The following is a 57,671-nucleotide window of genomic DNA, read 5'->3' as shown; positions in this document are numbered from 1 at the left end:
GACCTTAATGACCAATGACCTTAATGACCACCATGACCGCATGGTGGTTGTTGAGTTTTTTTGTTTTATGATAAGAAAAAGCAAAGCCTGACGCTCTCTCGAGTGCCAGGCTTTTCCTAACAATCTTAACCCTCGCTACAATCCTCTCACGAGTTTCGCGAAGCATATTACCTAAACTGATTTTTCCACAAATGGAAAATTAAACCTTTTTGTTTTTACAACCCTTTACATATCCCAAGCCACTGCACTCGCACCGAGTACGGCAGCAGAACTACCATCAAGGGTAGAAACAAGGAATTTAGCCTTGCCCTTGAAGATGCGGAGCACGTGCTCATCATAAGCCTTCTGGATAGGTTTCATGATGAGGTCGCCAGCCTTGGTCAGGCCACCGAAGAAGACGAAAGCCTCTGGTGAAGAGAAGGCTGCGAAATCAGCACAAGCCTCACCGAGCATCTTGCCGGTAAACTCGTATACACGCAGTGCCAGCTTGTCGCCCTTGCCTGCAGCAACGCTCACATCATAAGATGTAATGTTCTCCGGATTCATCTCACGGAGCAATGAAGGCTCATCGCTCTTCTCGAGAAACTCGCGTGCTGTGCGAGCCACACCTGTGGCAGAGCAGTAAGCTTCGAGACATCCTGTACGGCCGCATCCGCAGGTGCGACCCTCTTTGCCACGTACCATGGTAACGTGACCCAATTCGCCTGCGAATCCGTCGCAGCCGTAAACCATCTGTCCGTTGATGACAATACCAGAGCCAACGCCTGTACCGAGCGTAACGTCGATGAAGTTTTTCATACCTCTTGCTACACCGTATGTCATCTCGCCGAGCGCAGCAGCATTGGCATCATTGGTCATACCTACAGGCAAGCCGCCGAGGGCTTTGCTGAACAAGTCGGCCAATGGTACCACTCCGTCGTGTGCCCAAGGAAGATTTGGAGCGAATTCAATTGTTCCATTATAATAGTTTGCGTTTGGCGCACCGATACCCATTGCCTTAATCTTGTCAATGCCGCCTACCGTATCAATGATAGGCTGGAGAGCTTCTACGGCTGCCTTCACATAGTCTTCAACTTTTCCGTAACCACCTGTTTTGATGGCAGTTGTTGCTTTGATCTCTCCGCGAGCATCTACGATGCCGAAAACTGAATTTGTACCGCCGAGGTCAAGGCCTATTACGTACGGTTTAAGTGTATTATCTGTCATGTTAATTATTTGAAATTAGTTAGAATTATTTTATTTTTCGGCAAAGATACTGAAAACTTTTGAATCTCGTTTATTTTTAAATATAAAAAATTTTAATTTTCTTTTTTTTTCCTGCCAGACGATTTGCTGTCCGAAGTTTCTCTGTTGCCCTAAATCCTGTTTATATTCATGCAGAACATCCGCGTAATCCGTGTAATCCGTGCCCGAAAATATAAAAAACGGATATAAAATGAACTTTTAGGCGAAAAAATTGTGCTTTGTGCCCGAAATTTTGTAACTTTGCCGACTGTTAGAAATTGTAATGATACTAAGATGAATTTAGCATTTCCAATTGAGATAAACATCCTTGACTTCATATTCAAAGGAATTGTCATCGGTGTTCTTGCCTCAGCCCCTATGGGGCCGGTAGGCATCCTTTGCATCCAGCGTACACTCAACAAGGGTCGCTGGTATGGGTTTGTAACAGGTGTGGGTGCCGCATGCAGCGACATTGTATATGCTCTGTTTACAGGCTTGGGCATGAGTTTTGTGATGGATTTTGTGAGCAACTCCGAGAACAAGTTCTATCTTCAGATTTTCGGCAGTCTGATGCTCCTCATGTTCGGAATCTACTGCTTCAAGAGCGACCCGATGAAGAACATGCACAAGTCGAGCAACAAGCAGGGTACCCTGATGCACAACGGCATCACGGCGTTCCTCGTAACACTCTCCAATCCGCTCATCGTGTTCCTCTTCATGGCCACCTTCGCGCAGTTTGCTTTCGTCGTACCGGATATGCCGGTAGAAATGGGAGTAGGGTATCTCAGCATCGTCTTCGGAGCCCTGCTGTGGTGGTTCGGACTCACCTGGCTCGTCGACAAGATTAGGAACAAGTTTGATACCAACGGCATCGTCATTATCAATAAGGTAATAGGCAGCGTGGTCATCATCTTCTCCATCATCGCTCTCTTCGGCACGATTTTCAATCTGTATCATCTGCCGGAATTTTAAAAGTCCTTAAACAGGTCTTTAATCACCCCTTCAATCAGAAGGAGGCAAAGCATAAAGTTCAAATGTTAGCAGTTCAAAGTTTATGTTTGTAGCACAAGAATTAAGAAAGAAAAGTATCGCAGAATACTTATTATATATGTGGCAGATTGAGGACATCATCCGAGCTTACGGATGCTCGCTGCCTGTCATCAAGAAAAATTATGTAGACCGGTTCGACTTTACACCCGAGCAGCGCGAGGAAGAACTCGACTGGTTTGGCAACCTGATTCGCATGATGAACGAGGAGGGAAAGCGCGAGGGAGGACACCTTAATATTAATAAGGTGATACTAAAGGACGTCATTGACCTGCACGGCATGCTGCTGCAGAGCACCAAGTTTCCTATCTACAATGCCGAATATTACAAGGTGCTGCCTTTCATCGTAGAGCTACGCCAGCGGGGCGACAAGGATCTCAACGAGATTGAAACCTGCCTCGATGCCCTCTATGGTGTGATGATGCTGCGCCTGCAGAAGAAGGAAATTACGCCCGAAACTGAAAGGGCCATCAAGGAGATTACCGTCTTCATAGGTCTGCTCAGCGATTATTACATCAAAGACCGAACCGAGGGACTCAAGTTTGATGATGACGACATGTAGGGATTAGTTATTAGTGATTAGTTATTACTTTTTAGAATATACATTATTATATATTATATACAACAGGATGAACGAAATAGAAAGAAGAAGAACATTTGCCATTATCTCTCACCCGGATGCTGGTAAGACAACATTGACCGAGAAGTTTCTGCTTTTCGGTGGACAGATTCAGGTGGCAGGTGCCGTAAAGAATAACAAGATTCGCAAAACTGCGACTTCTGACTGGATGGATATTGAGAAACAGCGTGGTATCTCGGTATCTACATCTGTAATGGAATTTGATTATCTCCCTGCCGGACAGGAGGGAGAACCTTATAAGGTGAATATTCTGGATACTCCAGGTCACCAGGACTTCTGCGAGGATACCTACCGCACACTTACAGCCGTAGATTCTGCCATCATCGTGGTTGACTCTGCCAAGGGTGTGGAGGCACAGACCCGCAAACTCATGGAGGTGTGCCGTATGAGAAATACCCCGGTAATCATCTTCATCAACAAGATGGATCGTGAGGGACGCGATCCGTTTGATGTGCTCGACGAGTTGGAAGAAGAGCTCAAAATCAAGGTTCGCCCGCTGAGCTGGCCTATCGGTCAGGGCGCCCGTTTCAAGGGCGTTTACAACATCTACGAGCATCAGCTGAACCTCTTTACACCTAACAAACAGCGAGTTACCGAGAAGGTAGAGGTAGACATCCAAAGTTCAGAACTCGATGAGCGGGTTGGTGAACGTGAGGCTGCACAACTGCGTGAGGAATTGGAACTGGTAGATGGTGTTTACCCTGAGTTTGAGGAAGAAACCTACCGTTCGGCCGAGGTAGCACCTGTGTTCTTCGGTTCGGCACTGAACAATTTTGGTGTTCAGGAACTCCTCGACTGTTTTGTTCATATTGCTCCATCTCCTAGACCCACCCAGGCAGAGGAGCGACTGGTGAAGCCTGAAGAACCTAAGTTCAGTGGTTTCATCTTCAAGATTACAGCCAATATTGATCCAAACCACCGCTCCTGCATCGCTTTCTGTAAGATATGCTCGGGCAAGTTTGTGAGAAATCAGCCATATTACCACGTGCGCTTGGATAAGAACGTGCGTTTCTCTTCGCCTACCCAGTTCATGGCACAGCGCAAGAGTACCATTGACGAGGCTTATCCGGGTGACATTGTAGGTTTGCCAGACAACGGTATTTTCAAGATAGGAGATACGTTGACGGAGGGAGAGAAGATGCATTTTCGCGGTTTGCCAAGCTTCTCTCCACTCCTTTTCAAGTACATCGAGAATGATGACCCGATGAAGAGCAAGCAGTTCCAGAAGGGATTGGAGCAGCTCATGAACGAGGGTGTGGCGCAGCTCTTCGTCAACCAGTTCAACGGCCGCCGCATCGTGGGCACCGTGGGTCAGCTGCAGTTCGAGGTTATCCAGTACCGTCTGGAGAACGAGTACAACGCCAAGTGCCGCTGGGAGCCCGTGCATCTTCACAAGGCTTGCTGGATAGAGGCAGATGACGAGAAGGAACTCGAGAACTTCAAGAAGCGCAAGTACCAGTACATGGCCAAGGATATTGAGGGGCGCGATGTCTTTCTTGCCGATTCGGGCTACGTGTTGAGCATGGCGCAGCAGGATTTTGAACACATCAAGTTCCATTTCACATCGGAATTCTAAATCAATGTAAAAAAGATGGATGAAGAAATTCTAGATTACAACGAGCAGAAAGAGGGATGGGTCAGTAAGATGGTGGATTGGCAGAAAAAACATATTTCTGACCGCCAGATGACCCTTATCCTGGCTTTTATCATCGGCCTTCTGGCGTCGGTGGCAGGATATTTCCTGCACGGCATTGTGCACGAAATACAGTTGCTGCTCACTTCGGGATTTAACAAGGGCACCTATAACCTGCTCTTCCTGCTCTTCCCGATTGTGGGCATTTACCTCACCATGCTCTTTATTAAATACGTGGTCAGAGATAATATTTCCCACGGTATCACCCGTGTGCTTTACGCTATCTCTACCAAAAATTCCAAGCTCAAGGCCCACAACTGCTGGTCATCGGTGGTGGCATCAGGTATCACCATCGGTTTCGGTGGTTCCGTGGGAGCCGAGGCTCCTATTGTGCTCACGGGTTCGGCCATCGGCTCAAACCTGGGACAAATCTTCCGCATGGACAAGAAAACCATGATTCTGCTGGTGGGCTGTGGCGCCTCTGCAGCTATTGCTGGAATCTTTAAGGCGCCTATTGCCGGACTCGTGTTTACGCTTGAGGTGCTGATGGTAGACTTGAGCATGGCTTCCTTGCTGCCTATCCTTATCAGTTGTGTAACAGCTACTTGCTTTACCTACATCCTGATGGGATCCAAGAGCCTTTTCGATTTTACGCTTACCAATCTGTGGGCACTCGACCGCGTGCCTGCCTGCTTGTTATTGGGCATCTTTTGCGGTTTGGTGAGCCTTTATTTCATGCGCACTATGTCGGCATGCGAGGGCTTCTTTGCCAAGCTTTCGCCTTATCCATACGTAAAGCTGCTCTTTGGTGGACTGATTCTGAGTTCGCTCATCTTCCTCTTCCCTTCGCTCTATGGCGAGGGATATTCGGCTGTCAACGTGCTGCTGAAGGGACAGAATGTGGAAGACTGGGGGCAGGTGATGAGCCGTTCGCTCTTCTACGGGCACAACCAGCTGCTCATCCTCTACATCGCCTTGGTAACCTTTACCAAGGTTTTTGCCACCTCGGCCACCAATGGTAGTGGCGGATGCGGTGGTACCTTTGCTCCTTCGCTCATTATCGGAGGTTTTGCCGGTTTCCTCTTTGCGCGCCTTTGGAATGTGAATCAGGTAGGTGTCTATGTTCCTGAGCAGAACTTTACACTGATGGGTATGGCGGGCCTCATTACGGGCGTGATGCATGCACCGCTTACGGGCATCTTCCTCATCGCCGAACTCACGGGCGGCTACCAGCTTTTCATGCCGCTGATGATAGTGTGCATCTCTTCGCTGCTCACCATCAGCATCTTCGAGAGTCACAGCATCTACGCCCTGCGTCTGGCTAGAGAGGGCAAGCTGCTCACCCACCATATTGACAAGGCTGCGCTCACCCTGCTGGGCATGCAGGATGTCATTGAGAAAGATTATCATCCGGTAGGTCCGGATCTGCCGATGAGCAAGCTGGTGAGTGAGATAAGTCGCAGTAACAACAACTTTCTGCCTGTTTTGGATCAGGCGGGTGTGCTGTTGGGAGTAATAGATATTACGAAGATTCGCCACATCATCTTCCGCACCGAACTGTATCAGCATTTCACCGTGCGTCAGCTGATGATGCAGCCTTCTGCCGTTCTTACCGAACATGACAGTATGGACGAGGTGATGCAGAAATTTGATAAAACCGATGCCGCCCAACTGCCAGTGGTTGATGTGGTAGGCGTACTGAAGGGTTACATCAGCCGTACTAGAATCTATTCCATGTACAGGCAGATTGTAGCGGATATGTCGGCAGAGTAGGTTTTTAAGTGAAGAATTCATGTGCTTAAGTAAACATTAAACATTGTTATGGAGAAGAAGGATTTAAAAATTGTTTTCATGGGAACACCGGAGTTTGCGGTAGAATCCCTCAAGTGCCTTGTAGAGGGCGGATACAATGTTGTGGCTGTGGTTACCCAGCCTGATAAACCGGTGGGCAGACATCAGGATACGCTGCAACCTTCGCAGGTTAAGCAGTATGCCGTAGAGCATGGTTTACCGGTGCTGCAGCCTGTAAAGATGAAGGACCCTGAGTTTGTGGAGCAGTTGCGTTTTTATCAGGCAGACTTGCAGGTGGTAGTTGCATTCCGTATGTTGCCAGAGGAGGTTTGGGCGATGCCGAAATATGGTACTTTTAATGTACATGCAGCCCTCCTTCCGCAGTATCGTGGTGCGGCGCCTATCAACTGGGCAGTGATTAATGGTGAAAAGGAGACGGGTGTTACCACCTTCTTCCTCGACCACGATATTGATACAGGTCGCATCATTCTGCAGAAACGTTTTCCTATTCCGGAGACGGCAAATGTGGAGTATGTTTACGACGGGTTGATGCATCTTGGTGCTGAATTGGCGCTGGAAACCATTGATGCGCTCATCGCTGCCAATGGCAATATCGGTTCCATTCCTCAGAGCGAATTGATAGGACAGGGTGCCGAACTCAAGCCGGCTCCGAAGATCTTCAAGGATACCTGCCGCATCGACTTCCACAAGCCTGCCAAACAGGTGTATGATTTCATCCGCGGTCTTTCTCCATACCCTGGTGCATGGACTGAAATTAAGAAGAAGGAGACAGTAGTATTCTTTGACGATCCTAAGGGAGAGGATGATTACGTGAGGTTCCCTGAGCCTACTGCTCATCCATCCCATAAGCAGAGTACACAGAAAATTCAGGTACTTAAGATATTTTCTACCCGTCTTTCATGTATGAAGCGTGGTGATGCGCCTGTGGGATCGCTCCGCGTTGAGGGGAAGTCGTTACAAGTAGCCTGCCTTGATGAATGGCTCATTATTCAGGAGTTGCAGCTCAGTGGCAAGAAACGCATGGGTGCTTCTGCTTTTCTCAATGGTATGAAGGACATAGCTTATTATGAGTGTTCGAAGAAAGATGTTAGTGACGATTTTTAAGATTCAAAAGATTTTTGATTTTTAGTTTTATAGTATTATGACTGTAGAAGAAGACATCAAGCGTGCTATAGAGTGCATGCGAAAGGGTGGAGTGATACTCTATCCTACAGATACCGTATGGGGCATAGGATGCGACGCCACCAACCCTGAAGCGGTAAAGAAAGTTTATGAAATAAAGAAACGTGACGATTCTAAGGCGCTTATCTGCCTGATAGATTCTGCTGACCGTATGGCGCGTTATTTCCGCAATGTGCCACAGGTGGCATGGGATTTCATCGATGCTGCCATGCCTGTAAAGCCTACTACGGTTATTCTTGATGATGCGAGTGGTGTGGCTAATAATCTGGTAGCAGAGGATGGAAGTCTGGCGATGCGTATAACCTATGAGCCTTTCTCCAAACAACTCTGTTACCGTTTTCAGAAGCCTATTGTAAGTACAAGTGCTAATGTGAGTGGTGAGCCTGCTGCACAGAATTATCGCGACATCTCCGAGGAAATCCTCAATGCTGTAGATTATGTTTGCTGGAGCCGCCGTCAGGAGCATAAACCTCATCAGCCTTCCAGCATCGTTAAGATTGCTAAGGATGGTGAAGTGAAAGTAATCAGATAGAGTTTTCAATTCATCCTTATATGAATGCCTGCTAGAGGGATATTTTCTTCCCTTAGCAGGCTTTTTTGTATGTTTTCAGTCTATAATATACTTAAAGAAACCCGTTGGCGGAATTAATTTAGCGCATACTTAACCCTGCCAATCGGTCTGTTGTTTACATAATTAATATATTGCAAGACTGTAAATGCGCTGATTTTCCCAATGATTCGGGTAAACAGTCCTGGTGTTTGCTTAGCATAGTTTCGGAAGAGCATGAAGTGATCACAAAGTTGAGAGAAATTTGTCTCGATTCTCTTCCTCGCCTTAGCATAAGGCTTAAATGTTGGTCGCCAATTCTTCATGTTCAAGCGATATGGAACTTCCAACTTGATGCCTACAGAAGAAAACAAGTCTTGCTGTAGTTCCGCACTGAGGTAAGCACGATCGCCAAGGATGCAACAGTCATGGAATTGAAACTTTACATCTTTAAGAAAATGAATGTCATGAACATTAGCTGGACTCAGGTCATACGAGTGGATAACTCCACTTAACCCACAGACAGCGTGGAGCTTATACCCAAAGTAGTATATCTTCTGAGTAGCGCAATAGCCAAATGCAGGAGAGTTTGTTACGTCTGTTCCTTTCATCTTGCAACGCAAGCCTCTGGACAAGCGACACACCTCTATTGGTTTGGAATCTATGCAGAAATATTCTTCTGCGCCATCCATCTTTGACGCTATGCGCTTACGAATCTTCTCACATAGTTCCGCAGTGAACTTTCGCCTGTCATTGAACTGGCGTCGAGAAATCAGATTTGGCATATCTGCCTTATACTCCTTCAGCCTATCGAACAAGTTGTTTTCACTGTCGATGCTAAGATGCTCGGCTGTCAAGCTCAAAGCAACAACTTCGAGGTCTGAAAAACGTGGTACGACTCCAGGGCGAGGAATATTTCCTAGCTCATTAACTAAATTTTTGGAGAAATCCTTGCATATCTCAAGAATTTTTACGAAATTTGCATACAAGTTGTGCATAGCGTGAAATATATAACTTTATAATTGGACACTACAAAGTTACTAAAAATCAACGAGATGCACAACTTTTTCTCCATAAAAATATACTAATTTTCAGGCGGTTTTTTAATTCCGCCAACAGGTTTAAAGAAGTACTATTGCAATTCGTTTATATGACAAAAAAGAATTTCCGCTCAATACGGATATATAACAAGAAACCCTGCAAGAAATGAATCTTGCAGGGTTTATCTTGGGTGGAAGGTGGGACTCGAACCCACGACATTCAGAACCACAATCTGACGCTCTAACCAACTGAACTACGTCCACCATATTGGTTATGTTTTGCTTTTTCAAAAATAGTTGGGTGGAAGGTGGGACTCGAACCCACGACATTCAGAACCACAATCTGACGCTCTAACCAACTGAACTACGTCCACCATATTCTTGTTAAGCGGGTGCAAAGGTACGAAAAAAAAATGGTTCTACCAAATTTTTTCGTACCTTTTTTCTTATTTTTTATTTTGCAGGGCTTGTTGGAACAACTGGAGCTGCCTTATGGGCATCTGCACCAGCTGCAGGAACAGCCTTCTGAGCACCTGCTGCTGCATCCTTGCTAGCACCTGGCATAGCAGGAAGAGCGGTCTGCTCCTGAGTGGCTCCCTCCAAAACACTGCTTTCGCCAGCTGCCTGAGGCGCTACATAAGCACATGCCACGCTGATGACAACCAAGGCTGCAGCGAGGCCCCATGTTAATTTCTCAACAATGTCAGTGGTCTTGCGAACACCCATGATTGAGTTGGTTGAAGAGAAGTTACTTGCAAGTCCACCTCCCTTTGATTCCTGGATGAGCACGATGAAAATCATCAGGATAGCTACCAGGACGATTAATACTACTAATAATGTGTAAGCCATTTTTTAAAACTAGTTTTATTTATTTATTATTCTTCTTTATTTCTTCTTGCTGTTCAGCATCAGTTTCTCAAGGAATCTGAGCTGGTCAACATAATATCCGTTCTTGTCAGGATGCTGCTGATGCAGGCGGCTGATGATTTCGTAAGCCCTCTTATACTTGCCCTGCTTGATGTAGATGCGGGCGAGGGTTTCGGTGAATACACCGCTATTTTCCTCTTCGCCATCCTTGCCGGAATCGGTCTGAAGTTCGGGAGTAAATTCTGGTTTGTAATCTTCGTCCTGCTGGATTTTAGGCAGTTTGAAACCGCCATCCTCCATAAAGTCGTCGATGAGACTCATGGTGCGCGAAGTATCTTCTGGCTCCTGTTGGTCTTCGGTCTCCATGAGATAAGCCACATAGTCTACAGCCGCGTCAGCAGGTGTAGGCTTACGTTTCTCCTTCTTCTCTTCTTCGTCTTCTTCCATAGGAATGGATCCCAGGAAGTGGTCGATGAGGTCGCTAGTACGGTCTCCGTGTTTTTCTGCTCCTATTCCTCTTACGCCTTGCTGCTTGTTGGATTCAGCCTCTTCAGGGGCGTTTTTTATCTGATAGTGGGCTGCCTCTACCATCTCGAAGATAATCTTACGGTCGGTGATGTAGATGGCTGCACGGCGCAGTTCTTCGTCGAAACTCGGGTCGTGGAGCAGGTACAGATTCTTCAACATCAGCAGGCGTGCCGTCTGATAATACGGATATAGGGCCAAGAGGGCGCGCAAGTCGTAGAGCGTCTCTCGGTTCATTTCCTCCGGGTGTTGTATCAATCTGCTTAATTCCACGATATTTTTATCTTTACTTTATTTTACTTTGAACTTTGAACATTGAGTTTTGAACTTTATGATTAGTAAAGCCGTTGAATTCTTCACTCTCCACTTTTCGTTCTTCACTTACTTTACCAGTTAGCTACTGTAGCGTTGAATATCTGGTCTACCAGGTCTTTGATAATCTGGGTTACCAGTTCTTCCTGCACCGAGGCAAGGCTCTGAGTGGTGTCGTAGGTCTTGGCAGATGTAAACTGCTTTTCGAAGTCCTCGGCATGGTTCTTGGTGTTGGTGAAACGTACGTTTACAGTGATACTGAGCTCGGTCTGTACTGAGTATCCCTCAGCACTAACCGACTTGTTGCGCTGAGAATATTGGGTGATTTCGCCCTCTATCTTCAGGTCTCCGTTGCGTGACACCTGTATGAGCTGGGTGTTGCTGGCAAACTTATCCTTGAGTTCGTTGTTGAACATAGGACCCATCGGACCCCACACATACGAACTTCTGATAGGGAAGTCGGCTATCTGTATGGTCTTTGTTTTGGTGTAGTCGATGCTGGCACCGTTGAACTTGTAGCTCACGGAGCATGCTGCCATGACCGCCACCATCAGTGTGACTCCTATTATATATATGTACGCGCGTATATGCTTCATAACTTATATTTGTTAATCTTTCTGTACAGAGTTCTGTCGGAGATTCCCAGTTCTTCTGCCGCTTTTTTGCGGTTTCCGTTGTTTCTCTCCAGTGCCTTTTCTATCATCTGCTTGCTAAGGTCGCTGAGATTCAGATTCTCGTTTTCTTCCTTGATCTCCTCAATCTCAGCATCCTCTGCTTCGGGTTTGTAAGTGCCCCTCATGCCTCCTGTAGCTATTTCCTGACGGATGTGTTGTAGCTCGTCGAGATCGGTAATCGGAGGTACGGAAGATACCGAAGAAACTGATGGAACGGATGATACGGACGGAACCGGAGAAACCGATGAAACCGGAGATACGGATGATACTGGAGCTACATTCGGCTGAACCGGAGAAACATATCCGCCTGTACCGCCCAACTGGCGTGCCTCATCAAGTTGCTTGCGCAGGCTGTTCATCTCTCGCCTCAGGTCGCTCACGTTGCCCCTCAGTTCGTAGAGAATCTTGTAGAGCAGTTCGCGCTCGCTGGCGTAGCTGTGGTCGTCCTTGCCATCCTTCTGTATGGTGGCGAGCTGTGTAGACTCCTCATCTCTCGGAATAAACTGGGTGAGGGTCTGTGCATTGATTTCTCTTTCTCGGCTCAGCACTGACATCTGTTCGGTAATGTTCTTGAGCTGTCTCACATTTCCCGGCCACTTGTATTTCAGCATGATCTGCTTAGCCTCATCTGAGAGTGAAATCTTAGGCAGACGGTATTTTTCGGCCATCTGCATGGCGAAGAGGCGGAAGAGCAGGAGGATGTCGTCGCCACGCTCTCTCAATGCAGGCATCTGTATCGGGATGGTGTTGAGGCGGTAGTAGAGGTCCTCGCGAAAGCGGCCTTCGCTCACAGCCTTGCGCATGTTTACGTTGGTGGCTGCCACGATGCGGACATCCGTTTTCCTTATCTCAGTTCCACCCACGCGGATGTATTCTCCCGTTTCGAGCACGCGCAGCAGTCTTGCCTGCGTCTGTATCGGGAGTTCGCCCACCTCGTCGAGGAAGATGGTACCCTTGTTGGCAATACCGAAGTATCCTTCGCTTTCGCCTATGGCTCCAGTGAAGGAACCCTTCTCATGTCCGAAGAGTTCGCTGTCAATGGTTCCCTCCGGAATGCTTCCACAGTTGATGGCGAAATATTTCTCTCTGCGGCGTGGCGAATTGTCGTGAATCACCCTTGGAATGATTTCCTTACCCACACCGCTCTCGCCGATGATGAGCACGGAGAGATCGGTCGGCGCTACCTGTAGGGCTACGTCGAGCGCATGGTTCAATCCGTCGCTGTTACCGACGATATTGTAGCGTTGTTTTATCTTTTGTAGTTCGGAAGTATCCATTTAGCTGCCAAAATTACTCATTTTTTCTGAATTATCTGCATTTTTTTTTTATTTTAACATTCGGGAGGTCTGATTACAGGGCAGATTTGCCTTTTTTGCGTCATCTGCTCTCCCGAATCTTTCTTTATTCCGCTTTTTCTCGGGAATAGGGAATCTTTATCTTATCCCTTTTTCTTAGGGATGGAGAATCTTACCTTCTCGCTCTCGTCACGCTTTTCGTGGTAGAGTTTAGGCAGTGGATTCTCGTAGGCCGCATCATAGTCTTTGCGGTTGCAGAAGGCATCCAGCGCCAAGTAGATGGCGTGGCGGAAGGAGATTGCATCGGCTTCGTTGCAGCCCGTGATGCTGTAGCTAGGAGTGGTGTTGGCGGCGGTGTGCACGAGTGGCAGACCGGCAGTAAAGAGTACGCCATCCTCGGTGTAGAGAGAATGGAACGGGGTAGTAGCCTGATCATGATACATGGCCATGATGCCGTCGAATTCTACGAAATGGCCGTTGCCGAAGAACTCGTCAGCAGGGTAAGGACCAAAAGCTTGTATTTTCTGCTCGGCAAGCTGGTCAATGGCTGGGATGATGATGCTGGCTTCCTCTTGTCCGCAGCTCTCCTCACCGTTGTTGCTAGGATTCAGGGCGAGCACAGCGATGCGCGGGTTGGTAATCATGAAGTCTCGCTTCAGTGATGTGTGCATCTGCTTCACCTTCTCGATGATGAGCTCCTGGGTTATTGCTGCCGGCACGTCCTTGAGCGGAGTCTTTCCGGTTACGGATGCGATGCGAAGGTCGCCGCCGCAGAGGATGGAAAGGCCCTTGGCACCTTCGCCTAGGCAAGTTTCAATGTATTCCTTGTGGCCCTTGAACTGGAAGCCCTCAAATTGTGCGTTCTGGTTGTTTACCGGTGCGGTAACGAGCACGTCGAAGAGCTCGTCGCGGTAGTCGGTCATGGCTCGGTCAAGTGCCTTGATGGCTGCCGTACCCGATTCCTGAGTAGGCATGCCCATGTCAACCTTTACCTCCTCGTCTACGGCTGGCAGGAGGTTGATTCTTCCGTCTTCAGCATCTTCTGCTTTCTGGATGATGGAGAACTGGGCAGGCAGATTCATCGCCTTGCGGTAATAAGCTGCCACTTTAGGCGAACCGTAGATGATAGGGGTACAATACTCCAACATCTCTGGCTCACTGAATGCCTTAAAAATGAGTTCGTATCCGATACCGTTGGTATCTCCGTGAGTGATGGCCACTCTAATCTTTTTGCTGTCCATTTATCGTTTTATTTTATAGTAGAAATCGCAGCTTCTAGCTGCTTGATTAATATTTTCTTTTTCATTTCGGGCGCATAGACGAAGCCGATGATGATGATTTCATCCCCCGTTTTTCTCAGGCGGATGCGCCTCATCACGTAGGGACCTCCCATGGCGTCTCCCTTCATCTCCCAGAGTCCTTTTTCTGAAAGGATTGGGATTATCATGTACATGCTGTCGGTTTCGCCGGGCATGTTTGTGCGGAGCATGCTGTCAATCTGCTGCTTCTCTTGAGCAGGAAAAGCATCAGAATTGGCTTTCACTCTTCGTTCTTCCCTCTTCACTTTCATGAGGATGAGGTTCTTCATGCCTGAACTGGCGTTGTTTGAAATCCAGATGAAGTTCCCGACCTTCTTGCTTGCTTGCATTTCGGCAGGGATGATCATGCTGATGCCGAAGTTCTTCTTTACCAGTTGCTGCATCTCGCGGTTCTGTTTGCTCGGGTTGGTGGAGATGATGGAGGCGAGGTGCTCCAGTTCAGTCTCATCTACGAGCTGGCGCAGTTTCTCGGGGTTGAGTTTCTCTCTGAGTTGCTGCGGCGAGCGGGCTGAGATGCGGATGACGGTCTGCGGTGAAGCATTCTCGTTGCGGCTCAGCCTGACTGAGAATTCCGCTGCCGGGATGTTCACTACGATGCGAGTTCTTACGAGCAGGTAGCTGCCGTGGATCTTGCCCTTCTTAACCTGGATGAGCCGGCAGAGCGGTTCGGGTTGGGGCAGGGCAGGCACCTCTTCCGTCAGTATCTTCGTAACGATGCTGTCGGTATCTCCCTCGAGTACCACCTCGTAAGGCTGTCCTGTACTCTTGGGCAGTTTTCTGTTTCTTCCTCCTCCCGGGCTGCAACTTGCCAGAAAAAGGAACAAAAGACAGCCGGCAAGTAGGATCTTTAAAGATTCTCTAACCATTTCTTTCCTGGTTTTGTATAACGCCAAGCCAGAAAGCTGAGAGCAATGATGAAACTTATCGTCATTGTAAATGTAAATAAATCCATTTTTCTCCTCCTTTCCTTACTTATTCATCTTCTCTTCATCCTCGTGCTCACGGATTTCTCCGATTTTCTTCGAGGTGCTGAGCAGACCGCAAGCGGCGTAGATGTCCTGGCCGCGGCTGGCACGGATGGTGGTGAAGACACCATGCTGGGTGAGGTAATCACGGAACTGCTCCATCTTCTCATCATCCACACCTTGCAGAGGAATGTCTGGAATTTGGTGGAAACGGATCAGGTTGAAGCGGCAGTCAAGTCCCTTCACCAGCTTGATGATGGCCTTGGCATGCTGCATACTGTCGTTTACGCCCTTAAAGACGATGTATTCGAAACTCAGGCGGCGTTGATGAGAGAAATCATAGTTCCTCAGCAGTTCTACTACCTGCTCCATGCCCATGCCCCTTTCGGCAGGCATCAGTTCAGCGCGTTCAGAAGGGATAGGGTCGTGCATGCTGATAGCCACATGGCAGTCGCTCTCTTCTAGGAACCGCTTCAGCTTGTTCTTCACGCCCACCGAACTTACCGTGATGCGCTTCGGGCTCCATGCCCAGCCGTAGTCGGCGGTGAGAATCTCTGTGGCGCGCAGCACATTGTCGAGATTATCCATCGGCTCGCCCTGACCCATGAACACGATGTTGGTAAGCTTGTCTGCCTCAGGCAGCGAGTAAATCTGGTTCAGAATGTCGCCTGCAGGCAAGCTGCCCTCAAACCCCTGCTTGCCGGTCTGGCAGAACAGGCAGTTCATCTTGCATCCCACCTGCGAAGAAATGCACAGCGTGGCGCGGTCTTTGTCGGGGATGTAAACCGTTTCAACAAATTTGCCGCTCCGGGTAGGGAAGAGGTACTTGATGGTACCATCCACCGAATGTTGCGCATCGGAATATCCGAAGCATCCTATTTCGTATTCGGCAGCGAGTTTGGCACGGTTCGCCTTCGAGATGTTGGTCATCTCGTCAATGCTCTTCACATGCTGCTCATAGAGCCACTTCGCCATCTGCCCACCGGTGAAGGCGGGCATGCCTAAGTCCTTTGCCACCTGCTTCAATTCGGCAAGTGTAAGACCCAAAAGATATTTTTTTTCATTATTCATACTGCAAAGATAGTGTTTTTTGCCGAAAAATTAGTATCTTTGCCACATATTTTATTATAATAAGATAAAATAAAGATAAAAAACACAGATTTAGCCCCCCGAAAAGGGCTGAAGTGAACAAAAATAACGTAAGAAAATGAGAGAAAAAATAGACCTTTTCTTGCCTTGTGAATACATCGACGATGCGCAGAATGCCTTGTCGGTGCTTCATGAGTACAAGACTGTACAGCATATCCACTTCCTGGTGAGTGCTGATTTTGCCGCTCATCATCAGGTGCCCGAAGGATGTACGTTTGTCATCACCGACCGCCTGGAAAGCAGTAACACCATTGTCAGCATCGCAGAAAATACAGATGCCGACTACGTGATGATCTGTACCCGCCACACCACCATAGGATGGGGAAACAACACGCTGGAGCGATTCCTCAGAGTGGCAGATGATACGGATGCCGTCATGGTTTACGCCGACCACTACAAGATGGTGGAAGGCAAAATGGAGAAACATCCGGTAATTGACTACCAGTCAGGTTCTTTGCGAGATGACTTCGATTTTGGAAGCCTCTGGTGCATCAAGGCACAGGCGCTGGTCGACTACATCGCCCAACCCGACCGCGAAGAGTATCAGTTTGCCGCCCTCTACGACCTCCGTCTCTATCTGAGCCGCGTGGGCGAAATCTTCCATCTCAACGAATTCCTCTATTCAGAAGCCGAACTCGACACCCGTAAGAGCGGCGAGAAGCAGTTTGACTATGTAAACCCGCGCAACCGCGAGGTGCAGATTGAGATGGAAAAGGCATGCACCCAGCATCTGGGCAAGGTGGGCGCCCTGATAGACACCACCTTCTACCGCCAACCCGACTTCGGTGAGCAGGATTTTGAATACGAGGCATCTGTCATCATCCCCGTTTTCAACCGCGAAAAGACGGTGGCTGATGCCGTGAAGAGTGCGCTGGGACAGAAGGCCAACTTCAAGTTTAATGTCATCGTGGTAAACAACCATTCTACCGACCGTACCGGCGAAATACTGGATGAACTTAAAGCCGACAACCTGATACAGATTGTGCCGGAGAGAACCGACCTGGGAATAGGCGGATGCTGGAACGAAGCCATCAACAGCAGTTTCTGCGGAAAGTTTGCCGTACAGCTTGACAGCGATGACCTCTATTCTTCACCAAAGACACTCCAGAAGATAGTAGATGCCTTCTACACGCAGAAGGCAGCCATGATTATAGGCTCGTACCGCATGTGCGACTTCGACCTCAACACCCTGCCACCGGGACTGATAGACCACAAGGAGTGGACCGACGAAAACGGATGCAACAATGCGCTGCGTATCAACGGATTGGGTGCTCCGCGCGCCTTCTTCACTCCACTGGTCAGACAGATCCAGTTTCCTAACACCTCGTATGGTGAGGATTATGCGCTAGGCTTGGCATTTTCGCGCCGTTACCGCATCGGCAGAATCTACGACGAACTCTACCTCTGCCGCCGTTGGGGAGGTAACAGCGATGCAGCCCTCAGCGTAGAAAAGGTGAACGCCAACAACCTGTATAAGGACCGCCTGCGTACCATGGAACTGAAGGCACGCCAGCACATGCTGCAGGGCAAGGCCGACATTATGGAAGACAGCAGCATCTCGCGTTTCTTCAACCGTCAGCTGGAGGTTTGGACCGATGCGCGCCACCGTTTCCGCGACCTCAAGCATGTAGAAACCCGCCAGTTCTCCGACCAGCTGAAACTGCAGTGGAATCCAGCCCGCATCGTAAGTACGGGCGCCAAGATAGATAAGAAAACCCTGGGCGAGCGCCCTTGTTTCCTTTGCGACAAGAACCGTCCTAAGGAACAGATGTCGAAGCAGATAGACGAGAAATTCCATCTTCTGGTGAATCCGTTCCCGATTCTGCCAGTCCACTTCACCATTCCGGCACGCAAGCATCAGCCTCAGCTCATCTACAAGAACTACGGCGAGATGCACCGCTTCATCAGTCTGCACAGCGACCTGATGGTGTTCTACAACGGTCCGAAGTGTGGTGCATCGGCTCCAGACCATCTTCATTTCCAGGCAGGAACCAACGGCATCCTTCCTCTTCAGACCAACTGGCAGCGTCTCTCCCGCAACCTGACCGACATCATCTCTCTCAATGATGAGGAGAAAATCTCAGTGGTTCGCGACTTCATCGTTCCCGCCTTCGTCATCATTTCGAAGAGTGCTGAGAGCGATGAGGCCCTCTTCCGCCGTCTCTACAAGGCAATGCCTCAGCGTGGCGACGAAACCGAACCGATGATGAACATCATCTCCTGGCGCAAGGGCGAGGAATTCATCAGCGTGGTCATTCCGAGAGAAAAGCACCGTCCGGAAGCCTATTTTGCCGAAGGTGACGCCCAGTTTGTGGTTTCGCCGGGAGCACTGGATATGAGCGGACTCATCATCACCCCTCGTGAGGAAGATTTCCGAAAGCTGACCGAGGAGAAAGCCCTCTCGCTGCTGCAGGAATGTGGCGTTTCGGAAGAAAAGATGAACGCCATCATCGCCAAACTGAAGGCATCTAAGGATGCCGAGGATGCAGCCGAAGCCTCTTCCACCTTATATAATAAAGGTAAGCAGCCCGACGTAACGGTGGGCATCGTGAGTGCGCAGAAGATTCATTTCTCGCTCAACAAACCTTATCTTGCCAAGGGCGAAAAGGTGCTGGGCGAACAGGTGGTAGAATTCTCAGAGGGTGGTGTGCTCTGGAACGGCAACCAGTACAGCCAGCTCACCTTCCATCCGCAGAGTGCCGACGCCTCGTTTTCGCTGAGCGACGTAACCATCGGTGTCAACTTCCACTGGGAGCGCAAGGAAACCCAAACCTTCCTGGGCACGCTCCGCTTTGTGGTAGAATCGGATAAGATTGTGGCAATCAATGAGTTGCCTGTAGAGAAATATCTGGAGAGCGTCATCAGCAGTGAGATGAGTGCCACTTCGAGTCTCGAACTCCTGAAGGCGCACGCCGTCATCTCCCGTTCATGGCTCCTGGCACAGATGAAGAAGCGCCGAGAGGTGGCTGAGAGCGGCAACAACTTCTTCTCCTTCACCAAGAAGGAAGATACGCTCATCCGCTGGTACGACCGCGAAGACCACACCCTCTTTGATGTATGTGCCGACGACCACTGCCAGCGCTACCAGGGCATCACCAAGGAAACATCGCCCCATGTAGCTGAAGCCATCCGCCAGACCAAGGGACAGATTCTGATGGACGGCGAAGAAATCTGCGATGCAAGATTCTCGAAATGCTGCGGCGGAATAACCGAGGAATTCCAGTATTGCTGGGAGGACACGCCGAAGACTTATCTCACGGCGGTTCGCGACATTGCCCTGGGGGTGGAACATACACTGCCTAATCTGACCAATGAGGAAGAGGCAGAGAAATGGATCCGCTTCAATCCGCCAGCTTTCTGCAACACGCAGGACAAGAAAATCCTGTCAGAAGTGCTCAACGACTATGATCAGGAAACCGTCAATTTCTACCGCTGGAAGGAAACGCTCAGCCAGGAGAAGTTGCAGCAGCTCATCGCTGACAAACTGAAGATGGACCTGGGTGCCATCCTTGACATGAAGGCCGTGGAGCGCGGCAAGAGTGGAAGAATCAGCAAGCTCCAGATCATCGGAACCGAGAAGACCTTTACCATCGGTAAGGAACTCGAAATCCGCCGTACGCTGAGCGACAGTCATCTGCTGAGTTCAGCCTTCGTGGTGGATAAGTATGATAAGGATGAGCAGGGAGTGCCTCAGCGTTTCGAACTCATCGGAGCCGGTTGGGGGCACGGAGTAGGCCTCTGCCAGATTGGTGCTGCCGTGATGGGCGAGCAGGGTTATCATTATGATGCCATCCTGTTGCACTACTATCAGGGTGCTGAAATCAAGAAACTTTATAAATAGTGATGTAAAATGGTAACAAAGAAAAACAGTCGGAGTCCATGGGCATGGATTCCGACCCTCTATTTTGCCGAAGGACTCCCCAACGTCATCGTAACCGCCCTCTCTGTGGTGATGTACATGCAGTTGGGGCTGACCGATGCTGAGGTGGGTCTCTATACCGGATGGCTCGCCCTTCCCTGGGTCATCAAGCCCTTGTGGAGTCCGTTCATAGATTTGCTGAAGACTAAGCGCTGGTGGGTGCTCACCATGCAGGCTCTCATCGGAGCTGCCCTTGCCGGCATCGCCTTCTCGCTGCCTACCGCCTTCTGGTTCCAGGCAACGATGTGCTTCTTCTTCCTCATCGCCTTCTGTAGTGCCACCCACGACATTTCGGCAGATGGTTTCTACATGATTGAGCTGGATGAACATACGCAAACTAAGTTTGTAGGCTTGCGAAATACCTTCTACCGCCTCGCCATCATCTTTGTAAATGGTTTTCTGGTGATGCTGGCAGGTGTGCTTCAGGTTCTCTTCCGCAACCAGATTCGCTTCTCATGGGCGCTTATCTTTTACGGACTGGCAGGTATCTTCATCGGTTTGTGGCTCTACCACAGCCGCTTCATGCCGCGCCCGAAGGATGATGTGCAGACCGACAGAACGGTGGGTGAAGTGGCTCATGAACTGAAGAACATGTTCCGCACCTTCTTCGTGAAGTTCGGATTGGGTGAAACCATCTGTGTGATGCTCTTTCTCTTGCTCTACCGATTCCCTGAAGCGCTTCTGAACACCATGACCAAGACCTTCATCCTCCGTCCTAATTCGCAGGGTGGACTGGGACTGTCACCTCAGGAATATGGTTTTGCCAATGGTACTGTGGGATTGATAGGTTTGCTGCTGGGTGGAATTCTTGGTGGTATTCTGGTGAGCAGGGATGGAATGAAGAAATGGCTCTGGCCTCTGGTTTGCGCCATCACCTTGCCTGATGTGGTTTACATCTATCTGAGTTATTCGCTCAACAGCAACCTCATCGTGGTTTCCAGCTGTCTTTTTGTCGAGCAGTTGGGGTATGGTCTGGGCTTCACGGTTCTTACCCTCTACATGCTGTTCTACAGTCAGGGAAAGTTCAAGACCTCCCATTATTCCATCTGTACGGGCATCTCCTATCTCGGATTGATGCTGCCGGGCATGGTTTCTGGATATCTGAAGGATATGGTAGGTTACCGCATGTTCTTTATCATCGTGATGGCATGTTGCGCCATCACCTTCCTGGTTACTGCTTTCCTGAAGATTGATCCTAATTTCGGAAAGAAAGAGGAGAAGGAAGAGGATGAAGCGGAATTGGACGCGATAGAATAAATGATTATGTTAACGTAAAAACGAGGATGTGCGAACATCCTCGTTTTTATCTTTATTCCCCGATAATCGTTGCGATGAGGTGTCGGCTTCCGCCTCCCTCTCTGAATTCACAGAGGTAGATCCCCTGCCATGTTCCGAGGTTTAATCTGCCGTTGGTAATGGGAATGGTGAGCGATACACCCACCATGCTCGATTTGGCATGAGCCGACATATCCGTCGGTCCTTCATCCTGGTGCAGGTATCTTGGGTCGCCATCCGGAACCAGTCTTTCGAAGATACCCTTCAAGTCATGTCTCACATCCGGGTCGAAGTTCTCGTTCAGCGACAATCCGCAACTGGTATGTCTTACGAAGAGATTCAGGATCCCTGTCTTAGGCAGCGCTGGCAGGTTCCTCATCACCTCATTGGTTACGAGGTGAAAGCCGCGAGGAAGCGGACGCAATGAAAATTCTACTTGCTGTATCATATCATTCTTTGTTTTTATATTTCAATTGTTTGTATCTTTCTGATTGTCAATTTACAAAGGTAATTATAATTTTATTATTATAATACTATTATAATGCAAATATAGGAAAGTTTAACCATTAAAGGATTTCTCTTCCTTACTATCTGCTACCCCGAAAAAACTTCTTCTTTAGAAGAAGGAAAAAAACAGGAAAAATAATCCCGAAAAAATTTGGTGGTTTCAGAATAATGATGTACTTTTGCACCCGAAATCAAGCATTAAGAGTTGCCCAGTTGTGGCACACCAACCGAGTTTCGCATAGAGATAACCACGGTGGTAAAAGAATGTGTAAGTGTTTAACAACTTAAAATAATTATCTTTATGAATCCAAATTCAGATTTAAAGAATGAGAATGTAATGGCAGTTAATGCCGAGTCTTCAACAATTAAGGCAGCTAATGCCGAGTCATCAACTGTTGATGCAGGTTATGCCGAGTCAAGAATTTCAGAGTATGCTGCCCGTTTTGCCGCATACAGCGATGAGCGTTTGAAGCAGACCGTGGATCACGAGCGCAAGGTTCGTGGTTGGGGCAGTGAACGCAGCTACTTCCTCGCCGCCCTGCGAGGAGAGTGCGAGAAGCGGGGCATTGATTACTGCTAATCAAACCCCATCTGTGTAAATCTGTGAATTGAAAATCGGCGGCCGAAGGGAAAGCCAAATCTGTGGGAGCTTATGACTTGAATTCCTCGATGAAGGGTTGCAGGTTTCCACCTCTTGGCTCCAGCCCTGAATAAGGTAGCGTATGGCACATGGATGCCTCCGAATCTCACAGGCATCGGATAAATACCAAAAGAACAAATTGTGTCGCAACTTGCGACCCAATTGACATGGTCGCATATATATAGAGGTTCTTCCGGTAAAAGATCCTTTAGCTGTAGAGTTCTATCTGACAATGTCGTCTTCTGGTAGATGGGGAACAAATCGAACTTCTCCAACTCGACAAGGCGGGAATCAAGGTCGTCCAATACATGACGGAACTTCCTTCTCGTAAAGTCTTGATGGAGCAAATCAGAAAGTCGCTGGAAATTGCCAAGGAATTGGGTGCTGAGGATGAATAGCAAGACAGAAATTTTTCTAATCCCGATTGGAAAATCTTCCTTGATATTTGGAAGTCTCGATTATTTTTCGTAACTTTGCCATCGAATAGGGTGTCGGCGCCTTCGGCTTCGTTCCCTTGTAACATAAGTTGAACAAATAAAATAGAATAATAAGAAACAGAAAGAATAAACTTTAGACATATAACATATTAATATACAAAGCGTTTACGATATTCGGAATACTCTCGAAATTTGGCGATTAAAAGATGTAAAACCGAGATTAAGTGAACGCCTGCGCTATAGCGTGGGCGGAACTTATCGGTTTTACGGGCCACGCCAAATGCCTGAGAGTATGATAAGTGAAGCTCACGCTTCTTTTGTATCATGCTCTCAGGTATTTTTTGCTTGTGGCTCGTACTTCCAGAATAAAGTTCAACGCTCATTTTTTTCTATAGCGACGATGAAACAGGAAATCCCTTATTCATCTGCGCAGCTCTTGTATTATGCCTGGCAGTTGTCACGCAATAGGGGCGGTGCGGATGATGATAAATTGACGGGTGTCTTGTCGGAGGCACGTGTCGATCTGAACCCCCATCAGGTGATGGCGGCTCTTTTTGCATTCCAATCTCCTTTCTCCAAAGGTGTTATCCTTGCCGATGAGGTGGGATTGGGAAAAACAATAGAGGCTGGTATTGTTATCAGCCAGTTTTGGGCTGAACGTAAGCGTCGTATCCTCATCGTTGCTCCAGCTACCCTTCGCCGACAGTGGAGCATGGAGCTGGAGGAAAAGTTCTTTCTGGATTCTTTTATTCTCGAAAAGAAAAAAGGGATTTCTTTAGACCATCTTTCCGATGGCAAGCAAATCTATATCTGCTCTTATCAGTTTGCTTCCAGACAAGCCGAAATCTTGTCGCGCACTCATTGGGACCTGGTGGTTTATGATGAGGCTCATAAACTGCGCAATGTTTATAAGTCAACCCCTTCGATGGCTTCCCGTCTGAAATCAGCTTTTTCTGATAGTCATAAACTCCTCCTTACCGCCACTCCGCTTCAGAATAACATTGAGGAATTATATGGTCTGGTAAGTATCATCGATGACCATTACTTTGGTGACTTGAAGAGTTTCAAGGCTCAGTATTGCTATAGTAACAAAAACGATGATATTGCTTTTGGTGATCTTCGCAGGCGTCTTCGCCCCATCGTGCATCGCACGCTTCGCAAACAGGTTACGGAGTATGTGAAATATACTTCCCGTATCCCGATGGCGCAGGAATATTATCCTGCCGTTGAAGAGCAGAAACTCTATAATCAAATCAGCGAGTATCTTCGCCGGGATGATACTTACGGATTACCAACCAGTCAACGTCAGTTGATTACACTGATATTCCGCAAACTCATGTCTTCCTCAACCTTTGCCATCGGCTATACGCTCAAAACGCTTATTGATCGTTTGCAGACCAAGATAGCTCCTTATTCAGCCGATAAACAGCAAGGCTGGTATGGAGAAGATGAAAAAATAGCTATGGTTGCCGAAGATATGTTGGGCGATGATTGGGATGAATGGAATGAGCAGGATGAGAACGAACAGGAAGGAGAAATCCTTACTTCCGATGAGATAGAAGGTATCAAGGATGAAATCAAGGAACTCCAACGTCTATATGATCTAGCCAATAGTATCAGTAGCAATAAAAAAGGTGATTGCCTCTTGTCGGCACTCCATACCGGCTTTCAGAAGATGGAAGAGTTGGGAGCCAACCGCAAAGCATTGATATTCACGGAAAGTACCCGTACCCAGCTCTATCTGAAACAGCTTTTAGAAGAGAATGGTTATATGGGCAAGATAGTCCTCTTCAATGGTTCCAACAATGATGAAACTTCCCGGAAGATATATAAGGCATGGAAAGAGCGGAATATAGGCACATCAGCCTTTACCCCTTCTTTGTCGGCAAACAAGCGCCAGGCTATTGTAGATTATTTCAGAGACGAAGCCGAAATCATGATTGCTACCGAGGCGGCATCAGAAGGTATCAACCTTCAGTTTTGTTCACTTATCGTAAATTACGATTTGCCGTGGAATCCTCAAAGGGTGGAACAGCGCATAGGTAGATGCCATCGTTATGGACAGAAGAATGATGTTGTGGTTTTCAACTTCATCAACAAGGCAAATGCAGCTGATGTGCGTGTGTTCCAACTGCTTTCTGAGAAATTCCATCTCTTTGATGGTGTCTTCGGTTCCAGTGATGAGGTGCTGGGCAGCATCGAGTCGGGTGTTGACTTTGAGAAGCGGATGCTCAACATCTATCAGCAGTGCCGTACTCCTGAAGAAATCAATGCTGCTTTCGACCAGATTCAGCAAGAGATGGATGCAAGTATCAAGGCAACGATGCAAGATACCCGCAAGCAACTGCTTGAAAACTTTGATGAGGATGTGGTGGGACTGCTGAAGATTCGCCAAGGCAAGGATATGGGAAATCTGAATAAGTTCCATCGCTGGCTTTGGACGATAACCATTGCTACGCTTGGTAAGGAGAATGTAGAAGTGGTAGATGAAACCAATCTCGTCTTTCGCTTGAAGCACAATCCTTATCCTGATGTGGCAGCAGAATGCGGCATGTATCAGATAACTACGCTGCAATCGCAATACATCAATTATCGTTTGTCGCATCCTTTGGCTCAAAAGGTCATTGCTTTGTGTAAGCAGAATATACAAAGCCAGCAGAATCTCCTCTTCGATTATAGCCTATATCGTTATAAGGTGGCAGATATAGAACAATGTGCTTATGAAAGTGGATGGCTTCAGGCTCATCTTGTTTCTTTTATATCCGAAGGGCAACAGGAACAGCACATTGTGCTGACGGCACTTGCGGAAGATGGAACGGCTTTGGGGCAGGAGTTTGCTGAAAAACTATTGAATGTTCCAACGATAAGTACCGGAAATGTTCGTGTGCAGGAGGAAGCAAGCCAGAAGTTGGCTTCCCAGTATGATAACCGGCGAGCAGCCTTGACCGTTCAGATAGAAGAACGAAACAAGGCTTTGCTTGATGCTGAAATCCAGCATATCGAGAAGTGGGCAGAAGATCAGCAGCTCACTTTGGAGAATGAACTGAAAGACATCAAGGCTAAAATCAAGGAGAAGAAAAGACTTTTGAGTCGTTCGGAGAATGCACAGCAAACATTGACCCTGGAAAAGGAATTGAATACCCTTACTCGTCAGCAGAAGCGTAAGCGAGCCGAAATCTTTAATCTGGAAGATGAGATAGAGGAGAAGCGAGACGGAATGATTGATAAAGTGAAGGCATTTATCCAGCAGCATATTACAGAAGAAGAACTCTTCTGCGTGCATTGGGCATTAAAGAAATGAATCGGAATCAAAGCAAAAATAATATAACTAAGGAATAAACAATGACACTATACGAACAGAAATTTAGAGATATACTTGCAGAAATACTGCAACTCGACCAAGCCGAACTCGACTTTGGTATATATCGCATTATGAATCAGAAGCGTAAGGATATCGAGGCGTTCTTGAACAATCGCCTTGTTCCTGAAGTTACAAAGATTTTGAAGGCTCAAACTGCGGCAGGAACTGATATTTCTGCCATGGAGAATGAGGTGTTTTCTCATTTGGCTAAATTCTTTAGTCGTTATTATGAGGGTGGCGATTTTATCTCTAAACGTCGCTATAAGGACGATGCCTATGCCATTCCTTATAGCGGAGAGGAAGTGAAGTTGTATTGGGCAAATGCCGACCAGTATTACATCAAGACTTCTGAGTATTTCAAGAATTACTCGTTCGTGTTGCCGACCAGCCGTCGTAAGGTACACTTTGTTCTTCGTGATGCGGATACAGAGCAGAACAACAAGGCTGCCAACAATATGGAGCGCCGTTTCCAACTTTGTGAAGAGGACTGTATCGCAGAGGAAGATGGTGAGCTAAACATCTTCTTTACTTATGAGCTGATGCCGAAGACCACCAAGCAGGATGCACTTATCAAGGATGCTGAGGCTAAGATTATTTCTTCGTTTGTAGAAGGAAAATATGCCGACTTTGCTGAGTTGGTTAACGAAAAGGTGCCAACAGAAAAGAATAAGGAACGCACTTTGCTGATGAAGCATCTGCAAGACTATACGGCAAAGAACAATTTTGATTATTTCATCCACAAAGACTTGGGTGGTTTCCTTCGTAGAGAACTTGATTTCTATATCAAAAACGAGGTGATGTTTTTGGATGATTTGGATGCCACTCATATCATGGAGCATTTGGCACAAGTGAAAGCCATCAAGTTGGTAGGAGAGAAGATTATCACCTTCCTTGCCCAGCTCGAAGACTTCCAAAAGAGGTTGTGGCTCAAGAAAAAGTTTGTAGTCGGTTGTGATTATTGTATAACACTCGACCGAATTCCTCGTACCCTTTACCCAGAGATTATTGCTAATGATGAGCAGCGTAAAGAATGGGTTCGCCTCTTTGCCATTGATGAAATCAAAGGGGATATGATGACCGAGGGCTATAGTGAGCCATTAACAGAAAAGTTCCTGGAAGACAATCCTTTCCTTGTGCTTGACACTAAGTTCTTTAGTGCCGAGTTCAAGCATAAACTCGTGGGGAGCATGGAGAATGTGGATGAGGAGTGTAACGGATTGCTGATTAATAGTGAGAACTTCCAGGCTTTGGAGCTGTTGCTGGAGAAGTATAGAGAGGCTGTTAAGTGCGTTTATATAGATCCGCCGTATAATACAGGGAAGGGAGATTTCTATTATAAAGATAATTTTCAAGATTCAAGTTGGTTGACAATGATGAATGAGAGATTAACCTTGGCAAAGTCTTATCTTTCCAGTAAATCTGTCCTACTGATGAATATGGATGAGCATGAAATCTCCAATTCTGAAATATTGGCTTCGAATGTCTTGGAAAAGAATAATGATTTAGGTACAATCGTATGGGATAAACGTAATCCAAAAGGAGATTCAAAAGGAATTGCTTACCAACATGAGTACATATTAACCTATGCTAAGGATGCGGCAGCATTGGCTGAGACTTGTAAGGTTCAACGACCAAAGCGTAATGCAGAATTGATTCTTTCAAAGGCAAAGCAATTATTTTCTAAAAAGTCTGAAACTTATACATTAGATGATATAAACAAGGATTTTATTAAATGGATAAATTCGCAAGTTGGCTTTAGTGGAGGCGAAAGGGCGTATAATTCAATAGATGAGAATGGAGATGTCTATCGTGCGGTATCTATGGCATGGCCAAATAAGAAACAAGCTCCAAAAGAATATTTCATTCCTTTAATTCATCCAAAGACGAATAAACCGTGTCCTGTTCCTGCAAGAGGATGGCGCAATCCACCACAGACAATGAGAGAATTAATGGATAAAGGTCAAATTCTTTTTGGAATAAATGAGACAACTCAACCAACGAGGAAATACTTACTTCGTGAGAACATGTATGAGAATATACCGTCTTTGGTTTATTATGGAGGTTCAGATACTGATATGCTTCATAATATGGCTATTCCTTTCGATACACCAAAAGTAACAGACTTAGGTAAAGAGCATATTGCTTCTTTTACTGATAAAGATTCTCTCGTTTTTGATTTCTTTGCAGGGTCTGGAACATATGGGCATTCTGTCATAAAACTAAATAAAGAAGATGGTGGGCATCGTAAATTTATTCTTTGTGATATGGCCGATTATTTTAAAAACGTACTAAAGCCTCGCATCGAAAAAGTAATCTATTCCGAGGATTGGAAGGATGGCAAGCCTGTTTCCCGTAAAGGCATTTCTCAATGCTTCAAGTACATCCGTCTGGAGCAATATGAGGATACCCTAAATAATTTGCAGCCAAAGAACCAGCGACTCGACTTCGATAACGAGAATGGCAAGGGCGATTTCGAGGAAACCTATTTCCTTCGTTATATGCTCGATACAGAAACCAAGGGAGATCTCTTCAACCTGGAATGGTTTAAGAATCCGTTTGCCATGTCTATCAAGACAACCAAGGATAATGAGTTGGTAGATACCCATGTTGATATGGTGGAAACCTTCAACTACCTTATCGGTCTGAATGTAGAGACGCTCCGTTATCCTAAGGATGGCTACTGTGTGGTGGAAGGAACTACCCATATCGGCAATGAGCGAACTCTCGTGATTTGGAGAAACTGCAACAAGGTGAGCAACGAAGACTTGAATGAATTCTTCCGTAAGCAAGCCTACTGTACCACAGACTCAGAGTTCGATAAGATTTATGTAAATGGTGATACTACATTACCGAATATCAAGACGGATGAGGAGCATTGGAAAGTAGTACTCATTGAGGAAGAATTTAAGAAGAGAATGTTTGAATAGGTCTTATTATGGCTAAGAAAATACAGAAGAAAGGAAAACTGCAGCAGGCACTGGTCCTGTTTCATTATATCTTGCAGCTGTTTGGCTGTAAGGACTTGGAGGCTTTGTCTCGTGACCTCAAGGATCCAGCATACGAAGGATTGAATGATGACCACGAGTCAAAACTCTATCATGAGCTTTGTCATAAGCTCTATGCTACAGGTCCTTTGTCCATAGAACAGTTGTACTTTTACGACCAGCATATCGTGAAGTTTACTGATGAGATTAACGAGAAGCGAAGTGAACCAATCAAGTGGAAGTACTTCCAGTATCTATCCCTCTTGTTCACGGAAATCTATCTCGACCAGTATTTCAGTAATCCGCAGGCACTTTGCGACAACCTGAATCGTTTTCTGCATGATGACTTCAATCATCGTGCAGAAACCTGGCACGAGTTGCCCGACTTTACGGTTGATGACTTAAATAAGTTGGCTTATTGGAATGCAACAGGTTCGGGTAAGACTTTGCTGATGCATGTCAATATCAAGCAATATCAGGAGTATGCCAGGATTCATCATGCCAAGAAACTCAACCGCATCATCGTATTGACTCCGAATGAAGGATTGAGTCGTCAGCATTATGAAGAGTTGAAGGCTTCTAATATGGATGTTGCTATGTTCAGTAAGCAAGGTGTTGGTGGTTTGTTTCAAGGCAAGGCTGTAGAAATCATCGACATCAATAAATTGGCAGATAAGGATGGAGATAAAACGGTAGCAGTAGAGGCTTTCGAGGGCAACAACCTGGTATTGGTAGATGAAGGTCACAAAGGTTCCAGTGGTGATGTCTGGATGGGGTATCGCCAAAAGTTGACCGAGGAAGGCTTCTCTTTTGAGTATTCCGCTACCTTTGGTCAAGCCATTTCTGCAAAGAGTAATGCCAAAGACCGGAAGGCGATGTTCGACCAATATGGTAAGGCAACACTTTTTGATTATTCCTATCGTTATTTCTATGCCGATGGATATGGCAAGGATTATCGTATCATGAATATGAACGACTGGAATGATGATGATCTGCTCAATATGTATCTCACGGCATATTTGCTATGTCTTTATGAACAGACAAAAATCTATCAGAGTGATGTGCGGATTCATAACAGGTTTCTGGTGGAGAAGCCATTGGGAATATTTGTGGGAAGTAGCGTGAAGGCTGTGAGTAAGGAAAATAAGAATCAGGTATCGGATGTAACTCAGATACTCTTGTTCTTGCAGGATTTTATCCGGAATCGTACCGAATTTTCTGGTTATATCCGTCGCTTGCTCAGTTCGGAAGATGGATTGAAAACAAAGAATGGTTATTCTGTATTTGGCAACTCTTTCCTGGCGCTTAAAGGTGGTTATCTCGTAGAAGATGACAAACTGAAGTTTGCCGAGAACATCTACGATGCTATCCTGCGGGATCTTTTCCACTCCAATATCCATGGTGCCCAACTTCATATTGATCTTCAAAAAGGAGGTTTTGAGGAGATTGGATTGAGAGTAGGAAGTACTAAGGATTATTTCGGAGTCATCAATGTGGGAGATGGTAAGGAATTGCTGAAACTCTTGCAGGATAAAGGATTCCTTTGCGAAACGAAAGCATTCGTAACTTCCAGCCTCTTCAATAATATCAATTCTCAAGATTCAACCGTCAACATCCTGATTGGTTCCAAGAAGTTTACTGAAGGATGGAGTAGTTGGCGAGTTTCCGTGATGGGGCTGATGAATGTGGGACGCAGCGAAGGTTCTGAGATTATTCAGCTTTTTGGTCGTGGTGTTCGTCTGAAGGGATACAGATATTCCCTGAAGCGAAGCAAGATGCTGGATGCCTGCTATCAGGACGAGATGATTCCAAAGAATTTGTCAACCATAGAGACTCTGAATATCTTTGGCGTGCGGGCTGATTATATGGAAGCCCTCAAGGCATATTTGGAGGATGAAGGTTTGCCAACCAATGAGATAGACTATGAGAAGATTGTCATTAAAACCATTAAGTCTGTTGATTTAGATGCGCTTCATCTCTCATTGCCGAAAGTCGTGGATGGCTATAACTTCAAGAAGTCTGCCGTGGTGGAACCTGCCGATGAAAGCCTGATGAAAAAGGTGAATGTAAAACTGGACAAATATCCAAAGGTGGATTTGCTGAGAAGCAAGAATGTTCAAACTGCTAATGCTGCAAGTCGCTATATAGGTGTTTTGGGACAGGAGCATCTGAATTGGATAGACTGGACGGAAGTGTTCTTTGCCTTGCAGGGTATGAAGGCAGAGCGAGGTTGGTATAATCTGGAATTGCGATTGGAAGACTTGAAGTATCTGATGGCAAATCCTTCCTGGTACGAATTGTCAATTCCGGAAGACCGTTTGAACTTTCATGATTTCGGAAAGAATGTGGAGTTGTGGCAGGATGTTACAATCAGTCTGCTCCGTGGCTATATGGATATGGCTTACAAGAAGGCCAAGTCGAAGGAAGAGCAAAAGCATCTGAAGGAGACACGCGTTACCTATTATAATATAGGTATGCCTGACGAATATGAAATAGAGATTCGTAACGACCTGCTTAATGTGGTGGATCATTTGAAAACATTGCAGACGCAGGTGGAGGCCAATGAATTTGGTAAAGACTTGGTTCTTGATGCTCCTTATTTCAAGGCATTGAATGTGGAGGAACATCTGTATAAGCCTTTGGTCTTCCTTGCAGAGAAAAATACCAATGGTAATCGTCCTTATGTGGATGTTGTAACTGGTGAGCCAAAGTTGAAGGTGTCTCCTGTGGCATTAAACTTGGGAGAACAGAACTTTGTTACTTCTTTCCGTGAATATTGTAAGGTTCATCAAGACGATGTGCTGGCTGGTAAGCAGGTTTATCTGCTTCGCAATGAGAGTAAGAGGGGGTTGGGTTTCTTTGAAGCAAACAACTTCTATCCTGATTTTATCTTATGGATATTGGATGGAGAGAAGCAATATATCACCTTCATCGACCCGAAAGGTATTCGCAATCTTAAAGGATTGGAGGATGATAAGATTCAACTCTTCAAGTATTTACAGACAGAAGTGGCTTCTCAGTTGGGCAACGCTCATCTGATGTTGAACAGTTTCATTATCAGCAATACGCCAATGGAGCAGGTTGAGTTTTGGTTGAAGAATCCATTTGAAAAAGGTGAATTCCAAAAGAATCATGTGCTGTTTAAGGATGATAAAGGCTATCTGGAAACGATGGTTGATATGATTTTACAGTATATGTAGGAAAAAGTTTTTCTATTTTATTGCCATATCTGCCACGCAGATTGTAAGTAATTGATACACAGGAAGAAATGGGTGACAATAAGATGTATTCTTATTGTCACCTATTGCCACCTATTGCCACGGATTTCTAGAAGACGCAAGGCAATGCAGATAGCTGCTGCATGATGGTCTTAGCCATGCGAGAGTGACCGGCATCGTTTGGATGAAGACGGTCGGTATCCGGTTTGTTAAACATCTGCGCACCAGCATCGTAAAGAGGGAAGAGACCCGAAAGGGAGTTGAGGTCGATGACCGGAACCGCCCAGACATTGCCTGTTTCCTTAATAGCTTTCACGTATTCATCGAAGAAGATGCCACGCGCATTCTCGTACATCTCATCTGGCTGGATGTTCTTGTCACCACTGGCAAAGAGAGCACGATGCACAGGAGTCATCACCACGATTTGCTTGGTAGGATACATCTGCTTCAGCTTCGACATGGCGATGTTGATGCGGCCTTTCAATGTATTCTTGTCCATACAGAAGTGGCGGTGGCGGCGCTGTACCATTTCGCTTGGCTTGTGGCGGGCTACTCTCACGCTGTCGAAAGTCTCCGTGTACCATTCTCCTACAGGCACACCGTTGTTGTAATCGTTGGTACCCATAAAGATGAGGATGGCATCAAAATCATCACCATGTTCCTTCTGCAGTTGGTCTGCCTGACGGGGAATATCGTTCCACTGTCTGCCGCTCACACCATAAACGTAAGGGGTGATGCCGAGCCAATCCTGCAGGAATCCCCAGTATTTTACTTTTGATGCCTTGATGTTAGGGTCTGTGATGGAGTCGCCGAAGTAAGCCACTTTCTTTCCCTTCCAGGGATGCTGAAGGTTCTTGAATGTCTTCTCTTTTTCGGCAATTTCTTTCTTGCTCATCGCCTTCTGGGCGAAGGCGGGTAGGGTTGGCATCGCCAGAGTGAGGGCGAGTGCCAGGGTAATCATTGTTTGTTTCTTCATTGCTAGTTTGTTTTTAATTCTTTTTCTGAGTGCAAAGGTACGGCAAAAATCTCAAACGGCGCAACATTTATTGTTCAAATATCAGTCTTTTTCTGTTTTTTTTTTGTAATTTTGCAGCCGCTAATAGAAATGAGTATTTATAATAGGTATATTATTAAGGATGACAGTCAGTTTGAGTAATTTGAGTAATTTAAGTGATTTGGCGCGCAAGCGAGTGGCGGTTGCGGCTTATTATTTTGTTCCGGGAGTAGTGTTTGCCAGTTGGGCAAGCCGTATTCCGGATGTAAAACAGATGTTGCATCTGAGCAACGGTCAGTTGGGAACGGTGCTTTTCGCCATTCCTATCGGCCAACTTCTGATGATGGCTTTCTCGGGTATCCTGGTGAGTAGATTTGGCAGCAAGAAGATGCTGGTTCTCTCTGAGTTGCTCTATGTTCTGGTTCTTTTCTGCATCGGTAGCAGTACTACGGTTTTTCATCTGATTTTGAGTCTTATTGCTTTCGGAATGATGGCGAATCTGATGAACATTGCCACCAATACGCAGGCATGTCTGGTAGAGAAGATGTATGGGCGCAACATCATGTCATCGTTTCATGGTCTGTGGAGTCTGGGTGGATTCTCCGGTGGTATCATCGGTGCCATCTTTGCCAACACTTTGCTCCCGATAGATGTCCACTTTGGAACTATCCTGGCTCTGAGTATTCTCATCGTTGCTGTCGGTTTCCGCTTTCTGATTAATGATGCCATGGCGAAAGCAGAAGAGGAGGATGTTCCGAAGTTTTCTTTCAAGACCATCGACCCGATTCTGTTCCTTTTGGGACTGATGGGATTTGCAGGCATGTTCTGTGAAGGTACCGTTTACGATTGGAGTAGCGTATATTTTTCATCAGTAGTAAAAACCGATGAGGCTTTTATCCGTGCGGGCTATGTGGCTGGTATGGGAGCGATGACTTTGGGTAGATTCATGGCTGATGGGTTTGTTACGAAATACGGCCCAGCTAGGGTTTTGAAGGTTTGTGGTGGTTTGATATTGGGCGGTTTGTGGCTGGCTGCTGCCTTGCCTTATCTCATTCCTGCCACCTTGGGTTTCCTGCTGGTAGGTTTCGGCATCTCTTCGTCGGTTCCTATCTGTTACAGTATCGCAGGAAAACTGGGAACCATCAAGGCGAGCATCGCCATTACCATCGTTTCGAGCATCAGTTTCTTCGGTTTCCTGATAGGACCTCCGGTTATCGGATGGCTTGCTGAGGCTACCGGTCTCCGCATTGCCATCAGTATTGCCGCCTGTCTGGGTCTTATGATAGCGTTTGTTTCCGCAAAGGTAGGAAAGAGATTATCCTGAATAAGGAAACGGTTGATGTCTTCTAATGATATGATTGATGTCGTTCAGGTATATGACTGATAACGTTCCAGTATATGACTAAAGTCTTCCGAACAGTTACTTGAAGTCTTTCAGATATATAGAATAAGTCTTCTGGATATATTATATAGTAAGCCGCACAACAGCTGATGTGCGCTTGCACAACAGGTGTTGTGCGAGCGTCGCTCAGCTGTTGTGCGGCTGTCGTTCAAGTGTTGTGCGCTCTCTTTACATACTATTCCTCGTTTGTAGAATTTATACTTCTTCGCAAACCACCATTTCTGTGCCTTTATACACCACGATGATCTTATGCAGCTGCGTGGTCTTGATGGCAGAAGTTACCACTTCGCTTTCTGCATATCTATTCACCTGGCTGATGGCTTCCTGCCTGAGTTGCTCCACATGCGCATCGGTATCTTTCGACTTGGCATATTTGAGTTCTACAATGTAGGAATGTAGCATATCGCTGAAATTATCAACCAATGGACAGAGGAAGATGTCAGCATATCCTTCCTGGGTATCCTTTTCGGATATCGGGCGATAGAACTTATTGTCGCAGGTCATGGCAAGCGTGAATCCATGCACGAAATATTCTCCCTTCTGATGGTCTCTTTGGGATGAATATTTATGCAGGCTGTCTGCGATATATTCAAAATATGGTTTCCATTCTCCACAATATGCCAAGGCACTTTCCAGGTTTCCCTTTTCGTATGAGTCGTATTTCAGGTCGTTCTCCTTGTAAGTGTCAAGAAGGTATCTGAACAACTGCTCTCGCACTACCTCGTTTGGTATCACGAACTTGGTCTTTCCCTGATGAGTTCCAGCGATGGTAACCATGCCGAAGTAGTAAAGCAGACTCACGAAATTATCTGGGTCGCCTATCTGCTCGGCAGGGAAGCCAGTCTTGAGTTCACCAGCCACAAAGCCGTTTTCTACCAGTTGCTGGATGATAGAGGCATCGTGGGCAAACTCCTTATCCTTACGGATGAGCATGCGGAGCTTGTTGTAATCCAATCGGATATTTTCCTCTATCATATTCCTTGGCAGTTTTCCTCTATTTCTGATATAATTATCAATGAAATAGAGCACCATGTTGGAGTTGTACATGGTGGTTTCTCCGTAAGAAGCCTCTGCAAAGCAATAGTTATCGTACCATGGCTTCATCAGTTCTATCAATTCATTCACTGTGTAGTTGTGGAGATTGAGGGTGTCGGTATAGTAAGTGAGCATTTCGCGTACTTCTTCCTCCGTGAAGCCCGTCATCTCGTTAAACTCGTATGATAGGGAATAGTTGGTGCCGATATTGAAACCGCTGGTCAGGTCATCCATGGTAACAGGACTTACACCCGTTACGAAGACTCGCTCCAGGGTAGAATCTGTAGCCGATTTGATGGTGTCGAAGAACTTGCGGAGATACCCCGTGCCATGGGTTTCTGCCTGATAGCTGTTGAGGCAATCCGGTTCAGCCAGGATGGTATTGGTGAAATGGTCGTACTCATCAATGAAGAGATACACCTTCTGTCCGGTTTTCTTGCATTCCTTGCAGAGATAGTCCAACTGCTCTGCTGCACCATCCTTCTTGTTCATCTCTTCTTTCAAATTGGCTGGCAGATATTGTGCATACACATCGCAGAAGTAGTTAAACTCGGTGTTGCAATGCGCATCAAGTCCCTTCTTGTAATTCTCAAGATTGGCATCTACCACGGCAAAGTTGAGCGAGATAATCAGATAGGTATTATGCTCAGGTGTCGGATTCTCGCCGATATACAGTCCTCCAAACAGTTCCTCAAACCTGTCAGCCATATTGATATCGTAATACTGTTTGAGCATGGAGAGGGTAAGGCTCTTGCCGAAACGGCGAGGGCGGATATAGAAGAAAAACTTGTTAGATCTTTCTATATCTTCTATATATGGGGTCTTGTCAACATAATAGCAGTCATCTCTTCTCACGCTAACGAAGTTCATCATTCCGTAAGGGATGCGCTTGCGATAAATGTATTCGCGTTTGGCAAATTTCTTCTTTGTGATATTACTATCCATGAGCGATTCTCCTTATAATTTATATTTATGTGGCAAAGTTAGCATAAATATTTGAAATAAGCAAGGAATATTGCTGTTTTTGTTTGTTATTTGACTTGGAAACAAGAAAGCCCCTAGACTTCGATGAAAAAGTCTAGGGGCTTTTGCGGCATCGCGACGTAATTCTGCTTGCGTCGGGAACTATATGTATTATATAAACAAATTTCCTATTTGGAAGGCCAGGGCTGATACTACCCATGCCAATAGCGTGGTGTAGCCGGCGGCGAAGCCTGCCCATTTCCAACTGCCCGTCTCGCCCTTGATGGCTGCTATCGTGGCAATGCAAGGGAAGTAGAGCAATACGAAGAGGAGGAAACAGTAGGCGGTGAGCGTTGCCTTGGATGCTGCCTCGGCATCGCTGTAACCGTAGGTCTTCTTTAAATCAGACGTCATCTGCTTCTTCAAAACCTCGTATTTTCCGTCTTCATCGTTGTAGCCCTGATCGTCAGAGAAACTGTCGTTGTTGCTGTAGAGCACGCCCATTGTTGAGGCTACAATCTCCTTGGCACCCACACCGGAAACCAAGCCCACATCCAGTTTCCAGTCGAAACCCTGTGGGGTAAAGATAGGCTCGATGGTCTTACCTATTCTGCCGATATAGCTTTGCTCCTGTTGTGCCTGGTTGTCAAGTTCCTCATTGTGAGGGAAGTAGCCCAAAGCCCAGACGATGATACTTGCTACGAGGATGATGCCACCCATCTTCTTCAGATACTGCTTACCCTTTTCCCAGGTATGGCGGCCTATCGCCTTCCAGGTAGGGAAGCGGTAAGGAGGCAGCTCCATTACGAACGGGGTATCTTCGCCCTTCACAACGAAACTGGCAAAGATGCGGCTCAGAATCACGGCTAGGAAGATGCCGATGAGATAGAGCGATACCATGATGAGCGAACGGTATTGGATGGCAAAGAATGTTCCGATGACCATGATGTAGATTGGCAGACGAGCAGAACAGCTCATCAATGGCAGAATCAGCATCGTAATCAGACGCGAACGGTGACTCTCGATGGTTCTTGTTGCCATCACGGCAGGTACGTTACATCCGAATCCCATAATCAGCGGGATGAATGATTTGCCATGCAAACCCATCTTGTGCATCAGCTTATCCATGATGAAGGCGGCACGAGCCATATATCCCGAATCCTCCATATAAGAGATGAAGAAATACAGAATCAGAATCTGTGGCAGGAAGACAATCACAGCACCTACACCACCAATCACACCATCTACCAGCATATCCTTCACTGGTCCAGCCGGCATCGTATTGCTGATGAACTCGCCCAGCCATGCTACGCCGTCCTCAATCCATCCCTTAGGAATCTCGCCCAGTACGAAGGTGGCTGAGAACATGATAAACAGCAGGAGGATGAAGATAGGGAAGCCTACATATTTATTGGTCAGGATGCTGTCGATAAGATGGGTTACCTGATAGGTATCCTTTGCCTTGCCCGGTTCATAGCCTGCTTCCTGCAATGCACCATGAATGAAACCGTATTTGGCATCCATGATGGCGGTTTCGCTATCCTCCTGGGTCTCTTCCTTCACACGCTTGGCTGCCTCGTCACGGGCTGCGAAAATTTCCTTGGCCGATTTCAGATGACTTACGTATTCCTCGGCGTGCTTATCATTCTCCAACAACTTGATAGAAAGATATCGGGTAGAGTAGCGCTGGCGGATGGAATCATCTGCCTTCAGATATTTCTGGATATGCTCAATACCATGTTCTATTTCATGTCCATGGTTGATGTGGATATGGCGATAGTGAGTGCTGGAATCTTCCTTACCTTCGTAGAGTTCGATGATGGTCTCGAAGAGCTTGTCCACGCCTCGGCCATTGGTGAAGACGGTAGGAATCATCGAGATACCGAAGAGTTCGCCCAGTTTGTCGTAGTCGATGTTATCGCCACGCTTCTCGGTTTCATCAAACATATTGAGGGCGCAGACCATGCGGATGTGCATATCTATCAATTGTGTGGTGAGATAGAGATTGCGCTCCAGGTTGCTGGTGTCGATGACGTTGATGACGATATCCGGCGTATGCTCGATGAGCTGCTTGCGCACATAGAGTTCTTCTGGCGAATAAGCCGAGAGGGAATATGTACCCGGCAAATCTACCAGATTGAAGTGGTAGCCGTTGAAATCGGCTTCACCTACTTTCGCATCCACGGTTACACCGCTATAGTTGCCTACGCGTTCGTGAGCACCCGAAGCAAAGTTGAAGAGGGAAGTCTTACCGCAGTTTGGATTTCCCACCAGTGCCACGTTGATGACGCGGTGGAGTCTTTCTGCTTCCTGTTCAGCCAGGGCTTCGTTGCTGGCATTGTCTTTTCTTTCAGCCACGAGCATCTTGTCGCCGAGCGCCTGCTCGTCGCTATCGTTGGAATCTATTACTTTTGAGTCAATTACCTGCTGGCGGTCTTCTTCTTCCGCCTTGCTGAGCTTTGCATCGTTCTTGGCTTCATCAATGGAAACCACCTCGATATGGTCTGCTTCGCTGTGGCGGAGTGACACCTCGTAACCCATAATCTTGTATTTCACTGGGTCTTGGAGTGGGGCGTTAAGGAGCACATCAACCTTCTTGCCCTTGATGAATCCCATCTCGATGACTCTCTTTCTGAAGCCACCGTGTCCTGATACCTTGACGATGACTCCACTTTCACCTGTTTTAAGTTCTGATAATTTCATATATCTTTCCTTGTTTTAATCTTGTTCTTTTCTTTGGGGCATAACCTCATGGTCAGCTCTTTTTTCTTTTCGACTGCAAAAATACTAATAATTCTTTGCAACTTGGTAGCAATGATGTAGTTTTATAACAAAAATACCTAGAAATGATGGGAGTTTCATCAAGTCTAGGTATTCTTATCATTATTTCTGATGATGGATGTTCTTATACTTATTATATATTAAGAGCATCATCATTTCCTGTGATTACAGGTTTCTGCCGTGGCAGTTCTTAAACTTCTTGCCGCTTCCGCATGGACATGGGTCGTTAGGACGTGGCATGCGCTCGGCACGGTAAGGAGTGCGGTTTACCTGTGCGCCCTCTCGGGTATCCTGGTTAGCAGCTGCCTCCTGGGCCTCACGCTCTGCATCCAAATCAACCTTACTCTCTACATAGTTCTGCTGAGTGTGCTGCTCAGGAGCTGCCTCCTGAACTGGCTGCTCTTGCTCCATTACTGGAATCTGACCTCGCATCAGGATACTTGCAATACGGTCGTACATGTCATTGATCATGGCATCCCAAACCTTGGCACTCTCCAACTTGAAGATGAGGAGAGGATCCTTCTGCTCGTAGCTTGCATTCTGTACAGAGTGCTTCAGTTCGTCGAGCTTGCGGAGGTTCTCCTTCCAGTCATCATCGATAATCTGGAGAACAACGCTCTTCTCAAACTCCTTCACTACGGTCTTAGCCTCGCTCTCGTATGCCTCCTTGAGGTTGCAAGGAATATTGTACATGCGCTTGCCGTCTGTGATAGGCACCATGATGCGCTCGTACATAGCACCCTGGTTTTCGTATACCTGCTTGATGATAGGCATAGCTGTAGCCTGGATGCGGTCTGTCTTACGCTTGAATGTAGCCATAGCCTCCTGGAAAGCACGCTCTGCCAAATCCTCACGTCTGCCGTTCTCATACTCATCTTCGTTGAATGGAATCTCCATAGCGAGAACTTTCAGGAATTCTTCCTTGGCACCGAAGAAGTCGTTGTTGTTAACGATGTTCAATACGCGGTCCCAGATGATGTTGGCAATATCCATACCGATACGCTCACCCATGAGGGCGTGGCGACGCTTCTCGTAGATAACGGTACGCTGACGGTTCATCACGTCATCATACTCCAAGAGGTGTTTACGGATACCGAAGTTGTTTTCCTCAACCTTGCGCTGAGCACGCTCGATACTCTTGCTGATCATTGGGCTCTCGATACGCTCGCCATCCTCGAAACCGAGACGGTCCATTACCTTGGCGATGCGCTCAGAAGCGAAGAGACGCATCAGCTTATCCTCCAATGATACATAGAATACAGAAGAACCTGGGTCACCCTGACGACCAGCACGACCACGGAGCTGACGGTCTACACGGCGGCTCTCATGACGTTCTGTACCGATGATGGCAAGACCACCTGCAGCCTTTACCTCTGGAGTCAGCTTGATATCGGTACCACGACCTGCCATGTTGGTAGCGATGGTTACGGCACCCTTACCGTTTACTGAGCGACCTGCCTCGGCTACAATCTGGGCCTCCTGCTGGTGCAACTTAGCGTTCAATACATTATGAGGAATGTTGCGCATCTTCAACATCTTGCTCAACAACTCAGAAATCTCTACAGATGTTGTACCTACCAAGACTGGGCGACCAGCATTACGTGTTTCCTCGATTTCGTCGATAACTGCACGATATTTCTCGCGGGCAGTCTTGTATACACGGTCATCCAAGTCCTTACGCTGGATAGGGCGATTGGTTGGAATCTCAACAACATCGAGTTTGTAGATATCCCAGAACTCGCCTGACTCTGTACTTGCAGTACCGGTCATACCGGCGAGCTTGTGGTACATACGGAAGTAGTTCTGAAGTGTGATGGTAGCGAAGGTCTGTGTAGCAGCCTCTACCTTTACATGCTCCTTAGCCTCAATAGCCTGGTGCAAACCATCGCTCCAGCGACGGCCTTCCATGATACGTCCTGTCTGCTCATCCACAATCTTCACCTGTCCGTCCATTACGACATACTCGTCGTTGTTATTAAACATGGTGTATGCTTTCAAGAGCTGCTGCAAGGTGTGTACTCGCTCGCTCTGTACACCATAGTGAGCCAACATCTCGTCTTTCTTGTCAAGACGCTCCTGGTCTGAAAGGTCTGTACGAGCCTCGAGTTCGCTCATCTCAGTTGTGATATCAGGCAATACGAAGAGTTCCTTGTCGTTTACCTGCTTAGCCAACCAGTCGGTTCCCTTATCCGTAAGGTCGGCAGAATTCATTTTCTCGTCTACTACGAAGTACAATGGCTCAGTAGCCTTAGGCATCTCACGGTTGTTGTTTGCCATGTAGTATTCCTCGGTCTTCAGCAGACCAGCCTTGATACCTTCCTCAGAAAGATACTTGATTAATGGCTTGTTCTTAGGCAATGCCTTGTAAGAACGGAAGAGTGCGAGGAAACCTTCGTCAAGGAGTTCCTGATTCTTAGCCTTTGTACCTTCGTTAATCTTCTGCTTAGCCTCGGCGAGCAATTCTGTAGCCTGCTTGCGTTGTACCTCATAAAGTTTCTCAACCAATGGCTGATACTGCTCAAACATCTGGTCGTCGCCCTTTGGAATAGGACCAGAGATGATCAATGGGGTACGGGCATCATCAATCAACACTGAGTCGACCTCATCGACGATGGCGTAGTTGTGCTGGCGCTGTACCAGATCGGCTGGGTTGGTAGCCATGTTATCACGAAGATAATCGAAACCGAACTCGTTGTTGGTACCGAAGGTGATATCTGCCAGGTATGCCTTGCGACGCTCGTCGGAATTAGGACGGTGCTTGTCGATACAATCTACAGAGAGACCGTGGAACATATAGAGAGGTCCCATCCACTCAGAGTCACGCTTAGCCAAATAGTCGTTCACGGTAACGACGTGAACACCATTACCAGTCAAGGCATTCAGGAAGATAGGTGTTGTACCTACAAGGGTCTTACCCTCACCGGTAGCCATCTCGGCAATCTTACCCTGATGGAGAACAACACCACCGAAGAGCTGTACATCGTAGTGAATCATTTCCCACTTCATATCATTACCGCCGGCTGTCCAGTGGTTGTGATAGATAGCCTTGTCGCCATCGATGGTAACGAAGTCGTTAGCTGGATTAGAAGCCAACTCGCGGTCGAAGTCGGTAGCAGTAACTATTGTTTCCTCGTTCTCAGCGAAACGGCGAGCAGTATCCTTAACGATAGCGAAAACCTGAGGCAAAACCTCGTTGAGGGCTTCCTCATACTTGTCGAGTGCTTCCTGCTCTAACTTGTCGATCTGATTGAAGATACCTTCACGCTCATCGATAGGAGTGTCTTCAATTTTAGCCTTGAGTTCAGCAATCTTAGCCTTCTCTTCCTTGGCGTACTCCTGTACGTACTTCTGAAGTTCTTTTGTTTTTGCACGAAGTTCGTCATTGCTTAAGGCCTGCATCTTAGGATACTCTGCCTTGATCTTTTCTACGATTGGCTGGATCAACTTCATATCGCGAGTTGACTTGTTGCCAAACAATGACTGGAGAATTTTGTTAAAGTTCATTGTATATTTATTTTTTATTATTATTCGAAATATAGGAGTTAAAGAAGTTAAGGAGTTAAGACAAATGCTGCTCTGTCAGTCCTTTTTTCCTCTTCTGCTTTTTCCTGTTGTTTATTACTAGTTTGCAAATTTACTAAAAATATCTGTAAATCTGCAAGGAATTGCCAATTATTACCTGTTTTATTGGCAAATCTTCTGAGTTTTGCTTACAGAAAGCATAAAATCAGCAGTCTGGACCTCGAATAACAATACTCCCATACGGAACTCTGTATCTATGCTCCGTAGGGGAATCATAATAAATATGTGAATGAATGTCTGTCAGAATGTCAGAAGAATTGGCGGCAAGTGTTGCCGACAGGATAGGATGATGCGTTGCGATGCTCTCATCTTCTGATGCCGCTTTGATGGCTTTGAGCACGCAGAGAATGTCCTCCTCCAATGCCTTCGCCTCCGGTTGCTGGATGAATTCATCGTAGGATATATCCGTAAGCGCAAACTTCAGCGCCTGCTGATAAGTCTGCGCCTCCATGCCGGTTGCCGCCAGGACAACCAAAAGGGCTGTGATATATCTGTTTACCATCATTGTTGTTTATCTTCTTCTGTTCGGAAACGATGTTGTGCCAATCGTTTCCTTACGTATATTTTAATGTCTATTTATTCTTTCTGAATTTCTTTACGATATGCTTCTGCAAACCATAATTGTTTGGACTTAAATCCATCATGGTCGACTTGACGCAGTATCTCGCTAGCAAAGAAAGTGCCAAAATACTCATACCCTCAGCATAGTTCTGCCATATCTGCATGAACAGAGCTATGAGCAGAAGCCATCCCAGGAGTTCGAAATACCAATACTGACGACCTGCTTTCATCCTCTTGACAGTCTTCCAGGCAAAGATGAGGTTGAGCGGATTCAGTATCAGAATCTGGAAATTTATCTGGACGGTAGGATGCTGCGAGAAGATCATGGCAAAGAGAATCAGTCCCGGTAATCCTGTCAGAACAAGCAGAATGGCATCAAACCACCAGTAGTTTTTCTTTTTTACACATTCTCTTACCGTTGTTCCTATGATGATGATTGCCAGGGCTATGGCTATCATTCGTGGTGTAACAGGAGCATCGTCTGTTATTTGTGCCTGGGCTGGGATAATATCGGATGTTTCATCTACCAGGGTGATATAGCCGCTGGCACTTGTTGTATTGGTTTTGCCGTCTGCAGTCTGAGATGCATCAATAAAGTCGGTTCTTCCTTCTGTGGCAAAGTCTTTGCTCAGATTGTCTGGCAAGAATTCCCATTCTCTTTGTGTGATAGGGCGGTCTGCCTGACAACCCAAAAGAAGGTCATTGCCGAATCTTGCCCAGCGGTGCTGTGCGTTGAGTTTGTGAATCTCTTCCCTGTAGGTAGAAGTGGTAGGGATATCTTTAAAGTTGGTACTCTGGTTCCCAATGTTGGAGAGAATCATCTCGCGTGCCCGGGTCGTACAGTTGTCATAGAAGAAATTGTAGCGGTATACGCGGTTCTCCGGCTGTGCATTCTTGTCGATGCTTCTCAGAATTTCCAGTTTCTCTGTACGGGAGAGGCGGAGGCGTTGCTGTCTTACCCATCTGCCTTCACGTGCATATTCGGCAATGAAGTCGCTCATAGGGTAGATGCCGATCTGGTAATCGGTGAGTCCGAAAACAAAACGGAGTATGAAGCAACTTTGGTTAAAACTAAACATACCCCAGTTGACGGCAACATCAGTTCCCATAGCTTTGTTCTGGATGCGTAGAGCGGTATGTCCATAATACGACCACACCTCCTGACCTGGTCCGCAAGTCAGGAGAGAAATGTCAACAGAATCGAGCCACGCAGTAGCTTCTTCATTGACACGACTGTTCTGCACAGAAATATCAGAGTCTTTGTCTCTTGAAAAATCCTGTGCAGCCACTTCAGTAGTTAAATTGATTAAAATTACTGCTAAAATGGCACTAAAAATATGCTTAAAACGTTTCACGATGCAAAAATACCTTATTATTTTCAATTATCCTTCTTTTTTCTAGATTTTTTTTAATACTTTTGCACTCTGAATATAATTTTGAATGATTATTAAAGAATGAGAAAGCTTTTTTTAGCAACCCTATTGTTGGGGTCAGCCCTTATGGTTAATGCCCAAAGTGGTACTAATTCGCCATACAGCCAGTATGGTCTTGGCATCTTGTCGGACCAGACTTCTGGTTTTAATCGCGGTATGAATGGAGTCGGTCTTGGCTTTCATGAGCATAATCAGGTAAACTATCTCAACCCTGCATCTTATGCTTCAATTGATTCGATGACTTTCATCCTTGATGCCGGTATCTCTGGTCAGGTGACAAATTTTGAAGAGAATGGTGTGAAGAAGAATGCCAACAACTCAAATTTTGAGTATGTTGTTGCAGGTTTCCGCTTGCTGCCACATGTAGGTATGAGCTTCGGTATCATTCCTTTTACCAATGTTGGCTATAATTATTCTGCATCAGACTGGGTGAATGCTGACAAGGAAGCTTACTATACTAATACTTATTCCGGCGATGGTGGTTTGCATCAGGCATACATCGGTGCGGGTTGGGAACCGGTCAAGGGCTTGTCCGTAGGTGCCAACTTCTCATATCTCTGGGGTAGTATAGACAGAAGTGTATCAAACAGCTACAGCAATTCTTATTACAAGACCCTCACCCGCTACTATTCTATGCAGGTGAACAGCTATAAGGTTGATTTCGGTGTACAGTATACCCATCAGTTCTCAAAGAAAGATTGGGCTACCGTGGGTGTCACCTTCTCACCAGGACATGGTTTGGGCGCTTCTGCTGATATGAAAATCATTTCTAATGATACCCAGAACGGTGTTACCGATACCACCGCTTACTCTATCGGCAAGGCTTACAAGTTGCCTACCATGATTGGTGCGGGTGTGATGTGGAATCATAACAACCAGTGGAAGGTTGGCTTTGATTACAGTCTGCAGAAGTGGGGTAGCTTGGGTTATCCTAGTTTTGATGGTACCAATTACACTTTGCAGGGTGGCATCTACAAAGATAGAAGCAAGTTTAATCTCGGTGCCCAGTATTGCTATGGAGAGCGTAGCCGTGCTTTCTTCAAGCGTGTTCAGTATCGTGTAGGTGCCAGCTATGCCACACCTTATTATAAGATGAATGGTGTTGATGGTCCGAAGGAAATCTCTGTAAGTGCCGGTTTCGGTATTCCTATCATGAACTCTTACAACAACCGCTCCATGCTGAATATCAGCGGTCAGTGGGTGAAGAGTTCGGCTAAGGATCTGATTAAGGAAAATTCTTTCCGTATCAATATCGGATTCACATTCAACGAGGATTGGTTTAAGAAGTGGAAGATGGATTAATCTTCCGCTTATATATAATAATGTATAGAATCTATATATAATAATGTATAGAATAAAAGGCTCTTATGTTGTCGGTATCCTGATGTTCCTGATTTTGGCTGGTTGCCAGAACCAGGTAGAACATACTGCGCCCGCCATCCGTCCGCAAGACTCGGTGGCGATGATGACGTCGTATGGTGTAAATACATTGGTAAGCGACTCGGGAGTTATGAAATATCGCATCGTAACAGAACGGTGGGAGGTGAATACCAGTAAGAATCCATCTTTGTGGATCTTTGATAAGGGACTTTTGCTGGAACAGTTTGATGAGAAATTCCATATTAATAGTTATATCCAGTGTGATACAGCTTATTATTATGATCAGCAGAAGATATGGAAACTTTATGGTAGGGTGAGCATCCTGACCAAAGATGGTTTGCGCTTCAATAGTGAGCAACTTACCTGGGACCAGAATAAGCACGAATTGTCAAGTAACGTATTCAGTAAACTTGTTACTCCTGAAAGAACGCTACAGGGTTCTCATTTCTGGAGTGATGAAAAGATGACGCGCTATTATGTGAGCAATTCGAAGGGTAGCTTTGAAAAGGGAGACCTGACAGGAGGTGGTGGTGCTGCCGATACTTTGAGCAGCCAGCCTGATTCTGTCAAGAATAACTTCCGTCAGCCGGCTACACCAGTCAGAGCTACTACGATTCCTATCATGCACTAATTAAAAAGAAAAAGATATAATGAATGAACAGGTGGATATGAGTTTAGTAGTAGGCATTCTCATTACGATGGTCTTTTCTGCATTCTTCAGCGGAATGGAGATTGCCTTCGTCTCTTCCAACCGTATGTTGGCGGAGATGGATAAGGAGAAAAACGGCCTTACGCAACGACTGTTATCTTTGTTTTATAATCATCCGAATGGCTTTGTCAGTACCATGCTCGTGGGCAACAATATAGCCCTTGTAGTTTATGGTATCCTGATAGCCCGTCTTTTCGACAATACGATTTTCGCAGGTTTTGATGCAGCCTTTAAGGTGCCTGCAGATACCATTCTGTCTACGCTGATAGTACTCTTTACAGGTGAGTTTCTGCCAAAGACGCTTTTCAAGTCTAATCCGAACCGCTTGCTTTCTATCTTCAGTCCGATAGCTTATCTGTGCTATGTGGTATTGTGGCCTATCAGCAAGTTCAGTACTTTCTTGAGTAAGTGCCTGCTGCGTCTGATAGGTATGAAGATGGATACTGAGGGGGCGGATGAAGGCTTTTCTAAGGTAGACCTTGATTATCTTGTGCAGTCAAGTATCGATAATGCTACCAATGAAGATGAAATTAATGATGAGGTGAAGATATTCCAGAATGCCCTTGATTTCTCCGATACTAAAGTACGCGACTGTATGGTGCCCCGTACTGAGATTCAGGCTGTTGAAATGGATACTTCTCTCGAAGACCTGCAGCAGAAATTCATAGAGAGCGGTAATTCGAAAATCATTGTATATGAAGAGGATATAGACCATATTGCGGGATATATTCACAGTTCCGAACTATTCCATCATCCTTCACGTTGGCAGGATCATATCCGTTCACTTCCTTTTGTGCCGGAAACGATGCAGGCACAGAAACTGATGCAGACTTTTTTGCAGCAGAAAAAGTCCTTGGGTATCGTTGTAGATGAGTTTGGAGGTACTAGCGGTTTGGTGAGTCTGGAAGATATCGTTGAGGAAATCTTCGGAGATATTGAAGATGAGCACGATGCTGCCAAGTATGTGGCCAAGAAAACCGATGATGGTGATTATCTCCTTTCTGCGCGACTGGAGATTGACAAGGTGAACGATATGTTTGGTCTTGAACTGCCGGAAAGTGATGAATATATGACCTTGAGTGGTTTGATTCTGCATGAATATCAGAGTTTTCCTAAACTCAACGAGGTGATAAAGTTTGATAACTTCGAGTTCAAGATTATCAAGTCAACATCCCGTAAAATAGAGCTTGTTAAACTCCACATCATCAAATAGCTGAGCGGGAAAAGGGAATTTTTTGCTTTTTTTGAGGTAAGAGTCAAAAAAGATAGCAAAAAATTCCCTTTTCTCGTATTATTTTTGTATTTTTGCAGACAATTGGCTACTAGCATTAAAAGTGGTTCAATCTAAACTTAGGAAAAAATAAAAATAATAATAATAATTAAAACGTAATGGCAGCATTAGGAACAATTAGAAAAAGAGGCGTGATACTGGTTTGTATCATCAGTTTCGGCCTTTTCGCCTTTATTGCCGAGGAAGCTTTCCGCTCTTGCGATTCAGCAAAGAATAATGAGCGCCAGCAGATTGGTGAGGTTTTGGGCGAAAAAATCAGCGTGCAGGATTTCCAGAAGCTCGTTGATGAGTATTCAGAAGTTATTAAAATGCAACAGGGTCAGGAAAATCTTCCTGAAGAGCAGATGAATCAGGTGAAGGATATGGTATGGAATACATACATCCAGAACCGGATTATCGCTAAGGAAGCTAGCAAGTTGGGTCTTACTGTAACCGACGCTGAACTTCAGGACATCTTGAAGACAGGTACTAACCCTATGCTTCAGCAGACTCCTTTTGTTAATCAGCAGACTGGTCGTTTCGACGCATCTTCTCTCCAGAAGTTCTTGGCAGACTACAAGGCACAGAAGGCTAACCCATCTGCTAACGCACAGATGATGGATCAGTATACCAAGATTTACAACTACTGGTCATTCATCGAGAAGACTCTTCGCCAGCAGACTTTGGCTCAGAAGTATCAGGCTCTTCTCGCCGGTTGCTTCCTGTCAAATCCTGTAGAGGCAAAGATGGCTTTCAAGGAGGAGAATGAAGAGAGCCAGATTCAGTTGGCTGCTTTCCCTTACTCTGACATCCAGGATGATAAGGTAAAGATTTCTGAAAGCGATCTGAAGGCTAAGTATGATGAGATCAAGGCACGCTTCAAACAGCCTGTTGAGAGCCGTGACATCAAGTTCGTTGATATCGAGGTGCAGGCTTCTAAAGCAGACCGTGCTGCTCTTAACAAGGAGTTTGCAGGTTATCATACGCAGCTTGCCGCTGCTGCAGATCCTACAGAGGTTGTACGTAAGTCAGCTTCTACAGTAGCTTACCTTGGTATTCCTGTTTCAAAGGATGCTTTTCCACGTGATATTGCTGCTCAGCTTGATTCTATGGCTGTAGGTTCTACTTCTGCTGTTAAGGCTAATGCTGGTGACAATACATTGAACATCGTTAAGTTGGTAGCTAAGCAGGAATTGCCTGATTCAGTACAGTATCGTGTTATCCAAGTTGCTGCTAACTCAGTAGCTGAGGCTAAGACTAAGGCAGATTCTATTCAGGGCGCTATTGCCGGTGGTGCTGATTTCGAGGCTATCGCTAAGAAGTATGGTCAGACTGGTGACAAGGCTTGGATGACTACCAAGCAGTATGAGTATGCCCAGTCTATGGATAAGGACAACAAGACATTCATCAATACATTGAATACTGCAGCAGTTAACTCTTTGAACCAGCTTCAGTTGGGTCAGGGATATGTAGTTCTTCAGGTTCTTGACCGCAAGGCAATGGTCAGCAAGTATACCGCTGCCGTTATTAAGAAGCCTATCGACTTCTCGCAGGGTACATATCGTACAGCTTACAACAAGTTCTCTAGTTTCGTAAGTGCTAATCCTAAGTCAGAGGATCTCTTGAAGAATGCAGCTAAGGAAGGTTACAAGGTTCAGGACTTGAAGGATATTACAACTTCTGTTCACTATGTAGCAAACATCCATTCTACACGCGAGGCTTTGAAGTGGATCTTCGATAGCAAGGAGGGTGAGGTTTCACCTCTCTATGAGTGTGGTGACAACAACCACCTGTTGGTTGTGGTTCTTGATAAGATTCATCATGTCGGTTATCGGGATTTGGATGATGCAGTTGTCAAGGAGACTGTTAAGGCAGAGGTGCTCAAGGATAAGAAGGCTGAGATGATTGAGGCTAAGTTGAATGGTGTTAAGAATATTGCAGCTGCTAAGGCTAAGGGTGGTAAGGTTTCTTCTGTAAACCAGATTACTTTCGCTGCTCCTGTATTCATCGCAGCTACTGGCGCTAGCGAACCAGCTCTCTCTGGTGCTGTTGCAGGTACTAAGAAGGGTGCTTTCTCTGCTCATGCTGTGAAGGGTAACGCTGGTGTGTATCTCTTCCAGGTTACTAACAAGACTAACCGTCCTGTTAAGTTCGATGACAAGACATACGAGCAGAAGTGCCGCCAGAAGGCTATGCAGTATGCAGGTAACTTCATGAACGAGCTTTATCTGAACGCTCATGTAGTAGATAACCGCTACTTGTTCTTCTAATTCAGACTCTTAGATTTATCCCAATAAATAAAAAAGGTGTATTGCCAATGAGCAATACACCTTTTTTATTTATTGGGATATCTTTTATCGTATCTGCAAGAATATCTTTTGGAGAAGCATTTTTATCCGCGGCTCCACCAATGTTTCTTTTTGGGAGCTTCCTGCTGTTCGCCGAACTTCTGTTTCAGTACTCTGCGATAACTGGTATGGTTGGTGATAATCTGATAAATCTCCCCCCAATCAGGCAAACCGCCGATACCTCGGTCGTCAATGAACCAGTCAGCTTTGAGCTTGCGGGAGAAGTGGTTATTGTTCTCCAGACTCTCTTCAGGATAATCTTTATTTACAGCCCAGAATTCAACTCCTCTTTCTCTACACCATTCTACTGCCTCGTCCAGGAGCTTTCCTTCGCGTACGCTCCAGAGAATAAGCTTGTGGTGGTCTCTAATTAACATCTTTAATGTTTCTGTGGCGAAAGGTAGCTCTGTACCAATCTTCGGGTACTCGTGGGTTACGATTGTACCATCAAAATCTACTGCAATTGTTGCCATATAGTCTTAATGTTTTTAAAATCTAAAAGAGTCTTCCTATCTGGATAGAAAGACTCTTTTCTTTGTTGTATGTATGTTCTTAATTACTTCTTGATACTGTTGTCGTTGGCATTGCCATAGTGGCTGTTGCTATAGTTGCCATAGCTGCCATACTGGCCATAAGTTCCATATTTGCCATATTTGCCATATGATCCATAAGAACCATAGTTGCCATATTTACCATATTTGCCGTACTTACCAACACCATAATAGAAGCTGTGCTTCTTCTTAGAGAGGTCGACGCCATTGAGTACTAAGCACATGTTAGGCAATTTATTCTCGGCTTTCAAACCATTGATCATGCCGAAACTAGCCTTTGGAGTATAATCTGCGCGGCAGACGTATACACAGAGATTAGCCAGACGTCCAAGCTGCAAACTGTCGTTTACAAGACCTACAGGAGCCGTATCGAGGATAACATAGTCGTAATGTTCCTTCAACTGGCTGATAATGTCGTCAAGGCTTGCTCTGGTTACTAACTCTCCTGGATTAGGAGGAACAGGGCCAGCCATAAGGAGGTCGAGTTTACTGTTGACACCCGAAGAGAGAATCTGTTTCTGAATGTCATCCCATGTATTATGGTCGTGTACAATCAGATTGGTGATACCATTATGGTGGTTGTCAATCTCGAAGAGCTCTGCCAGACGTGGCTTGCGGATATCCAGACCAACCATGATAACCTTCTTGCCCAGCAAGGCGAGCGAGATACCGATATTGGATGCCACGAATGTTTTACCTTCACCTGATGTAGAAGAGGTAAACATCATCACCTTCTCACCTTCTTTCAGCATAAACTGAATATTGGTACGCAGGCCACGGAAAATCTCCTCCATCAGGTTGTTTACATTCTGGTGAACCACAATGTCAGCCTTTCCTTCCTTCTTGGCAGCGTCGCTGGCTACAGGAATATCGGCAATGACAGGTATCTGAGTGAGTTTCATCACGTCTTCATGTCCCTCAATCTTGTACTTGAAGAATTCTCTCAGGAAGAGGATGCCGGCAGGGATTGCAATACCCAGTACCAGGGCAATCAGCATAATGATAGGACTCTTAGGACTAACCTTTCCTTCCAATGAAGGAGCATCGATAACCTTACCCTTGTCTGCCGTTGCTGCTAGCGAAATGGAGTTTTCCTCACGTTTCTGAAGAAGCATCAGGTAAAGACCAGATTTTACTTCCTGCTGGCGACCAATCTGTGTAAGAACTCGCTCTTGCTCTGGCGAGTTACCTATCTGATTGGCATACATGGCAGCTTGTTTGGCAATGCTGTTACGCTGGATTTCCATACCCAGCTTAGCCTGGCGCATGGCACGCTTGATAGATTTTGTAAGGTCATCCAACTGGGCTGACAAAGGTGTAACGGTTGGAGAATTCTCACTGGCAGAATGCAACATCTGGTTGCGGTTCAGAGCTATCTTGTTGTATTCGTTAATCAACTCTGTTGAACTTTCATCAGTCAGACCTACGTTTGATGGGATAGGCTGATATCTGTTGCCAGGTTCGTTCATGTATTTGCCAAGCTCATTCAGAAGTTCAACCTGTGTGTTAGCCTCCTGGAGTTTCTGGGCGTATGTGTCTGAGTTAGCGATGGCAGCTGTTGCGTTGAGCTTCATCTCTACAACATTGTTACGCTTCTTGTAGCTTTCGAGCTGGCCTTCTGTATTGCCCAGTTCGTTGTTGATCTTCTCCAGACGCTGGTTGATGAACTGTTCTGTGCGGAAAGAAATTTCATTCTTGTCCTCGTTGGCCTGGCGGTTATAAACATTTACCAGAGTTCTCAGATAGTCTATGCAGCGCTGAGGATCTTCATCTTTCATCACCAGTTCGGCTATGGTTGTAGTCTTTGAAGTCTGGCTGACAGTCAGTGCTTTTGTATAGCCCTTAGCCGCCATTTCTGGTGACACGATAATCACCTTCAGGCTCTCACCGTCTTTTAATGCGTATTTGCCGTTCTGAGTGAAGTGGAGGGTTCCTACACGTGTATTGATGCTTGCTGGCAGACCAGCTAAAGTCTTTTCAATCTTTACAGGATCCTTCTGATAGGAAAAGGCATCTACAGGTATGTAGTATGAACCTGTTACCTGATACTGGCTGCCAGTTTTCTCTATAAGAAGCTTGATCGGAGCATTCAGCTTCTTGAGATGAGCGAGGTCTAAGTCAACGCTGACTTCCTGCTCTTTATAGACTAACTGATCCCTGAGGGCTCCTTTATGGTAATAGTTCACGTAGCATTTCATGTCTACTACAGCCTGGTTAGCCAAGTCTTGAGCCGAAAGAATTTCAATCTCATTGTCTATACCATTTGAGTTTGAAATAAAACCGAGGTTTGCAGCATTTTGAATCATGCTGTTACCCATTCCTCTGTTCTTTCTCTGGTCGTCATCCTTTATCAGTACCTTAGCGGTTGCCTGGTATTGCGGTCTTGCATGGCGTATGTAGAGATATCCCAATCCCAAACATACAATGAGTGATAGAACGAACCATTTCCAGTTGAGGATAAGAGTAGAATAAATCAACTGGAAGTCAATAGATGACTTCTCTTCCTGCTCTTGATCACGTCCCAAATCAAAGTTCTTTGTTTCTTCCATTATTTTATATTCTATTGTGTTTACACCTTTTTTATATTCGTAAAAGATAAATGATAGAATCTGTACTATCTGCTAGCCGCTAGTTCTTTCAGATACTGTCCATAACCGTTTTTGAGCATCGGTTGGGCAAGTTTCAGCAACTGTTCTTGGTCAATCCATCCTTGTTTGAATGCGATTTCTTCAAGACATGCCACTTTCAGACCCTGTCTCTTTTCGATGACTTCTATAAAGGTACTGGCTTCCGAAAGGCTATCGTGGGTACCGGTGTCAAGCCAGGCGAAACCGCGCTGTAAGGTTCTTACCTTCAGAGTCTTTTCTGTCAGATAGTGCTGGTTTACTGTTGTTATTTCCAACTCACCTCTTGCGCTAGGCTTGATGTTCTTAGCCACATGCACCACGCTGTTTGGATAGAAATAGAGTCCTACAACCGCATAGTTGCTCTTAGGCATTTCTGGTTTTTCTTCTATGCTCAGGCAGTTGCCGTTTTCATCAAACTCTGCCACACCATATCTTTCCGGATCGTTGACATAATAGCCAAATACGCTTGCCAGTCCTTCTTCTGCAGCTTTTACGCTTTCCTTGAGTAAACCCGTAAAACCGGCTCCATAGAAAATGTTGTCACCCAAAACCAGACAGGCTGTATCATTACCGATAAACTTCTCGCCAATGATGAAGGCTTGAGCCAGACCGTCGGGTGATGGCTGTTCTGCATATTCGAAGTGTACCCCCAATTCGCTGCCGTCACCTAACAGACGTTTGAAACCAGGCAAGTCGAATGGGGTAGATATAATCAAAATCTCCTTGATTCCTGCTAACATTAGCACGGAAACAGGGTAGTATATCATTGGCTTATCAAAAATTGGTATCAATTGCTTACTGATACCTTTGGTAATAGGGTAAAGTCTTGTACCCGAACCTCCCGCTAATACGATACCTTTCATATCTTCTCTATTTCTAATACAATAAAGTTGAATAGTCTTATCTTAAAAACGCGGCAAAGTTACTAAAAAAAGTTGAATGCGTGAAATCATAAGCCATAAAAATGCATTTTTTGATAAAAAAAGCACCTTTTTAGATAAAAAACGTCGCTTTGATTTGGGTATTTACTGATTTTATTGTATTTTTGCAGAACAATTTAAATAGATATAGAAAATAAAAAATAAAGGAATGGGAATTTTTGCTAAACTATTCGGTCGTAAAGACGACGATAAAAAGGTAGGTGGAATGGAAGATTACATGACCTTGGTCCGTGTATACTTTCAGGCTGCACTTGCTTCTCAGTTAGGTATCACCAATTTGGCTATGTTGCCAGACTTGCGTGTCTTCAAGACAAGTCTGCATGTTCCGACGGTCAATAACCGTCTGGGTATTGGCGAAAAGGCACAGGTGAAGAAAATGATGAAGAATATCTATGATACGGATGATGCCTTCTTCAAGGAAATAGATTCCAGTATCCGTAAGAACTGCCACAAACTGCAGGATGTCAATGTATATCTCATCCAGTTCCAGAACTTTACGCAGGATCTGATGATGCTGATGGGCAACTTGATGAAGTTTAAGCTCCGTTTGCCTAGCTTCATGAAGAATTCGCTTTACAAGCTGACTGCTAAAACTGTAGAAGATATCTTCACTAAGAATGATTTCTCTGATGCCAGTGTGCTGAAAACCGTGCTTCAGTTGCGCCAGTTCAACAAGCGCTTGGCATTCAGCCAGCAATGGGTAACCGACTTTACCTTCCAGGTATTGATGCTTGCCAAAAAAGAGCCACGTCCATCAGATGAAGACGTAGAAAAGGCAAAGCAGAAGATGGGAAAGTAACAAATGTTGCGCCCAAAATGAAAAAAAATAGCAGAATATTTGTTTTATTCAAATAATTCTCTTAAATTTGTAGCCAAAAATAATAGTCATGAGTGCAAATGAGAAAACAATTAATACGTTTGCCACAAGAGTAAGGCAGATGATTCTCAAGTTTGACGAGGTCAAGCAGGAGAATGCTGAACTCTATGCGATGGTGGATGAGCGCGATGCCAAAATCAAGGCATTGGAGGAAAAGTTGGCTCAAGCGCAGAGTGATTACAACAGCTTGAAGATGGCGAAGATGATGACGATTTCTGACAATGATATGGAAGCTACTCAGAAGCGCATCGCCAAGCTCATAAGAGATATCAATAAGTGTATCACACTATTGGGTGAAAAGTAAAAATCGGAACGATGGCAGAACAAGAACAAGATAAATTACTCATACGATTACACGTCTATGATACAGATCTTTCGGTAAGAATACCTAGGGAAGATGAGGAGTATTATCGTAAATCAGCCAAACTGATAGATGATATTGTAAACTCATATACCAAGATTTTCAAAGGCAGAAAGAGCGATAAGGAAATCCTGTATATGGCGCTCATTGATGTGGCATTGAGATATGAGAAGGAATCGGATCGGAATGATACGAAACCTTATGATGATATTCTTGAGAAGCTTACCTCCGAGATTGAAGACGCTTTGAAATAAGAATATTAATAAACATATATATAATATAATGATAGTAACTATTATAGCAGCCTTGGTGGCGCTTGTTATCGGCGGTGCTGCTGGGTATTTCATTTTCCGTTATGTCATTAAGGGAAAATATAATGAAATGATAGAAGCTGCCAACAAAGAGGCAGAAGTAGTAAAAGAGAAGAAGCTTTTGGAAGTGAAGGAGAAATTCCTCAACAAGAAGGCGGAACTCGAAAAAGAAGTGCAGCAGCGTAATTCTCGCATCCAGCAGAATGAGAATAAGTTGAAGCAGCGCGAGATTTCTCTCAATCAGCGTCAGGAAGACCTCGGTCGACGCAAGATGGAGATTGATCAGTATCAGCAGCGTGTTGACAATGAGAAGAAACTCTTGTCTGTCAAGCAGCAGGAACTTGATAAGATGCAGAAACAGGAGCAGGCTAAACTGGAAGAACTTTCTGGTCTGAGTGCTGAAGAGGCTAAGCAGAGATTGATTGAGAGTCTGAAAGATCAGGCTAAACTCGATGCTGCAAGCTATGTGAACGAGATTATGGACGATGCCAAACTCAATGCTAACCAGCAGGCTAAGAAGATTGTGATTCAGACTATCCAGCGTGTTGCTACAGAAACAGCCATTGAGAACTCTGTCAGCGTTTTCCATATCGATAATGATGAGGTGAAGGGGCGTATTATCGGTCGTGAAGGCCGCAATATCCGTGCTCTGGAAGCAGCAACTGGTGTAGAAATCGTTGTGGATGATACTCCTGAGGCAATCGTTATCTCAGCCTTCGACCCTGTTCGTCGTGAGGTTTGCCGTCTGGCTCTCCACCAGTTGGTAGCTGACGGACGTATTCACCCAGCCCGTATCGAGGAGGTGGTAGCCAAGGTGAAGAAACAGTTGGATAATGAAATTATCGAGACGGGTAAGCGTACAGCTATCGACCTCGGTATTCATGGTCTGCACCCAGAGTTGATTCGTATCATCGGTAAGATGAAGTACCGTTCTTCTTATGGTCAGAACCTCTTGCAGCATGCCCGTGAAACC

Annotated in this window: 39 protein-coding genes, 2 tRNA genes, 1 pseudogene and 1 riboswitch (1 of these 43 cut by a window edge); of the genes and pseudogenes, 21 read left to right on the top strand and 21 right to left on the bottom strand. The window is 45.8% G+C overall.

The window, feature by feature from the left end:
- Nucleotides 1-225: 225 nt before the first annotated feature.
- Entirely contained in the window at nucleotides 226-1,206 is a 981-nt protein-coding gene (locus RCO84_RS09095) for an ROK family protein (RefSeq protein WP_144150933.1), read from the bottom strand.
- Between the two features lie 312 nt (nucleotides 1,207-1,518).
- On the opposite strand from RCO84_RS09095, the gene RCO84_RS09090 reads away from it, so the two are divergent.
- From RCO84_RS09090 to RCO84_RS09065, 6 genes are all read left to right on the top strand, one after another.
- A complete protein-coding gene (locus tag RCO84_RS09090; RefSeq protein ID WP_144150931.1) occupies nucleotides 1,519-2,196 on the top strand; it encodes a LysE family translocator in 678 nt (225 codons plus the stop codon).
- Between the two features lie 82 nt (nucleotides 2,197-2,278).
- Complete coding sequence (locus tag RCO84_RS09085; RefSeq protein ID WP_006846332.1) at nucleotides 2,279-2,833, top strand: DUF4924 family protein; 555 nt, start codon at nucleotides 2,279-2,281, stop codon at nucleotides 2,831-2,833.
- 67 nt (nucleotides 2,834-2,900) lie between these two features.
- Nucleotides 2,901-4,487 carry a peptide chain release factor 3 gene (locus tag RCO84_RS09080; protein ID WP_117692056.1) on the top strand — a complete coding sequence of 529 codons (1,587 nt, stop codon included), beginning with the start codon at nucleotides 2,901-2,903 and terminating at the stop codon, nucleotides 4,485-4,487.
- A gap of 69 nt (nucleotides 4,488-4,556) precedes the next feature.
- Nucleotides 4,557-6,317: a chloride channel protein gene (locus RCO84_RS09075; RefSeq protein WP_144151037.1), complete on the top strand. Its 1,761-nt coding sequence runs from the start codon at nucleotides 4,557-4,559 to the stop codon at nucleotides 6,315-6,317.
- Between the two features lie 48 nt (nucleotides 6,318-6,365).
- Nucleotides 6,366-7,460, top strand: a complete 1,095-nt coding sequence (gene fmt / locus RCO84_RS09070) for a methionyl-tRNA formyltransferase (protein ID WP_317584812.1) — start codon at nucleotides 6,366-6,368, stop codon at nucleotides 7,458-7,460.
- A 37-nt stretch (nucleotides 7,461-7,497) separates the two neighbouring features.
- Entirely contained in the window at nucleotides 7,498-8,070 is a 573-nt protein-coding gene (locus RCO84_RS09065) for an L-threonylcarbamoyladenylate synthase (RefSeq protein ID WP_118079018.1), read from the top strand.
- Nucleotides 8,071-8,183: 113 nt separating this feature from the next.
- Here the strand turns inward: RCO84_RS09065 and RCO84_RS09060 are convergent.
- From RCO84_RS09060 to rlmN, 10 genes and pseudogenes are all read right to left on the bottom strand, one after another.
- Nucleotides 8,184-9,160: pseudogene (locus tag RCO84_RS09060) on the bottom strand (IS982 family transposase).
- 154 nt (nucleotides 9,161-9,314) lie between these two features.
- A tRNA-His gene (locus RCO84_RS09055) sits at nucleotides 9,315-9,390 on the bottom strand.
- A 34-nt stretch (nucleotides 9,391-9,424) separates the two neighbouring features.
- A tRNA-His gene (locus RCO84_RS09050) sits at nucleotides 9,425-9,500 on the bottom strand.
- A 78-nt stretch (nucleotides 9,501-9,578) separates the two neighbouring features.
- A complete protein-coding gene (gene secG, locus RCO84_RS09045) occupies nucleotides 9,579-9,974 on the bottom strand; it encodes a preprotein translocase subunit SecG (protein WP_317584810.1) in 396 nt (131 codons plus the stop codon).
- A 36-nt stretch (nucleotides 9,975-10,010) separates the two neighbouring features.
- Nucleotides 10,011-10,790: a tetratricopeptide repeat protein gene (locus RCO84_RS09040; RefSeq protein ID WP_144155059.1), complete on the bottom strand. Its 780-nt coding sequence runs from the start codon at nucleotides 10,788-10,790 to the stop codon at nucleotides 10,011-10,013.
- Between the two features lie 113 nt (nucleotides 10,791-10,903).
- Nucleotides 10,904-11,425 carry an LptE family protein gene (locus RCO84_RS09035; protein ID WP_317584807.1) on the bottom strand — a complete coding sequence of 174 codons (522 nt, stop codon included), beginning with the start codon at nucleotides 11,423-11,425 and terminating at the stop codon, nucleotides 10,904-10,906.
- The gene (locus tag RCO84_RS09030; protein WP_287836862.1) at nucleotides 11,422-12,780 is read right to left on the bottom strand and encodes a sigma-54 interaction domain-containing protein; all 1,359 of its coding nucleotides are present in this window, start codon (nucleotides 12,778-12,780) and stop codon (nucleotides 11,422-11,424) included. The genes RCO84_RS09035 and RCO84_RS09030 overlap by 4 nt, the downstream gene beginning before the upstream one ends.
- A 161-nt stretch (nucleotides 12,781-12,941) precedes the next feature.
- Nucleotides 12,942-14,039 (bottom strand): PdxA family dehydrogenase, encoded by a 1,098-nt coding sequence (locus RCO84_RS09025; RefSeq protein WP_317576430.1) that lies wholly within the window; start codon nucleotides 14,037-14,039, stop codon nucleotides 12,942-12,944.
- Between the two features lie 8 nt (nucleotides 14,040-14,047).
- Complete coding sequence (locus RCO84_RS09020) at nucleotides 14,048-14,983, bottom strand: DUF4837 family protein (protein ID WP_317584805.1); 936 nt, start codon at nucleotides 14,981-14,983, stop codon at nucleotides 14,048-14,050.
- Between the two features lie 102 nt (nucleotides 14,984-15,085).
- Nucleotides 15,086-16,153, bottom strand: a complete 1,068-nt coding sequence (gene rlmN, locus RCO84_RS09015) for a 23S rRNA (adenine(2503)-C(2))-methyltransferase RlmN (RefSeq protein WP_317584804.1) — start codon at nucleotides 16,151-16,153, stop codon at nucleotides 15,086-15,088.
- Nucleotides 16,154-16,289: 136 nt separating this feature from the next.
- Between rlmN and RCO84_RS09010 the strand changes: the two genes are divergently transcribed.
- Both RCO84_RS09010 and RCO84_RS09005 read left to right on the top strand, forming a co-directional pair.
- Complete coding sequence (locus RCO84_RS09010) at nucleotides 16,290-20,072, top strand: DUF4922 domain-containing protein (protein ID WP_317584802.1); 3,783 nt, start codon at nucleotides 16,290-16,292, stop codon at nucleotides 20,070-20,072.
- A 9-nt stretch (nucleotides 20,073-20,081) separates the two neighbouring features.
- Nucleotides 20,082-21,407: an MFS transporter gene (locus RCO84_RS09005; protein ID WP_118079013.1), complete on the top strand. Its 1,326-nt coding sequence runs from the start codon at nucleotides 20,082-20,084 to the stop codon at nucleotides 21,405-21,407.
- 52 nt (nucleotides 21,408-21,459) lie between these two features.
- On the opposite strand, the gene RCO84_RS09000 is transcribed toward RCO84_RS09005, so the two are convergent.
- Complete coding sequence (locus tag RCO84_RS09000; protein ID WP_006846346.1) at nucleotides 21,460-21,873, bottom strand: secondary thiamine-phosphate synthase enzyme YjbQ; 414 nt, start codon at nucleotides 21,871-21,873, stop codon at nucleotides 21,460-21,462.
- 249 nt (nucleotides 21,874-22,122) lie between these two features.
- Nucleotides 22,123-22,234, top strand: a riboswitch (SAM-I-IV-variant riboswitch).
- Between RCO84_RS09000 and RCO84_RS08995 the strand changes: the two genes are divergently transcribed.
- The 4 genes from RCO84_RS08995 (at nucleotide 22,234) to RCO84_RS08980 (ending at nucleotide 32,554) form a co-directional block, all read left to right on the top strand.
- A complete protein-coding gene (locus RCO84_RS08995; protein WP_317584800.1) occupies nucleotides 22,234-22,512 on the top strand; it encodes a hypothetical protein in 279 nt (92 codons plus the stop codon). (Overlaps the previous riboswitch by 1 nt.)
- Before the next feature lie 897 nt (nucleotides 22,513-23,409).
- Complete coding sequence (locus tag RCO84_RS08990; RefSeq protein WP_317584798.1) at nucleotides 23,410-26,310, top strand: SNF2-related protein; 2,901 nt, start codon at nucleotides 23,410-23,412, stop codon at nucleotides 26,308-26,310.
- Between the two features lie 41 nt (nucleotides 26,311-26,351).
- Nucleotides 26,352-29,297, top strand: coding sequence for a site-specific DNA-methyltransferase (locus RCO84_RS08985; protein WP_317584796.1), 2,946 nt, complete (start codon nucleotides 26,352-26,354; stop codon nucleotides 29,295-29,297).
- Between the two features lie 8 nt (nucleotides 29,298-29,305).
- A complete protein-coding gene (locus RCO84_RS08980) occupies nucleotides 29,306-32,554 on the top strand; it encodes a DEAD/DEAH box helicase family protein (protein ID WP_317584795.1) in 3,249 nt (1,082 codons plus the stop codon).
- A gap of 127 nt (nucleotides 32,555-32,681) precedes the next feature.
- On the opposite strand, the gene RCO84_RS08975 is transcribed toward RCO84_RS08980, so the two are convergent.
- Complete coding sequence (locus tag RCO84_RS08975) at nucleotides 32,682-33,548, bottom strand: SGNH/GDSL hydrolase family protein (protein ID WP_287797954.1); 867 nt, start codon at nucleotides 33,546-33,548, stop codon at nucleotides 32,682-32,684.
- 181 nt (nucleotides 33,549-33,729) lie between these two features.
- On the opposite strand from RCO84_RS08975, the gene RCO84_RS08970 reads away from it, so the two are divergent.
- Entirely contained in the window at nucleotides 33,730-34,890 is a 1,161-nt protein-coding gene (locus RCO84_RS08970) for an MFS transporter (protein WP_317584794.1), read from the top strand.
- A 273-nt stretch (nucleotides 34,891-35,163) separates the two neighbouring features.
- Here the strand turns inward: RCO84_RS08970 and RCO84_RS08965 are convergent, their stop codons facing one another.
- The 5 genes from RCO84_RS08965 to RCO84_RS08945 form a co-directional block, all read right to left on the bottom strand.
- The gene (locus RCO84_RS08965) at nucleotides 35,164-36,948 is read right to left on the bottom strand and encodes an ATP-binding protein (protein ID WP_317584792.1); all 1,785 of its coding nucleotides are present in this window, start codon (nucleotides 36,946-36,948) and stop codon (nucleotides 35,164-35,166) included.
- A gap of 189 nt (nucleotides 36,949-37,137) precedes the next feature.
- Nucleotides 37,138-39,669, bottom strand: a complete 2,532-nt coding sequence (gene feoB, locus RCO84_RS08960) for a ferrous iron transport protein B (RefSeq protein ID WP_317584790.1) — start codon at nucleotides 39,667-39,669, stop codon at nucleotides 37,138-37,140.
- Nucleotides 39,670-39,912: 243 nt separating this feature from the next.
- Nucleotides 39,913-43,251, bottom strand: coding sequence for a preprotein translocase subunit SecA (gene secA / locus RCO84_RS08955; RefSeq protein WP_287797951.1), 3,339 nt, complete (start codon nucleotides 43,249-43,251; stop codon nucleotides 39,913-39,915).
- A gap of 223 nt (nucleotides 43,252-43,474) precedes the next feature.
- Nucleotides 43,475-43,834: a hypothetical protein gene (locus RCO84_RS08950; protein ID WP_264898951.1), complete on the bottom strand. Its 360-nt coding sequence runs from the start codon at nucleotides 43,832-43,834 to the stop codon at nucleotides 43,475-43,477.
- 67 nt (nucleotides 43,835-43,901) lie between these two features.
- On the bottom strand, nucleotides 43,902-45,134 hold the full coding sequence (locus tag RCO84_RS08945) for an Lnb N-terminal periplasmic domain-containing protein (protein WP_287587493.1): 1,233 nt from the start codon (nucleotides 45,132-45,134) through the stop codon (nucleotides 43,902-43,904).
- Nucleotides 45,135-45,344: 210 nt separating this feature from the next.
- On the opposite strand from RCO84_RS08945, the gene RCO84_RS08940 reads away from it, so the two are divergent.
- From RCO84_RS08940 to RCO84_RS08925, 4 genes are all read left to right on the top strand, one after another.
- Nucleotides 45,345-46,625, top strand: a complete 1,281-nt coding sequence (locus RCO84_RS08940) for a hypothetical protein (RefSeq protein ID WP_317584787.1) — start codon at nucleotides 45,345-45,347, stop codon at nucleotides 46,623-46,625.
- A gap of 43 nt (nucleotides 46,626-46,668) precedes the next feature.
- On the top strand, nucleotides 46,669-47,334 hold the full coding sequence (lptC, locus tag RCO84_RS08935) for an LPS export ABC transporter periplasmic protein LptC (RefSeq protein ID WP_022120994.1): 666 nt from the start codon (nucleotides 46,669-46,671) through the stop codon (nucleotides 47,332-47,334).
- Between the two features lie 19 nt (nucleotides 47,335-47,353).
- On the top strand, nucleotides 47,354-48,625 hold the full coding sequence (locus RCO84_RS08930; RefSeq protein WP_144154008.1) for a hemolysin family protein: 1,272 nt from the start codon (nucleotides 47,354-47,356) through the stop codon (nucleotides 48,623-48,625).
- Between the two features lie 176 nt (nucleotides 48,626-48,801).
- Complete coding sequence (locus tag RCO84_RS08925) at nucleotides 48,802-50,952, top strand: peptidylprolyl isomerase (protein ID WP_287818824.1); 2,151 nt, start codon at nucleotides 48,802-48,804, stop codon at nucleotides 50,950-50,952.
- A gap of 122 nt (nucleotides 50,953-51,074) precedes the next feature.
- Here RCO84_RS08925 and RCO84_RS08920 read toward each other — a convergent pair whose 3' ends face one another.
- From RCO84_RS08920 to rfbA, 3 genes are all read right to left on the bottom strand, one after another.
- A complete protein-coding gene (locus RCO84_RS08920) occupies nucleotides 51,075-51,503 on the bottom strand; it encodes a BT0820 family HAD-type phosphatase (RefSeq protein WP_006846429.1) in 429 nt (142 codons plus the stop codon).
- A gap of 83 nt (nucleotides 51,504-51,586) precedes the next feature.
- Entirely contained in the window at nucleotides 51,587-54,130 is a 2,544-nt protein-coding gene (locus RCO84_RS08915) for a GumC family protein (RefSeq protein WP_144154004.1), read from the bottom strand.
- Between the two features lie 65 nt (nucleotides 54,131-54,195).
- The gene (rfbA, locus tag RCO84_RS08910; RefSeq protein ID WP_144154002.1) at nucleotides 54,196-55,071 is read right to left on the bottom strand and encodes a glucose-1-phosphate thymidylyltransferase RfbA; all 876 of its coding nucleotides are present in this window, start codon (nucleotides 55,069-55,071) and stop codon (nucleotides 54,196-54,198) included.
- A 226-nt stretch (nucleotides 55,072-55,297) separates the two neighbouring features.
- Between rfbA and RCO84_RS08905 the strand changes: the two genes are divergently transcribed.
- The 4 genes from RCO84_RS08905 to rny form a co-directional block, all read left to right on the top strand.
- Nucleotides 55,298-55,948 (top strand): hypothetical protein, encoded by a 651-nt coding sequence (locus RCO84_RS08905; protein ID WP_006846432.1) that lies wholly within the window; start codon nucleotides 55,298-55,300, stop codon nucleotides 55,946-55,948.
- Nucleotides 55,949-56,036: 88 nt separating this feature from the next.
- Nucleotides 56,037-56,330: a hypothetical protein gene (locus RCO84_RS08900; RefSeq protein WP_144154000.1), complete on the top strand. Its 294-nt coding sequence runs from the start codon at nucleotides 56,037-56,039 to the stop codon at nucleotides 56,328-56,330.
- An 11-nt stretch (nucleotides 56,331-56,341) separates the two neighbouring features.
- Nucleotides 56,342-56,641, top strand: coding sequence for a cell division protein ZapA (locus RCO84_RS08895; protein ID WP_022120985.1), 300 nt, complete (start codon nucleotides 56,342-56,344; stop codon nucleotides 56,639-56,641).
- Nucleotides 56,642-56,669: 28 nt separating this feature from the next.
- Nucleotides 56,670-57,671 carry the 5' portion of a ribonuclease Y gene (gene rny, locus RCO84_RS08890; protein ID WP_144153998.1) on the top strand. It continues 534 nt past the right edge of the window, so the window shows 1,002 of its 1,536 coding nt (coding positions 1-1,002); the start codon lies at nucleotides 56,670-56,672; the stop codon falls past the right edge of the window.

The sequence above is a fragment of the Segatella copri genome, from assembly GCF_949820605.1.
In the GTDB taxonomy this organism is placed as follows: domain Bacteria; phylum Bacteroidota; class Bacteroidia; order Bacteroidales; family Bacteroidaceae; genus Prevotella.
This window is presented reverse-complemented; position numbering and strand designations above follow the sequence as displayed.

Excerpts from the sequence above, each read along its gene's own strand:
- feoB (WP_317584790.1), bottom strand. The coding sequence starts at position 39,669 with ATGAAATTATCAGAACTTAAAACAGGTGAAAGTGGAGTCATCGTCAAG.
- RCO84_RS08980 (WP_317584795.1), top strand. The coding sequence starts at position 29,306 with ATGGCTAAGAAAATACAGAAGAAAGGAAAACTGCAGCAGGCACTGGTC.
- rlmN (WP_317584804.1), bottom strand. The coding sequence starts at position 16,153 with ATGAATAATGAAAAAAAATATCTTTTGGGTCTTACACTTGCCGAATTG.
- RCO84_RS09095 (WP_144150933.1), bottom strand. The coding sequence starts at position 1,206 with ATGACAGATAATACACTTAAACCGTACGTAATAGGCCTTGACCTCGGC.
- RCO84_RS08900 (WP_144154000.1), top strand. The coding sequence starts at position 56,037 with ATGAGTGCAAATGAGAAAACAATTAATACGTTTGCCACAAGAGTAAGG.
- RCO84_RS08925 (WP_287818824.1), top strand. The coding sequence starts at position 48,802 with ATGGCAGCATTAGGAACAATTAGAAAAAGAGGCGTGATACTGGTTTGT.
- RCO84_RS09035 (WP_317584807.1), bottom strand. The coding sequence starts at position 11,425 with ATGAAGCATATACGCGCGTACATATATATAATAGGAGTCACACTGATG.
- RCO84_RS08915 (WP_144154004.1), bottom strand. The coding sequence starts at position 54,130 with ATGGAAGAAACAAAGAACTTTGATTTGGGACGTGATCAAGAGCAGGAA.
- RCO84_RS09080 (WP_117692056.1), top strand. The coding sequence starts at position 2,901 with ATGAACGAAATAGAAAGAAGAAGAACATTTGCCATTATCTCTCACCCG.
- RCO84_RS09030 (WP_287836862.1), bottom strand. The coding sequence starts at position 12,780 with ATGGATACTTCCGAACTACAAAAGATAAAACAACGCTACAATATCGTC.
- RCO84_RS09005 (WP_118079013.1), top strand. The coding sequence starts at position 20,082 with ATGGTAACAAAGAAAAACAGTCGGAGTCCATGGGCATGGATTCCGACC.
- RCO84_RS08985 (WP_317584796.1), top strand. The coding sequence starts at position 26,352 with ATGACACTATACGAACAGAAATTTAGAGATATACTTGCAGAAATACTG.
- secG (WP_317584810.1), bottom strand. The coding sequence starts at position 9,974 with ATGGCTTACACATTATTAGTAGTATTAATCGTCCTGGTAGCTATCCTG.
- lptC (WP_022120994.1), top strand. The coding sequence starts at position 46,669 with ATGTATAGAATAAAAGGCTCTTATGTTGTCGGTATCCTGATGTTCCTG.
- RCO84_RS09075 (WP_144151037.1), top strand. The coding sequence starts at position 4,557 with ATGGTGGATTGGCAGAAAAAACATATTTCTGACCGCCAGATGACCCTT.
- RCO84_RS08995 (WP_317584800.1), top strand. The coding sequence starts at position 22,234 with ATGAATCCAAATTCAGATTTAAAGAATGAGAATGTAATGGCAGTTAAT.
- rfbA (WP_144154002.1), bottom strand. The coding sequence starts at position 55,071 with ATGAAAGGTATCGTATTAGCGGGAGGTTCGGGTACAAGACTTTACCCT.
- RCO84_RS09000 (WP_006846346.1), bottom strand. The coding sequence starts at position 21,873 with ATGATACAGCAAGTAGAATTTTCATTGCGTCCGCTTCCTCGCGGCTTT.
- RCO84_RS09020 (WP_317584805.1), bottom strand. The coding sequence starts at position 14,983 with ATGGTTAGAGAATCTTTAAAGATCCTACTTGCCGGCTGTCTTTTGTTC.
- fmt (WP_317584812.1), top strand. The coding sequence starts at position 6,366 with ATGGAGAAGAAGGATTTAAAAATTGTTTTCATGGGAACACCGGAGTTT.
- RCO84_RS08950 (WP_264898951.1), bottom strand. The coding sequence starts at position 43,834 with ATGATGGTAAACAGATATATCACAGCCCTTTTGGTTGTCCTGGCGGCA.
- RCO84_RS08965 (WP_317584792.1), bottom strand. The coding sequence starts at position 36,948 with ATGGATAGTAATATCACAAAGAAGAAATTTGCCAAACGCGAATACATT.
- RCO84_RS08940 (WP_317584787.1), top strand. The coding sequence starts at position 45,345 with ATGAGAAAGCTTTTTTTAGCAACCCTATTGTTGGGGTCAGCCCTTATG.
- secA (WP_287797951.1), bottom strand. The coding sequence starts at position 43,251 with ATGAACTTTAACAAAATTCTCCAGTCATTGTTTGGCAACAAGTCAACT.
- RCO84_RS08895 (WP_022120985.1), top strand. The coding sequence starts at position 56,342 with ATGGCAGAACAAGAACAAGATAAATTACTCATACGATTACACGTCTAT.
- RCO84_RS08930 (WP_144154008.1), top strand. The coding sequence starts at position 47,354 with ATGAATGAACAGGTGGATATGAGTTTAGTAGTAGGCATTCTCATTACG.
- RCO84_RS09025 (WP_317576430.1), bottom strand. The coding sequence starts at position 14,039 with ATGGACAGCAAAAAGATTAGAGTGGCCATCACTCACGGAGATACCAAC.
- RCO84_RS09085 (WP_006846332.1), top strand. The coding sequence starts at position 2,279 with ATGTTTGTAGCACAAGAATTAAGAAAGAAAAGTATCGCAGAATACTTA.
- RCO84_RS08975 (WP_287797954.1), bottom strand. The coding sequence starts at position 33,548 with ATGAAGAAACAAACAATGATTACCCTGGCACTCGCCCTCACTCTGGCG.
- RCO84_RS09065 (WP_118079018.1), top strand. The coding sequence starts at position 7,498 with ATGACTGTAGAAGAAGACATCAAGCGTGCTATAGAGTGCATGCGAAAG.
- RCO84_RS09090 (WP_144150931.1), top strand. The coding sequence starts at position 1,519 with ATGAATTTAGCATTTCCAATTGAGATAAACATCCTTGACTTCATATTC.
- RCO84_RS09010 (WP_317584802.1), top strand. The coding sequence starts at position 16,290 with ATGAGAGAAAAAATAGACCTTTTCTTGCCTTGTGAATACATCGACGAT.
- RCO84_RS08990 (WP_317584798.1), top strand. The coding sequence starts at position 23,410 with ATGAAACAGGAAATCCCTTATTCATCTGCGCAGCTCTTGTATTATGCC.
- RCO84_RS08920 (WP_006846429.1), bottom strand. The coding sequence starts at position 51,503 with ATGGCAACAATTGCAGTAGATTTTGATGGTACAATCGTAACCCACGAG.
- RCO84_RS08905 (WP_006846432.1), top strand. The coding sequence starts at position 55,298 with ATGGGAATTTTTGCTAAACTATTCGGTCGTAAAGACGACGATAAAAAG.